At 36.3% G+C, this 57,671-nt stretch carries 48 protein-coding genes (1 of these 48 running past the window's edge); 32 read left to right on the top strand and 16 right to left on the bottom strand.

What is annotated here, in order from left to right; genetic code table 11:
* The 14 genes from BKM63_RS16610 to BKM63_RS16675 form a co-directional block, all read left to right on the top strand.
* Window positions 1–40 carry the 3' portion of a hybrid sensor histidine kinase/response regulator transcription factor gene (locus BKM63_RS16610; RefSeq protein WP_083572264.1) on the top strand. It extends 4,298 nt beyond the left edge of the window, so the window shows 40 of its 4,338 coding nt (coding positions 4,299–4,338); its start codon lies off the left edge, out of view; it ends in the stop codon at window positions 38–40.
* Window positions 41–450: 410 nt separating this feature from the next.
* A complete protein-coding gene (locus BKM63_RS16615; protein WP_071637702.1) occupies window positions 451–1,209 on the top strand; it encodes a hypothetical protein in 759 nt (252 codons plus the stop codon).
* Between the two features lie 172 nt (window positions 1,210–1,381).
* Window positions 1,382–4,603, top strand: a complete 3,222-nt coding sequence (locus BKM63_RS16620) for a SusC/RagA family TonB-linked outer membrane protein (protein ID WP_242661168.1) — start codon at window positions 1,382–1,384, stop codon at window positions 4,601–4,603.
* A 24-nt stretch (window positions 4,604–4,627) separates the two neighbouring features.
* A complete protein-coding gene (locus BKM63_RS16625; RefSeq protein ID WP_071637704.1) occupies window positions 4,628–6,517 on the top strand; it encodes a RagB/SusD family nutrient uptake outer membrane protein in 1,890 nt (629 codons plus the stop codon).
* Window positions 6,518–6,535: 18 nt separating this feature from the next.
* Entirely contained in the window at window positions 6,536–8,185 is a 1,650-nt protein-coding gene (locus BKM63_RS16630) for a DUF5123 domain-containing protein (protein ID WP_071637705.1), read from the top strand.
* 161 nt (window positions 8,186–8,346) lie between these two features.
* Window positions 8,347–9,990, top strand: a complete 1,644-nt coding sequence (locus BKM63_RS16635) for a glycoside hydrolase family 43 protein (RefSeq protein WP_071637706.1) — start codon at window positions 8,347–8,349, stop codon at window positions 9,988–9,990.
* A 6-nt stretch (window positions 9,991–9,996) separates the two neighbouring features.
* Entirely contained in the window at window positions 9,997–11,205 is a 1,209-nt protein-coding gene (locus BKM63_RS16640; protein WP_071637707.1) for a glycoside hydrolase family 88/105 protein, read from the top strand.
* A 21-nt stretch (window positions 11,206–11,226) separates the two neighbouring features.
* A complete protein-coding gene (locus BKM63_RS16645) occupies window positions 11,227–12,924 on the top strand; it encodes a glycoside hydrolase family 28 protein (protein ID WP_071637708.1) in 1,698 nt (565 codons plus the stop codon).
* A gap of 50 nt (window positions 12,925–12,974) precedes the next feature.
* The gene (locus BKM63_RS16650) at window positions 12,975–13,970 is read left to right on the top strand and encodes a pectinesterase family protein (RefSeq protein WP_083572266.1); all 996 of its coding nucleotides are present in this window, start codon (window positions 12,975–12,977) and stop codon (window positions 13,968–13,970) included.
* A 46-nt stretch (window positions 13,971–14,016) separates the two neighbouring features.
* Window positions 14,017–15,012 carry an alpha/beta hydrolase gene (locus BKM63_RS16655; RefSeq protein ID WP_242661169.1) on the top strand — a complete coding sequence of 332 codons (996 nt, stop codon included), beginning with the start codon at window positions 14,017–14,019 and terminating at the stop codon, window positions 15,010–15,012.
* A 1-nt stretch (window position 15,013) separates the two neighbouring features.
* On the top strand, window positions 15,014–15,811 hold the full coding sequence (locus tag BKM63_RS16660; protein ID WP_071637709.1) for a rhamnogalacturonan acetylesterase: 798 nt from the start codon (window positions 15,014–15,016) through the stop codon (window positions 15,809–15,811).
* 73 nt (window positions 15,812–15,884) lie between these two features.
* Window positions 15,885–23,156, top strand: a complete 7,272-nt coding sequence (locus BKM63_RS16665; protein WP_071637710.1) for a pectinesterase family protein — start codon at window positions 15,885–15,887, stop codon at window positions 23,154–23,156.
* A 25-nt stretch (window positions 23,157–23,181) separates the two neighbouring features.
* Window positions 23,182–23,826, top strand: coding sequence for a hypothetical protein (locus BKM63_RS16670; RefSeq protein ID WP_071637711.1), 645 nt, complete (start codon window positions 23,182–23,184; stop codon window positions 23,824–23,826).
* Window positions 23,827–24,383: 557 nt separating this feature from the next.
* Entirely contained in the window at window positions 24,384–25,445 is a 1,062-nt protein-coding gene (locus tag BKM63_RS16675) for a TlpA disulfide reductase family protein (protein ID WP_071637712.1), read from the top strand.
* Window positions 25,446–25,735: 290 nt separating this feature from the next.
* Here BKM63_RS16675 and BKM63_RS16680 read toward each other — a convergent pair whose 3' ends face one another.
* Complete coding sequence (locus tag BKM63_RS16680; RefSeq protein WP_071637713.1) at window positions 25,736–26,725, bottom strand: carboxymuconolactone decarboxylase family protein; 990 nt, start codon at window positions 26,723–26,725, stop codon at window positions 25,736–25,738.
* A 278-nt stretch (window positions 26,726–27,003) separates the two neighbouring features.
* On the opposite strand from BKM63_RS16680, the gene BKM63_RS16685 reads away from it, so the two are divergent.
* The 6 genes from BKM63_RS16685 to BKM63_RS16710 all read left to right on the top strand — a co-directional run bounded on the left by BKM63_RS16685 (window position 27,004) and on the right by BKM63_RS16710 (window position 32,804).
* Complete coding sequence (locus BKM63_RS16685) at window positions 27,004–27,900, top strand: helix-turn-helix domain-containing protein (protein ID WP_071637714.1); 897 nt, start codon at window positions 27,004–27,006, stop codon at window positions 27,898–27,900.
* 287 nt (window positions 27,901–28,187) lie between these two features.
* Window positions 28,188–29,726 (top strand): TlpA family protein disulfide reductase, encoded by a 1,539-nt coding sequence (locus BKM63_RS16690; protein WP_071637715.1) that lies wholly within the window; start codon window positions 28,188–28,190, stop codon window positions 29,724–29,726.
* A gap of 313 nt (window positions 29,727–30,039) precedes the next feature.
* Window positions 30,040–30,735 carry a type 1 glutamine amidotransferase domain-containing protein gene (locus tag BKM63_RS16695; protein ID WP_071637716.1) on the top strand — a complete coding sequence of 232 codons (696 nt, stop codon included), beginning with the start codon at window positions 30,040–30,042 and terminating at the stop codon, window positions 30,733–30,735.
* A gap of 1 nt (window position 30,736) precedes the next feature.
* On the top strand, window positions 30,737–31,660 hold the full coding sequence (locus tag BKM63_RS16700) for an NAD-dependent epimerase/dehydratase family protein (RefSeq protein WP_071637717.1): 924 nt from the start codon (window positions 30,737–30,739) through the stop codon (window positions 31,658–31,660).
* Window positions 31,661–31,662: 2 nt separating this feature from the next.
* The gene (locus tag BKM63_RS16705; protein ID WP_071637718.1) at window positions 31,663–32,574 is read left to right on the top strand and encodes a helix-turn-helix domain-containing protein; all 912 of its coding nucleotides are present in this window, start codon (window positions 31,663–31,665) and stop codon (window positions 32,572–32,574) included.
* A gap of 11 nt (window positions 32,575–32,585) precedes the next feature.
* The gene (locus BKM63_RS16710) at window positions 32,586–32,804 is read left to right on the top strand and encodes a hypothetical protein (protein WP_071637719.1); all 219 of its coding nucleotides are present in this window, start codon (window positions 32,586–32,588) and stop codon (window positions 32,802–32,804) included.
* A gap of 499 nt (window positions 32,805–33,303) precedes the next feature.
* Here the strand turns inward: BKM63_RS16710 and BKM63_RS16715 are convergent, their stop codons facing one another.
* Genes BKM63_RS16715 through BKM63_RS16730 form a run of 4 tightly spaced genes read right to left on the bottom strand, consistent with a single transcriptional unit; the run spans window position 33,304 to window position 36,105 of the window.
* Window positions 33,304–34,488 (bottom strand): DUF3570 domain-containing protein, encoded by a 1,185-nt coding sequence (locus BKM63_RS16715; protein ID WP_071637720.1) that lies wholly within the window; start codon window positions 34,486–34,488, stop codon window positions 33,304–33,306.
* An 18-nt stretch (window positions 34,489–34,506) separates the two neighbouring features.
* The gene (locus BKM63_RS16720; protein WP_071637721.1) at window positions 34,507–34,740 is read right to left on the bottom strand and encodes a DUF4266 domain-containing protein; all 234 of its coding nucleotides are present in this window, start codon (window positions 34,738–34,740) and stop codon (window positions 34,507–34,509) included.
* Window positions 34,737–35,630: an FAD:protein FMN transferase gene (locus tag BKM63_RS16725; protein ID WP_071637722.1), complete on the bottom strand. Its 894-nt coding sequence runs from the start codon at window positions 35,628–35,630 to the stop codon at window positions 34,737–34,739. The genes BKM63_RS16720 and BKM63_RS16725 overlap by 4 nt, the downstream gene beginning before the upstream one ends.
* A 40-nt stretch (window positions 35,631–35,670) precedes the next feature.
* Window positions 35,671–36,105 (bottom strand): thioredoxin family protein, encoded by a 435-nt coding sequence (locus tag BKM63_RS16730; protein WP_071637723.1) that lies wholly within the window; start codon window positions 36,103–36,105, stop codon window positions 35,671–35,673.
* A 350-nt stretch (window positions 36,106–36,455) separates the two neighbouring features.
* Here BKM63_RS16730 and BKM63_RS16735 point away from each other — a divergent pair, with 350 nt between their 5' ends.
* From BKM63_RS16735 to BKM63_RS16745, 3 genes are read left to right on the top strand one after another with little or no spacing between them, the layout of a single operon-like run.
* Window positions 36,456–37,115, top strand: a complete 660-nt coding sequence (locus BKM63_RS16735; RefSeq protein WP_071637724.1) for a BON domain-containing protein — start codon at window positions 36,456–36,458, stop codon at window positions 37,113–37,115.
* Window positions 37,116–37,139: 24 nt separating this feature from the next.
* Window positions 37,140–37,811 (top strand): BON domain-containing protein, encoded by a 672-nt coding sequence (locus BKM63_RS16740; RefSeq protein ID WP_071637725.1) that lies wholly within the window; start codon window positions 37,140–37,142, stop codon window positions 37,809–37,811.
* Between the two features lie 19 nt (window positions 37,812–37,830).
* Entirely contained in the window at window positions 37,831–38,541 is a 711-nt protein-coding gene (locus BKM63_RS16745; RefSeq protein WP_071637726.1) for a TIGR00730 family Rossman fold protein, read from the top strand.
* 59 nt (window positions 38,542–38,600) lie between these two features.
* Here BKM63_RS16745 and BKM63_RS16750 read toward each other — a convergent pair whose 3' ends face one another.
* Window positions 38,601–39,254 carry a hypothetical protein gene (locus BKM63_RS16750; RefSeq protein WP_071637727.1) on the bottom strand — a complete coding sequence of 218 codons (654 nt, stop codon included), beginning with the start codon at window positions 39,252–39,254 and terminating at the stop codon, window positions 38,601–38,603.
* Between the two features lie 155 nt (window positions 39,255–39,409).
* On the opposite strand from BKM63_RS16750, the gene BKM63_RS16755 reads away from it, so the two are divergent.
* Window positions 39,410–39,856 (top strand): hypothetical protein, encoded by a 447-nt coding sequence (locus tag BKM63_RS16755; protein ID WP_071637728.1) that lies wholly within the window; start codon window positions 39,410–39,412, stop codon window positions 39,854–39,856.
* Between the two features lie 62 nt (window positions 39,857–39,918).
* Here the strand turns inward: BKM63_RS16755 and BKM63_RS16760 are convergent, their stop codons facing one another.
* The 5 genes from BKM63_RS16760 to BKM63_RS16775 form a co-directional block, all read right to left on the bottom strand.
* Window positions 39,919–40,749, bottom strand: coding sequence for a universal stress protein (locus BKM63_RS16760; protein WP_071637729.1), 831 nt, complete (start codon window positions 40,747–40,749; stop codon window positions 39,919–39,921).
* 21 nt (window positions 40,750–40,770) lie between these two features.
* Window positions 40,771–41,247 carry a hypothetical protein gene (locus BKM63_RS16765; protein ID WP_071637730.1) on the bottom strand — a complete coding sequence of 159 codons (477 nt, stop codon included), beginning with the start codon at window positions 41,245–41,247 and terminating at the stop codon, window positions 40,771–40,773.
* A gap of 52 nt (window positions 41,248–41,299) precedes the next feature.
* Window positions 41,300–41,464, bottom strand: a complete 165-nt coding sequence (locus BKM63_RS23670) for a hypothetical protein (RefSeq protein WP_165608783.1) — start codon at window positions 41,462–41,464, stop codon at window positions 41,300–41,302.
* Between the two features lie 130 nt (window positions 41,465–41,594).
* The gene (locus tag BKM63_RS16770) at window positions 41,595–42,263 is read right to left on the bottom strand and encodes a BON domain-containing protein (protein ID WP_071638145.1); all 669 of its coding nucleotides are present in this window, start codon (window positions 42,261–42,263) and stop codon (window positions 41,595–41,597) included.
* A 40-nt stretch (window positions 42,264–42,303) separates the two neighbouring features.
* Window positions 42,304–42,834, bottom strand: a complete 531-nt coding sequence (locus tag BKM63_RS16775) for a hypothetical protein (RefSeq protein WP_071637731.1) — start codon at window positions 42,832–42,834, stop codon at window positions 42,304–42,306.
* 302 nt (window positions 42,835–43,136) lie between these two features.
* Between BKM63_RS16775 and BKM63_RS16780 the strand changes: the two genes are divergently transcribed.
* Window positions 43,137–43,574 carry an OsmC family protein gene (locus BKM63_RS16780; protein ID WP_071637732.1) on the top strand — a complete coding sequence of 146 codons (438 nt, stop codon included), beginning with the start codon at window positions 43,137–43,139 and terminating at the stop codon, window positions 43,572–43,574.
* A 78-nt stretch (window positions 43,575–43,652) separates the two neighbouring features.
* Entirely contained in the window at window positions 43,653–46,148 is a 2,496-nt protein-coding gene (locus BKM63_RS16785) for a cation-translocating P-type ATPase (protein WP_071637733.1), read from the top strand.
* A gap of 3 nt (window positions 46,149–46,151) precedes the next feature.
* On the opposite strand, the gene BKM63_RS16790 is transcribed toward BKM63_RS16785, so the two are convergent.
* From BKM63_RS16790 to ppsA, 5 genes are all read right to left on the bottom strand, one after another.
* Complete coding sequence (locus tag BKM63_RS16790; protein ID WP_071637734.1) at window positions 46,152–47,507, bottom strand: MBL fold metallo-hydrolase RNA specificity domain-containing protein; 1,356 nt, start codon at window positions 47,505–47,507, stop codon at window positions 46,152–46,154.
* A gap of 1 nt (window position 47,508) precedes the next feature.
* Window positions 47,509–48,339 (bottom strand): ATP cone domain-containing protein, encoded by an 831-nt coding sequence (locus tag BKM63_RS16795; protein ID WP_071637735.1) that lies wholly within the window; start codon window positions 48,337–48,339, stop codon window positions 47,509–47,511.
* Between the two features lie 123 nt (window positions 48,340–48,462).
* On the bottom strand, window positions 48,463–49,512 hold the full coding sequence (locus BKM63_RS16800) for a response regulator (RefSeq protein ID WP_071637736.1): 1,050 nt from the start codon (window positions 49,510–49,512) through the stop codon (window positions 48,463–48,465).
* Window positions 49,509–50,696 (bottom strand): PAS domain-containing sensor histidine kinase, encoded by a 1,188-nt coding sequence (locus tag BKM63_RS16805; RefSeq protein ID WP_071637737.1) that lies wholly within the window; start codon window positions 50,694–50,696, stop codon window positions 49,509–49,511. Before BKM63_RS16805 ends, BKM63_RS16800 begins: the two co-directional genes overlap by 4 nt.
* A 110-nt stretch (window positions 50,697–50,806) precedes the next feature.
* Window positions 50,807–53,215 carry a phosphoenolpyruvate synthase gene (gene ppsA / locus BKM63_RS16810; protein WP_071638146.1) on the bottom strand — a complete coding sequence of 803 codons (2,409 nt, stop codon included), beginning with the start codon at window positions 53,213–53,215 and terminating at the stop codon, window positions 50,807–50,809.
* Window positions 53,216–53,475: 260 nt separating this feature from the next.
* On the opposite strand from ppsA, the gene dinD reads away from it, so the two are divergent.
* From dinD to BKM63_RS24110, 6 genes are all read left to right on the top strand, one after another.
* Window positions 53,476–54,342 carry a DNA damage-inducible protein D gene (gene dinD / locus BKM63_RS16815; protein ID WP_071637738.1) on the top strand — a complete coding sequence of 289 codons (867 nt, stop codon included), beginning with the start codon at window positions 53,476–53,478 and terminating at the stop codon, window positions 54,340–54,342.
* A 40-nt stretch (window positions 54,343–54,382) separates the two neighbouring features.
* Window positions 54,383–54,805 carry an MgtC/SapB family protein gene (locus BKM63_RS16820; protein WP_071637739.1) on the top strand — a complete coding sequence of 141 codons (423 nt, stop codon included), beginning with the start codon at window positions 54,383–54,385 and terminating at the stop codon, window positions 54,803–54,805.
* Between the two features lie 86 nt (window positions 54,806–54,891).
* Window positions 54,892–55,329: a hypothetical protein gene (locus BKM63_RS16825; RefSeq protein ID WP_071637740.1), complete on the top strand. Its 438-nt coding sequence runs from the start codon at window positions 54,892–54,894 to the stop codon at window positions 55,327–55,329.
* Between the two features lie 93 nt (window positions 55,330–55,422).
* On the top strand, window positions 55,423–57,141 hold the full coding sequence (locus BKM63_RS16830) for an amidohydrolase (RefSeq protein WP_083572268.1): 1,719 nt from the start codon (window positions 55,423–55,425) through the stop codon (window positions 57,139–57,141).
* Window positions 57,142–57,213: 72 nt separating this feature from the next.
* On the top strand, window positions 57,214–57,441 hold the full coding sequence (locus BKM63_RS16835; RefSeq protein WP_071637741.1) for an IS6 family transposase: 228 nt from the start codon (window positions 57,214–57,216) through the stop codon (window positions 57,439–57,441).
* Window positions 57,417–57,491: a DDE-type integrase/transposase/recombinase gene (locus BKM63_RS24110; RefSeq protein WP_071638148.1), complete on the top strand. Its 75-nt coding sequence runs from the start codon at window positions 57,417–57,419 to the stop codon at window positions 57,489–57,491. Before BKM63_RS16835 ends, BKM63_RS24110 begins: the two co-directional genes overlap by 25 nt.
* Window positions 57,492–57,671 lie beyond the last annotated feature (180 nt).

Raw genomic sequence — 57,671 nt, forward strand, 5'->3', positions numbered from 1 at the left:
AGAATATCGCAGGCAGTTTCGTTATGCAGCATCGAAATAACATTAGCATTAAAAAATGAAGAACCTCATTACAAAACTGTAATGAGGTTTTTTTATGAAATAATAGCTGCAGAACGTTAAGGTCTTATTTTCTTCTGTTTATGATTTGTTCTTTTATTTAGGATAATTTTTTTGCATCATATAAAAAAATATAAGAATAATTGGTAAATAGTCAATTTTAAAGGGATAAATAGCGATTTAACCCTTTTCGAAAAGCAATATTTACCCCATTTTGAGGATAGCTATACATAGTTTTGCTTCATAATCTTAACTTAATTAACTAACTATCTAAAACCAAAATTATGAACCAAACCAAAAACCTTACTCAATTAACAATACCCATAGCGAAACTATTTTTTAGCCGCGGCAGATGCGAAAAGTTGAATTCTTCATTTTTAAAATAAATACGATATGAAGAAAATTATCAGCATACTCCTCGCATTGGGGGCGGTACTTTTTGTAGTGGCTTCCTGTTCTAATGATGATCTTAAATACGACAGTTACACCGTAAAATCATTAGATTATCAATTAAATGGCGCGCCTTGGAACCTGAACGTCGGAATCTCGACAAGACCTCTTTTTATCTATAAAGACGATGGAAATTACTTTGCAAACTATAGTTCGCTGTATCCTTTTTCTTTAGAGAGCGGCAAATACAAATTAGTAGCAAGTGATGTGCCGGAGCAGATGATTCCTATGCCAGTCAATTTAAACGAACTGATTGTTCCTCAGCCGGCATTGGCAAACCAGCATGTAAACTTATCAGATGCCGTGCCGTATGCATCTCCGTTTGAAGAACCGGTTACGCTGAATATTATCACGAGGACCGGAACGCTGCGTTTGAAGTCATCAGATATTACAGCAGACAAAAGTTATACAACCATTAAAACAACAGTTTCTGTAAAAAGAAGCGGTTACAAGGTTTCTGACGGAACGTATGTAAAGGAAGACATGTTTGTTACCAGAAGCAAAGCAACAGCAAACGGGGGAATTAATTATACAGATGATTTTGTTCTGTTTCAAACCGGTGAAGAGGCTAATAACGTTCGGGTTAAAATAGAATGTTTAGACCAGAATATGCAGGTTGTAAAAACTAAAGAATTAGAAGGAACTTTTCCAATAGAAGGCAGTAAAGTAACTGATGTCAGTTTCCTTTTAAACGAGCTTTAGTACCTCTTTTACAAAAAAAATACTCAGACAATTAACAAAATATCTTAGCAGTCATTTATGGATTTGTAACTCTTACAAATGAAGTAATCATGATGAATATCGTCATTGAAAACTTTTACAGTAAGTATTAAATCCAAAACCGTGGCTGGTTACATAAAAAAATATTCTAGTTATGATGATAAAAAAATACATCTGGAGCATTTTAGCTGTCTTGTTTTTGACCTATAGTGCCAATGCTCAGAAACGTGTAACTGTAACAGGTTCCGTTAGGGATAATATGGGGCTCATTCCCGGAGCGACAATTTTGGTTAAAAATGAAAACACAAATACCGTTACTGATTTTGATGGTAAATTCAGCATTCCGGTAACCGATCCCGAAACCGCCGTATTAATAGTTAAATTTATTGGTATGAATGATGAAACCGTAGCCTTAAAAGGACGAACATCCGGAGTTACGGTTCAAATGAAAGAATCTAACAGCGAGCTAAACGAAGTCGTGATTATTGGTTACGGTACGCAAAAACGTAAAAACTTAACCGGAGCAATTGCGAGTATAAAAGGAACAGAACTGGCAAAAGTACCAACTGCAAATGTGGCCGAAGCTTTAACAGGAAGGCTTCCGGGAGTTCAGGTTACTACTGTAGATGGTTCTCCGGGATCAGAAGTAAAAATTAGAATTCGTGGAGGAGGTTCTATTACCGAGGATAATTCTCCTTTGATTTTAGTTGATGGTTTTGAGGTCGCAAATCTAAATGATATCCCGCCGACAGATATCGAATCTGTAGAAGTTTTAAAAGACGCGGCTTCAACGGCTGTTTACGGTGCCAGAGGTGCTAACGGAGTAATTATTGTTACTACTAAAGTGCCAAAAGCAGGAAAAGTTTCAGTAAACATTCACAATTATACGCAGATTAAAACGCTTGCCAATCATTTAGATGTAATGGATCCGTATGAATATGTAATGCTGCAGTACGAAAATGCGCGTAAGAGCAGTTCTAATCCTACGGGATTTTATAATATGTACGGTAAAGCCAGCGAATTGTACATTTATAAAGCAAACAAAGGTACAGATTGGCAGGATGAAATTTTTGGAAGTAACCCAATTGCAAGATATACAGACATTAACGTAAATGGCGGAAGTGAAAAAACGAAATTCAAATTCACCTTTGTAAATCAGGATCAGCCGGGAGCATTGGTGGGAACAGGATTACGCCAGAATTATGTTTACTTAATCCTGAATTCTAAGTTAACAGATAATCTTACGTTTGAGTACCAAACCCGTTTAACCAATCGTACCATAGATGGTTCGGGTACAGATGGTGTAAGTCTGCTTAGAGCTTTGCGTGAAGCACCAACTGCAGGTCTTGAAGACTATATGACATTACCAGTTGATAACACGTACTTTGATCCGGAAGATTATGAAGTAAAACCGCGTTTTAATCCAATTGAAGAAGCAGAAAAAAATTACCGTAAACGCACTACAAGAATTTTTAATACAACCGGAGCCTTAACCTGGACAATTAAAAAAGGATTAACACTGCGTTCTTCTTTTGGTTATGAATATAAATATGATGAAGACGGTCGCTTTTATGGAACAGATACTCGTGTCGCCACAGATAATAATAATCTGCCGGTAGTATACTGGTCAATGACGCAGTCGCCTCGCTGGCAGTTGAATAACGTATTAAACTACGGATTCAAACTAAAAGAGCGTCACGATTTTCAGTTAATGATCGGGCAGGAAATAAAAGATCAGGAAAGTTCGGCTAAATTTTACCGCACCCGCTATTTTCCTGATGACATTTCGGGTTCAAAAGCTTTAGATAATCTGGCATTGGGAACCCCTTTTGATAACGGTTCACTGGCTGAATCTCCAAATAGAATAGCATCATTTTTTGGAAGAGCCAATTACGGTTATGATGATCGTTACCTGTTTACGTTTACCGTTCGTACAGACGGTTCTACAAAATTTGGTCCAGACAATAGATGGGGTGTTTTTCCTGCTGGTGCTTTTGCATGGAGGGTTTCTAATGAAAGTTTCTTAAAAGATAATGAAACGATTTCTAATCTAAAACTTCGTTTGAGTTATGGAGCTTCTGGTAATGACAGAATAAAAGCAGATTTATATGCAAAATATTACGGTGTTTCCAGAGATCGTTCTGTAGGATGGGGAGAAGAAAATCAGTATTACTATAATTTTTACAACAGCCAGTATCTTAATAATCCAAATGTAAAATGGGAAACAACTTATACGGCAAATGCCGGTATTGACTTTGGTTTCTTTAAAGAAAGATTAACCGGAACTCTTGATTTCTATTATAATAAAGTAAAAGATTTATTAGTGCCTTCTGATATTGCTTCGGTTTCCGGTTTTACAAAAATGATGACCAATGTTGGACAAACTTCTAACAAAGGTGTCGAATTGGCTCTTAACGGAAGTGTTATTAAGAAAAAAGACTTTCAGGTTGATTTGACTTTTAATATCGGTTACAACAAAAACAAAATTGACAAACTGTCCAGCGGCGAGCAGGAATGGATTTTGAGTTCTGGCTGGGCAGGAACACAATTATTAAATGATGATGATTACCGTGCTTATGTAGGCGGAACAAAAGGTTTGATTTATGGTTTTGTAAACGATGGGTTTTATACCATGGATGATTTTGAATCGTTTGATGCCGTGACCAGAACCTGGAAACTAAAAGAAGGCGTAGCCAACTCCAAAAATCTTTCAGGCGAACCAGTTCCCGGAAATGCTAAGTTCAAAAAGCTGACTCCTGTTGACCCTTCTGACCCAAACAGCTATGTAGTGGGTGATAAGGACAGAAAAGTTATTGGGGATACAAATCCTGATTTTTCTGGCGGATTTGGTGTAAATGCGGTTTATAAAAATTTTGATTTAACAGCCTTTTTCAACTTTATGTATGGTTTTGATGTGTACAATGCCAATAAGATCATGATGACTTCTTTCTACCAAAACAATCAAAACAATTTTGGTATGGAAGTAGGACTGGATAAACGCTGGAGAAATTATGATGATATGGGTAACGATCTTCGTTATTCGCCGGATATGCTGGCCAAACAAAACGAAAATGCCACTATGTGGAATCCGGTAAGTATTGGCCGTCCTATAGCAATGTCGTATGCGGTTGAAGATGGTTCTTTCTTAAGATTAAATACATTGAGTATTGGCTACACGATTCCAAAACAACAAAGTAAAGCAATAGGATTAAGCAGAGTAAGATTATACGCTACAGGAAGCAATTTATTTGTTTGGACAAACTATTCAGGATACGATCCGGATGTAAATCTGGAAACCGGACTTACACCTAATATTGATTACAATGCTTATCCAAGAACACGTAATTACGCTTTTGGTGTACAGCTTTCATTTTAATTAAACGAATTAAATCACATAGAGATGAATAAAAAGATATTATTTAGTTTTCTGCTAATTTTTGCGCTGTCTTTTACAGCCTGCGAAGAATATCTGGATGTACAGCCTGGATCAGGCTTTACCGAAGCAGAAGTTTTTAGAACAGAAAAAGACATACAATCTGCAGTGGCAGGAGTGTATACGCTTATGCTTGCCGAAGATGCCTATTCTAACAGAGTTGCTTTTGTTTTCAATATGAATACAGATGTAGAAATGTCTGGTGTTGCGACAAGTACGGTAAACGGAAACGGATCTGACATTGCCTGTTATGACCCTAAACCGTACTGGACAACCTTAAATTCTACCTGGAACGCCATGTACAAAATCATTAATGCGGCAAATGATGTAATCGAAGGAATTGAAGGCTCAGATTTATACAAAGCAGACAGCAAATCAGGCCCGTCTAATATAATGCAGATGTATGGAGAAGTGAAAACGCTTCGTGCGATGGTGTATTTAGATATAATTCGTATTTGGGGCGATGTGGTTTTTAGAACAAAATCTTCAACCGGAGATGAAAATTTTGCTGTAGGAGTAACCGATAGAAATAAAATTCTTGAATTTTTAATTGATGACTTAAAAACAGTTGAGCCTTTCATGAAAAATGCAAGCGAACTGGATTATGGAGTAGAACGCGCTTCAAGAAGTTTTAACCAAAGTTTGATTGGTTTACTGGCTTTAACACGCGGAGGCTGGACACTGCGTCCTGACGAAGGAAATCCGGCAAGCATCGGCCACATGGAAAGAGGCACAAATCATGAACAGTATTATGATATCGCTATTCAATACCTGGATAAAGTAATTCAGGGAAGGCAGCACGATTTAAAACTGAGTTTCAGCGAGTTTTGGGTAAAACAAAACAACTGGGAAAGTCCGGTAAATGACGATGTGATTTTTTCAATTCCAATGTTAAAGAACTCATCTGGAGAATATGGCTACTTTGTTGGAATTCCAATTCTTGAAGGAACGCATCCTTATGGAGGCGCATCCGGAACTTTAAGCTTATGCGGCGAATACCTTTATTCATTTGATAATAAAGATTTGCGACGAGATATTACATGTGCACCGCTTTCCTACGATCAAAACCTAAATCAGTTAATTCGTTTGGATTTAGCTCGTTTAGCAGTTGGAAAATGGTCAAAATTATCCATGAAAGATCCGTTAGGAAGCACCAGTGCCAAAGGAACCGGTGTAAATTATTCCTGGATGCGATTTGCAGATGTTTTATTAATGTATGCCGAAGCAGTAAACGAACGTTTTGGTCCGCGAGAAGATGCTCAGGAATGTTTAAGACGCGTGCGCCGAAGAGCTTTTGCGCAATCAGAATGGGCGGTTAAAGTAGATAACTATGTAATGTCGAAATCGTCGCCGGATGCCTTTTTTAAAGCCATTATGGACGAACGCAAATGGGAATTTGGAGGAGAAAGCAAACGTAAATTCGATTTGGCAAGATGGAACAAATTCAGCGAAGTAATCTACAATCAGTATTATAAATTACTCAACTGGGGCCGTGTTGCAAACGGTGCTTATGTACCGGGCATAGATCTGGTTCCGGGAAGCATTTACTATAAAAATATTCCGGATCCGGCTAATTCAGGCAGAACAATTCTAGACATAAAAGGTATCGACGAAATCCTTCAGGCGCGTCCGGCTGGTTATACAGAACTGCCTTTTGCCGTAAGCTGGTATGCATTAAACAATGAAACTTTAAGTTACGAACCAAGAAACGATATCAAATGGAGCTTTAGAGGATTTATAAACTACAATAATGCGTCGTCAGTATCTCCAACAGATCCATTGCGTTATTTATGTCCTTATCCGTCAAAAGTAATCACAGATCATCGAGGAGCCATTCAAAATCATTATGGTTTTTAATTTTAAATCAAGTACAGTATGAAAAATTTTAAAATACTAGTTTCTATTTTATCCTTTATAGGCTTAATTGTCTGTGGTGAAATGTTAATATCTTGTGAGTCAGACGAATTTAAATACAAAGCTGAGCAAGATTTATTTCAGCCCAAATTTGTGCTTCAGGCTCCATTGGTAAAAAGTAATTCTATTGCTGTTGTCTGGTACAAAGTAAACGATGCCGTTTCCTACACCGTAGAACTGCATTTAGACAACTATTACAAAAGTTTGTACAAAAGCTATACAACTACAGATACACAGCTTTTAATGGATGATATTCCGTATAAAACACAGTTCTACATAAGATTACGATCAAACAGCAGTTCAAGCGGACATAATTCACAATGGGCGTATACAAACGCTTTAACAGAAGACCGACCTGCATTTGACGCGATATTACAGCCTATAGAAAAAGTAAATATTACCGAAACAGATGTAACGGTAAGATGGACTGTTTCTTCAAAAAATCCGGTTGACAGTATTTCTATTGAACCGGCGCAGTCTGCCGAAATCGCAGCTATTGGCCGTAAATTAACTCCTGAAGAAATGAGTCAGGGAGAAGCCAAAGTCGAAGGATTAGAAAAAAATACTTTGTACAATGTCAATATTTTCGATAATAACAAACCAAGACGATATGACAAGCCGTACAATCAGGTTTCTTTCCGTTCTGCCGGGCCATCAGCAGCTACTATTATTGTAACCAAAGGAATGGATTTAGACGCCTTGCTGCGCAACAATAACGACGACCCAACCGTTCCCGAAGGAACAGAATATTTCCTGGAAGCAGGTTCATTATTTAAAATTACACCATTTACCATTTCGAAAGGATTTAAACTAACGGGAGGAACGCAGGGAGAACGCCCTCAAATTGAAATGAACGGAAACTGGAATATTTCCGAGGGATCGTACCTTTCTTCTCTGGCTTTCGAAAATATCCGATTCTACCAGACTATAGATGCCGGCTATTTCTTTAACAGCGGTACTGCATGGCGCATAGAAAAAATTACTTTCTATAACTGTGTTTTCAATTATTTCAAACGTGGTTTCTGGAGACATCAGGGTAACGGAAAATATAAAGAAATAGGAGAATTGGATATGAGCTACTGTACGTTTGATCAGGTAGGAGGACACACAGGCCCTTACGGAACATTTGCCTTTGGTTCTGCCGGAGCAGATAATGTAAAAAGAGCCGTTTTCTCGAATTGTACTTTTATGAGAGATTACTATCAAACCACAGATAAAAACAGAAACTTTAAAAACTTATTCGATTACGGCACATCGGCTTATCCTATTTATTTAGAGTATCAAAACATTACGATTTACGATTATGCTTACAACAGATCGCTTATAAATATCCCTGCCGCAGTAGGATCTACTTTAGTCTTTAAAAATGTATTGTTAGCATCTGCCACCGGAAAAGTGATTCAGGCAATAGCCGCAAATACGCCAACGACATACGGCAACAATTACACTACGACAGATTATCTGCTGGGAGCGGCAGGCATTCAGGGAGTTGAATTAGGCATCAGCGCACAAAATTTATTTGTTGATCCTGCAAACGGAAATTTGATGATTAAAAATTCAAATTCTCCAATTGTTACAAATAGAGTGGGAGACACCAGATGGCTTCCATAAGAATTGGTTAATTGTTTAAGTTCAGTACAGAAGTATCCTTGTGGTTGGGATACTTCAATGTACTGTTAGTAAATCCTCAAAATTAAAATGAACTAAACTTTAAAATACCACAGAATTAAAGCTGTGGTATTTTATATATGAATATTAAAATCAATTAAAAAATGAAATTCAAACAATTACTGCTTTCGCTAAGCTTGCTATGGTACTCCGGAGCAGAAGCCCAAGGCTGGAATGCTGATTTAGGAAACGGAAAATATAAGAACCCTATTTTACATGTAGATTATTCAGATCCTGATGTATGTGCAGGTAAAGATGGGTATTATATGACTGCTTCCAGTTTTAATAGTATTCCCGGGCTTCCTATTCTTCATTCTAAAGACCTGGTAAATTGGGAATTGGTTGGATATGCATTACAAAATCAATTTCCTGTAGAACATTACCGTACCGTTCGTCACGGCGATGGTGTCTGGGCGCCGTCTATTCGCTATCATAACGGGGAATATTTTATTTACTGGGGCGATCCTGATTTCGGAATTTATATGGTTAAAACCAAAGATCCTGCGGGAACTTGGGAAAATCCCGTATTGGTAAAAGAAGCCAAAGGAATTATAGATACCTGTCCATTTTGGGATGAAGACGGAAAAGCGTATTTGTCGTATGCCTTTGCAGGAAGCCGTGCCAATGTAAAAACGGTTCTCATGTTATCTGAACTTGCTTTAGATGGTACTAAACTAATAGGAAATCCTGCATTGGTTTTTGACGGACACAACGGTCACACAACCGTTGAAGGCTCTAAAATGTACAAACGCGACGGTTTTTACTGGATTATGGCTCCAGCCGGAGGTGTAAAACCGGGATGGCAGTTAGCTATGCGTTCTAAAAATGTCTGGGGACCTTATGAATCTAAAGTGGTGCTTCATCAGGGAAATACCGTAATGAACGGCCCTCATCAGGGCGGTTACATCGAAACGCCTAATGGCGACGGATGGTTCATACATTTTCAGGACCGCTGGGCATACGGACGTGTGGTGAACCTGCAGCCAGTTACGTGGAAAGACAACTGGCCAATTATGGGCGTAGATCCTGATAAAGACGGAATTGGAGAACCTGTACTGGAATGGACAAAACCAAACGTAGGAAAAACGTATCCTGCAACTCCTTTGATTTCTTCGGATGAGTTTAACACGCACCAATTCGGGCTGCAATGGCAGTGGCAGGCCAATCAGGATCCGGGTAAACACTGGGGCTGGTCATCGGCAAATTTGGGTTTTATGCGTTTAAACTGCGTTCCGCGCGATGAAAATTCGAAAAGCATGTGGATGATGCCCAACCTATTACTGCAAAAATTTCCAGGTGCCAATTTTACAGCAACTGCAAAACTTACGTTCGAAAAAAATCCTGATGCCGGAGTCAGCAACTCAGGTTTGATTGTATTTGGCGAAGACTATGCCTATATCGCAATTGAACAGGATAAAACCGGAAACCTGATTTTGGTACAGCGATTAATGAAAAATGCCCGAACATCTAAAGAAGGCGAAAAAGAAATTGCATCAGTCTCAATTAGTAAAAAAGAAGTACAGCTTCGCGCCAAAGTAGAAATGATCCAGAACAAAGAACCATTTGATGCGCGGATAACTTTTTACTACAGCATTGACGGAAAAACGTTTAAAAAATTAGGTGATTCATTCAAGCCGGTTGCGGGACGATGGGTTGGGGCTAAAATTGGTCTTTTTGCTTCGGGAACTAAAGCTGTAAATGACAGCAGTTACGCCGATTATGATTGGTTTAGGGTAGAAGAAAATTAAGAAGTTATGACTCATAAAATAACATATTGCGCACTTGTTTTATTGGCTTGTTTTGTTTCGTTTGGACAATCCAAATTAGATCGAACACCAATGGAATGGGCAGAAAAAATGGCCGATTCGGATCAAAAACGGGTTCCGAATCCGGTGTTTCTGGATGGAGTAAAATTCCCAAAATGGAATTATACCAACGGTTTAGTAACGCTGGCCAATCAAAAATTATACGATTATAACAAAGAACAAAAATATTACGATTACGGACTTTCATACGCAGAACAGCTTATTGATAAAGAAGGAAAAATTGGCGGCGGTTATGAACTCGAAAAGTACAGTCTCGATCTAGTCAATTCAGGTAAAATTCTTTTTGAGATTTACAGAAAAACGGGCGATATGAGATATAAAACTGCCATAGACATGCTGCACAAACAATTAGAAACACACCCCAGAAATTCTGACGGCGGTTATTGGCACAAAAAAAGTTATCCGTGGCAGATGTGGCTCGATGGCATTTATATGGCTGATCCTTTTTCTGCCCAATACGGATTTGTTTTTAATGATTCAAAAGCAATTGACGATGCCATTTTGCAGGCAGAACTTATTCAAAAACACACTTACGACCCTAAAACCGGCCTTAATTTTCATGGTTATGATGAAAAACGAGCGCAATTCTGGGCCAATAAAAATACCGGAACTTCTGCGCATGTATGGGGGCGTGCGCAGGGCTGGTACTGCATGGCATTGGTAGATATCCTGGACTATGTTCCCGAAAATCATCCCAAAAGAAAAGATTTAATAAAGATGCTGCAAAAGGTTTATCAGGCCGTTCTAAAAGCACAGGATTCTAAAACAGGAGTATGGCAGCAGGTAATGGATCAGCCGGATCGAAAAGGCAATTATTTAGAATCTACCTGTTCCACCATGTTTGTGTATTCGTTTGCCAAAGCCTATAGCAAAGGTTACGTCGATAAAAAGTTTCTTAAATCGGCAGAAATTGGTTTTAAAGGAATTCAAAAACAATTCATAAAAGAAAATCCCGATGGAACCATTTCGATAACCAAATGCTGCGCCGTGGCCGGATTAGGAGGGAAAAATCCTCAGGATCGCGACGGTTCATTTGAATACTATATTTCAGAACCCATTAGAGAAGATGATGCAAAAGCCGTTGGTCCTTTTATTATGGCAGGAATCGAACTGCAGCTGGTTTTAGACAAAAAATAACGTATCAAATTACAATTGATTATGATAAAAATTAAAACAACCATTCTTATTGCAGCAACTGTATTTACGGCAATTTCCTGCAGTAACAATAAAGGAATTACGGCTAAAAACGGATCTTCACAAAAAAGAAATGTTTCCCAAATGGAACTTCCGTTTAAAATGCCCGAAATACAAATTCCGAAGTTCAAAACAGATACATTGAACATTGTTGATTTTGGAGCAGTTCCAAATACCGAAGAACTTTGCACAACAGCCATAAATACGGCTATCAGCAAATGTTCTGAGTCGGGCGGCGGCGTTGTCGTTATTCCTCAGGGTTTGTGGACAACAGGCCCTATAAAAATGAAAAGCAATGTTAATCTTCATACCCAAAACGGCGCTTACATTTCGTTTACGGCCGATTTAAAACAATACCAGCTCATAGAATCTTATTTTGAAGGAAATAAAGTAATTCGCTGCGAATCTCCTATTATGGGCGTTGATCTGGTAAATATTGCCATTACAGGTCAGGGAATTTTTGACGGAAACGGCTCAAACTGGAGACCCGTTAAAATTGGAAAAATGACGGCTAATCAATGGAGCGAACTGGTTAATTCCGGGGGTGTTTTGTCTAAAGACCGTAAAATCTGGTATCCGTCGCAAGGTGCTTACACAGGTAATGAAGAACGCGAAAAGCTGCCTAAAACACCCACTACTGCAAATATGGAACCTTATAAACAGGCGCTTCGTCCGGTAATGGTGAGTTTTGTTAATTGCAAAAAACTGCTTTTAGACGGCGTTACTTTTCAAAATTCTCCGGCGTGGAACGTCAATCCGTTAATGTGCGAACATCTTACCCTGCGCAACTTAACCATTCGCAATCCGTGGTATTCTCAAAACGGCGACGGTCTGGACCTGGAATCCTGCCGAATCGGACAGGTAACCAACTGTCGTTTTGATGTAGGAGACGATGCAATTTGTATCAAATCCGGAAAAGACAAAGAAGGCAGAGACCGCGGCAAACCAACCGAATTGTTTGTCATTACAGACTGCGTGGTCTATCATGCGCATGGCGGTTTTGTTATTGGCAGCGAAATGTCTGGCGGCGTACGCGATATATTCGTTAAAAACCTCACATTTAACGGTACAGACTGTGGTCTTAGGTTTAAATCGGTTCGGGGCAGAGGCGGTGTAGTTGAGAATATTTGGATGGAAGACATTCGCATGAACAATATCCCGACAGATGCTATCAATTTCAACCTGTATTATTTTGGAAAATCACTTTCTGAAGATAAACTGACAGGCGAGGTAACCGTTGTAAAAGAAACTGTTTCTGAGTCCACTCCGGTATTCAAAAATATGTACTTCAAAAATATTTACGTAAACGGGGCTGCACAAGCCTTAAAAATTATGGGAATTCCCGAAATGCCGGTTGAAAACATTCAATTTCAAAATATGATTATCCGCTCAGATGTGGGAATCCAGATGAACTACGCCAGCAAAATCGATTTTAAAAACCTTGATTTAAGACTAGACAAACCCGGAATTGCAGTTAGTTTTTCGAACAGTCAAAATGTAACTATTGAGAAAGTTACAGCTGTTGGCGAAAACCAGATGTTTTGGGTAGGAGGCGCCTCAACAAAAGATATTTCATTGAAAACCAATGGTAAAAAAATGACTTTTGATAAAGACATTAAGGTTTTAGAATCCATTAAAGATGAGGTTAAATTAATCGAATAACAATTATTAAAAGTTTCAGGTTTCATGTTTCAAGTTATAAAATTAAAAGTATGATTTTCAATTTTTTAATAGCGTCTGTTTTTTGTATAAACTGCTCTATTGGGTCTGTTTCAAAAGAAATTCAGGATAAAAATTCTGTCAAAAATGATTATGATATTGTGGTAGATGCAAACGGTACAGGCAATTACACCACAGTTCAGGCCGCGCTAAATTCAGTTGCCTTGTCCAAAACAACCGAAACTAAAATTTTCATTAAAAACGGTATTTACAAAGAAAAACTGGAAGTAGTTTTAAATCAAAACAATGTGACGTTAATAGGAGAAAGCAAAGAAAAAGTACTGCTTACGTACGATGATTATGCGTCAAAATCAAATGGGGCAGGCGGTACGATAGGAACTTCGGGATCTGCCAGTTTTATTATTACCGGAAATGATTTTAAAGCTCGAAATATTACTTTCGAAAATTCATCTGGCCCGGTTGGTCAGGCGGTAGCAGTAAGGATTGACGGTGATAAAGTTGTTTTTGAGAATTGCAGTTTCTTAGGTTTTCAGGATACGCTTTATCCGAGAGACGACACCAGCAGGCAATACTATAAAAATTGTTATATCGAAGGAACAACCGATTTTATTTTTGGAGGATCAACAGTTGTTTTTGATCAATGTGAAATATTTGCGAAGAAAGGCGGCTCGTACATAACCGCAGCCAATACGCCTCAGTCTAATGCGTATGGATTTGTTTTTCTAAACTGCAAATTGACCACAAATTCCGGTGACAGCAGTTATTATTTAGGAAGACCGTGGCGCAATTATGCCCGAACTGTTTTTTTAAAATGCGAAATGGGACCGCACATAAAACCCGCAGGATGGCACAATTGGGGCAAACCCGAAGCCGAAAGCACCACTTTTTATGCCGAATATTTATCTACAGGAATCGGTGGCAATACGAGCGCGCGCGTAAAGTGGTCGCATCAATTATCATCGGAACAATTTAAAAAAGACTACGCAGTTAAGACCGTTTTGAGAGGTTGGAAACCGGTTTTAAAATGATCTGTTTTTAAATCATATAAATCATAATAAGTTAAAGATAAGCACAATGAAATTTCAAAACAAAAATCTTAGCGCAGCAATTATGGGGATTTGTATGATTTTCTTTCAAAACATAAATGCCCAGTATTTAAAAGGCATTACAAATGTCAGGGACACTTCGTTTACCAATGCGAGTGCTTTTAGGAAAACGCTCAAATATTTTCCTAATTGTGCTTTAGTTCCCAAAATGCATTTCGAAAATGTAATTCAGAAACCAAACGTAACCTATTGCAGTTATGGAAAACGAAAAATGAAACTTGACGTTTTTTACGATCAGAATTCCAAAAAGAAACAAACAGCGATTATCATTATTCATGGCGGCGGCTGGCGTTCCGGCAGTAAAGAACAGCATCATCAAATGGCGCAAAAACTGGCAAGTCTGGGATACGTGTGTTTTACGCCAGAATACCGTCTTTCAACCGAAGCACTTTTTCCCGCTGCGATTTATGATCTCAAAGCATGCATTCGCTGGGTAAGAGAAAATGCAGCCAAATACAATATCAATCCGGATCAGCTGACCGCTCTCGGATTTTCGGCAGGAGGAGAATTAGCAGCTTTTATGGGCACGACAGCAAATATGCCGCTTTTTGAAGGCGTTGTTACCCATTCAAATTCAAAATCTCAGGTCAATGCCGTAATTGATATCGACGGGACGCTCTCATTTGTGCATCCCGAAAGCAGTGAAGGCAACGACAGCAAAAATATTTCGGCAGGAACCTATTGGTTTGGATATTCAAAAAATGAAAATCCTAAACTTTGGGAAACCGCTTCTCCTCTCAGCTATGTGAATGCCTCAACGCCGCCCACATTATTCATCAATAGCTCAATTGCCAGAATGCATGCCGGACGCGACGATTACCGAAAGATTTTAACTGAAAACGGAATCTATTCTGAAGTTCATGAGTTCGAAAATTCACCTCATACTTTTTGCCTTTTTAATCCGTGGTTTGAGCCCACAATTCAATACATAGACAATTTCTTAACTAAAATATACCGTAAATAATATGAAAACAAAATTTGTAATTCCACTGCTTAGTATAACTCTGGCTGTTTTGATTATGGCTTTTACCAGATCAAAATCGGTAACCACTATTTATTTAATTGGCGATTCGACCGTAGCTGATTATGCCAATAATTATGAAGAAGGAAAAGATTATATGAAAACCAGATATCCCGTTACGGGCTGGGGACAAGTGTTTCAGCAGTTTTTAGTTAAAGACAGCCTGAAAAAAATCAATAAAATAATTAAAACAGACAGCGCCTTTGTCGATGACAGAGCAAGGGGAGGCCGAAGCACCAGAACTTTTTTTCAGGAAGGCAGATGGCGCTCTGTATACGAAAATCTTAAAAAAGGAGATTTGGTCTTCATGCAGTTTGGTCATAACGATGCCGCCGAAGACAAACCGGAACGTTACGTAAATCTGGAAGGATACAAAGAGTTTTTAAGGCTTTTTATTGAACAGACAAGAGCAAAAGGAGCCAAGCCGATTCTCTTAACTCCAGTTGCCAGAAACTTTCCGTGGAAAGACGATAAACTGCAGAATATTCACGGTTTGTACCCGGATGCTGTAAAAGAAATTGCCAAAGAAATGAATGTAATGCTGATTGATTTAAACCAGAAATCAATTGACTTTTTTACGAAAAAAGGAAAGCCTTATGTTTCTGAAAACTACTTCATGAATTTAGGTCCGGGTATATATGAAGCCTATCCGAATGGTCAAAAAGACAATACGCATTTTCAAACCAAAGGTGCTGTAGAAGTTGCAAGGCTTGTTTTTGAAGGAATGAAAGAATTAAATTAAAATTTTGATACGCAGCAAAAGGGTTTGATAAGAAAAACCCTTTTGAACTTTACTAACTAAAACCAAAAACCAAATGAAAAAACAATTTATTCACCTTTTCCTCATACTGTTTACAGTAATGGGGTTCTCTCAGACAATTGAGAGAATTGAAGCAGAAACTTTTAATCAGGCTTCCGGAGCGAGGGCAGAAACAAATGCCGCGCTGTCCGGAACCGGAAATGTCGGTTACATTAAAAACGGAACCTGGATTAAATTTAATGCTGTCAATTTTACCGAATTTGTAACCCGTTTTGATATTGCTGCGGCAGGTGCAGCAGGAGGTACTATCGAATTCAGGTTAGGAACTTCAACGGGAACTTTAATAGGAACAGCCGTTGTATCTGGAAGTACGGGATTTAGCAATTACAAGACTTTTTCTGCGGCCGTTACGCCCACAATAGGCACATACGATTTGTACCTCGTTTTTACAGGATTAGGAACAGGTTATTTGTTTAACGTAGATTATTTTGAAAAAATAACCGAAAATCCCAATGCTGTTACTTATAACCTGACGGCAAATGTAAATCCGTCCTCATCAGGAACGGTTACGCTTAATCCCGCGGGAAATAAATTTGCTCAGGGAACCGAAATAAAATTAACCGCCAATAAAAATTTCGGATACAATTTTAAACAATGGACGGATGATAAAGGAGCTGTGGTTTCAACAGTAAATCCGCTTACTTATACTGTTACTTCAGATGCCGTTCTTACAGCAGAATTTGAATCTGTGCCTGTTTATACGCTTAATGTTACTGCCAACGGAGCATTTGGTTTAGGCGATTATACGATTGCTCCAGCCGGAAAAGACGGCGCATTTTCTGTTTATGAAAGCGGAACAAATGTTACCATAACAGCAGTTGAAAATGATATTATCAAATTCAGTAATTGGTCTGATGGTTCGACAGCTTTAAGTACCTCTGTAATAATGAATCAAAACCAAAATATTACAGGAACTTATGCCAATCAGAATTTTATTGCCGGATGGACATTTAAAAACGATCAGTATGCAAATCCAAGGGTGGCAGAACTGTATTCTAAAATAGAAAACAAACCGCAGTTATTTGCTTACAATGCAGCCGACAATGTTCTTGCTCCAAACATAAGACTTCAAAACAGAGCGGGAAAAAACGGTGTTTGTGTATGGAATACAGATAGAGGTAATTTTTATTATTTTATGACAACGCTTTCGACAGTGGGTTATAAAAATATCAATGTTGCTTCAGGTTTGCTGGGGTATTATTATGGCTGCGATCAATGGACATTTCAATATTCGCTAGACGGTGTAAATTTTGTAAATGTTTCTGATCTAACGACAATTAATACAAATACGATTACCTCTATTGGCGGCATTCTTCCGGCAGAGGCCGAAGGAAAAGAAAAAATATATTTGAGATGGTTTCCTAATACCAACGGACCAAAACACGGAGCTGCTGCCGATGTAACGGCTACAATTTTATCAAATGTAATGATTAAGGCCGATGAAGTTTTGGTTGCAGATACCAATGCGCCTGTTTTGGAATCTTCTTTTCCGGCTGCAGCGGCGAACTCTGTTGGGGCAAACGGCAATATCATTCTCAATTACAATGAGCAAGTTCACTTTGGTACCGGACAAGCGGTTCTTAACGGTAAAAATTTAAGCGTAGAGTTTATCAACAAAACCGTTAAGTTTAGTTATTTCGGATTAGAATATAACAAACAATATACTTTTACGCTTCCAGCGGGATTTGTAAAAGATCTTTCAGGAAATAATGGCGAAGCAATTAGTTTGTCGTTTAAAACAATGAAAAAACCCATTCCGGTTAAGCGCAAATTTGATTTAATTGTAGATGCAGATGCCACTGCAGATCAGCTTGCTACAGGAAAATATGTAAAAACCATAGCCGAAGCATTTGCCGCCGCGCCTAACAATGCCGCATCGAGATTTTTGGTTTTAATTACCAACGGAACGTATAATTTAGGCGGAGACGGTACAAATCCGCAGGATATTGTTTTAAAACTTCCATCAGGAAAAAACAATGTTTCGCTGATTGCACAATCAAAAGACAAAGTGATTTTGCAGGGAAATCCCGGTCAGGGCATTAAAAACGCGGTTCTGTCAATTGAAGCCAATGATTTGTATGTGGAAAACGTCACCATCGAACACAAAGACGGAATCGTAAATTCTGGCCAAAAACCAGCACTAAATCCTGCCGGAGACCGAAATGTTTATAACGGTATTAGATTAAGAAGCAAGCAGGACACGCAGGTTACAGGAGGAAACAGAAGTTTTTATTATAAATCTACAATAGAAGGTGATGTCGATTTTATCTGCGGAGGCGGCACACATTGGTTTGAAGAATGTAAATTAGTTTCTGTTGCGCCGGGCTATATTGTGGCGCCAAATCACGATGCAGCGACAAAATACGGTTATATTTTCAACAATAATACCATTACGGCAACTACGAGTTATTATTTAGGGCGTCCGTGGCAAAATTCACCGCGAGCCGTTTATCTGAATACCAAAATGATAAATGAGCCCAATACACTCGGCTGGGCAAATATGGGGACTTATCCGGCTCTTTTTGCAGAATACAACAGTGTAAACGGAAACGGAATTGCCGTAAATACCGATAACAGAACCAATACCTTTACCGTAAACGGCATTTCGCAAACAGGAAATTACAATCCTGTACTAACAAAAGCACAGGCTGACGAATTCACTATAGAAAATGTGCTGAGCGGTACAGACAAATGGGATCCGCGCAGAGTGGTAGAACAAGTCTCAAAACCTTCTAATCTTATAGCCGAAGCCAATACTTTAAAATGGGATCAAAACCCGTATGCCATTTGTTATGTTATTAGTAAAGACGGTAAAATCACAGCCATTACTACCGATGCTGTTTTTGAAGATAAGGCAGCTCTGGCGGGAACTTACACTTACAGCGTACAAGCGGCAAACGAATACGGCGGTTTAAGTGACATAAGCAGTATTACTATGACCGTAAACGGAGGAACAGTAAAATCTGCTGTAGCGTATTTCAATTCGATTGACGGTAAAGTTTTATCAGGTTTAAGTCCGATTGAATATACAGAAGGAACAGCATTGACACTTCCGTTGCCGACTTTGCAGGGTTATACATTTTTTGGATGGTCGGCTTCAGCTTCCGTTCCAAATTCAATTAAAGAAATTTCTGCCGATGCCAAAGGAAATCAAACATTATATGCATTTTGGGGAGCGGCTGGAAACAATAAACCAGACGAAACAACACCGCCGTCTAACTTTGATTATGAGTTTACGGCAGCGGTAAATAAAAGCTGGGACAATTCGGCAAACTTTAATCCGGCAGAAATGCCTGCTGCAGGAAAAACAGTTTCGTGCAAGAAAGAAATAGAAACAACTGCGACAGTTTTTCCAGCCGATATTACTTTTGCAGAGGCAGGAGTGCTTCGTTTAAGAGGAGCACATAAAGCCACAGGAAACCTGATTTTTAAAGAAGGAACCCGTGTGTACTACAATACAGGCGGCGCAGGGATGACTTTAGAAGCCCCAATTATCATTTCAGGAAATGTAAAATTCGAAATGATCTCCGGAATTGCCAATCAAACCACGATGACTTTGAACGGCCCCGTTTCTGGAAACGGAACTGTACTGGCAATGAATACCGGACAAGGAACAAATGCCAATACGGGAATTTTGCTTTTAAAAGGAGACAACAGTGAATTCATAGGAACTTGGGATCTAACGCAAAAAAGCACAAAATTCCCAGCTTTAAATTATCCAACGGTAATTGAAGGAGCTGCCGCCAATGCTTTTGGTTCAGGAACAATAAAAATTGGACAAGATAACTATGTAATATTCAGTCATGAGCGCGCTGCAGGTTCTAGTTTAAATTTAAGTATTACAGAGAACGGAAAAGCGTCCTTAAATACGGTTTTAAACGTACAGAAACTGACCATAAACGGTGTAGATTTTAAAGAAGGTAGTTATGATAAAAGTACTAATCCGGAATTTTTTCTAGGAGAAGGAAAAATCGAAGTTAAAAAAGAAGCTTCAGGCGGAGGTAATGAAAATGTACCTGCATTTCCGGGAGCCGAAGGTTATGGTAAATACGTAACAGGAGGCCGCGGCGGAAAAGTTATTTACGTAACAAATTTAGAAGATTCAGGAAAAGGTTCGCTTCGTGATGCGATAAATCAGTCCGGTCCCAGAATTGTGGTTTTTAAAGTATCCGGAAATATTAAATTAAAAAGCGAATTGAATATTACAGATAATATCACCATTGCAGGGCAAACCGCTCCGGGCGGTGGTATTACCCTGAGAGATTACAATGTTAAAGTAAGGGGAAATAATGTTATCCTTCGTTATTTGCGTTTTAGAATGGGCGATACCCATGATGTAGAAAATGATGCCTTAGGCGGACGTTTTCAAAAGAATATCATAGTAGATCACTGTTCAATGAGCTGGTCTACAGATGAATGTGTTTCTTTTTATCAAAACGAAAACTTCACACTTCAATGGTGTATTATTTCAGAAAGCCTTAGAAATTCGGTTCATGCAAAAGGAGGACACGGCTATGGTGGAGTATGGGGAGGTAAAAATGCCTCTTTTCATCACAATTTATTAGCGCATCATGACAGCCGTAACCCGAGATTAGGCGAATATGCCAATGATATTTTTGCCAAAACCGATTTGGTTGATATTCGCAACAACGTAATCTACAATTGGGGCGGCAACAGCTGTTATGGCGGCGATGCGATGAATGTGAATATAGTAAATAATTACTGGAAACCAGGACCCGGAACTTCTAATTCTACTAAAGAACGTATTTTATCTACAGGCAGAAGTCTGGATGCAACCTCTCCGTTATACGGAATTTGGGGAAAATATTATGTAGACGGGAATTATGTAGTTGGATCGCCAAGAACCACTCAGGACAATTGGACGTATGGCGTTTACAGTCAGTTTCACAGCAGCCAGCTTCCGGTGAGTGATGCAGATAAAGAAGAAGTTAAAATTGAAGCCCCGCATCCTTTTGGAGAAATTACAACACACAGTGCGACAAAAGCTTACGAACTTGTTTTAGAAAATGCAGGTGCTAATTTATTTAGAGATGCAGTAGATAAACGAGCGGTAGACGATACGCGTTCTGGTACAGCCAGTGTTATGAACGGCGGTAACGGAAGTACAAACGGTTATATCGATACGCCTTCGGCTGCGGGCGGATGGCCTGAACTTCCGGCGGGAGAAGCACCGCAAGATACAGACGGAGACGGTATGCCTGATAAATGGGAAACAGAGAAAGGATTAAATCCTACTAATGCTGCCGATGGTAATTTAAAAACCGTTGACGGCGTTTATACGAACATTGAAGTTTACATTAACAGCATCGTAAACCATCTTACAGCAAGTCAAAACGGAAGTTTAGAGGTGTATGTGAATCCGCAGAACTTTGTTGAAAAATACAATGCGGCCGAAGATGGAAGCAAGTTTATCATGGCAGGCGGCACTTATACTGCAACTGCTGCGCTTGCGGTTAAAAATCATAAATACACTTTTGTTCCGGATGAAGGCGCAAAACCAGTTTTTGCTGCATCCTTTTTCTCAGACAAGCCAGAGATTTTTTCAGGAAGTTTAAGTTTTTCAGGTGTTGATTTTGATTTGACAAATGGCAGTCCAAATGTGATGCAGTTGCAAAAAGGAGCTGGTTTATCAGGTTTAGAGATTAAAAATGCTTTTGTAAAAGGAGTCAAACAAAGTTTATTGGTAACAGAAGGAAATAGTGAACACGCTGTTTCAAAAATTGTTTTGGACAATTGTATTATCGACGGAAGTGCAGCCGAAGGCTCAAGCTTTATACAGCCTGATTCTCGTATTGTCAATTCGGTTTCGATTAAAAACTCGACTATTTTCAATTACAAAAAAGGAAATAATTTTTTAATTCTTCAGAAAAAAGATGCCGTAAAGGAGGCGGTTAGTATTACGATTGAAAACAATACCATTCATAATACCGCTTTAAACGCTTTTGTATTGGTCGACAATCAGTACAGCAGTGCTTCGACTTATACATTCAGAAACACCATTATGCAGGATGAACGCGAAAATGCCAAGCCTATTTATGTGTTTAATGCTAATCATGCTAGCGGAGCGGGAACAGTCGTTTTAGACAATAATCTTTTTCTTGGTGTTTCTTCTCAACTGGTAAAAGGTGCAGTTTCTGTTACCGAAACCAATGTGAAAACGCTTGCAGGTTTGGGAATGACGGCACTTTCGTACCCAAATGCAGCTTTAGGAAATTTCAGTTTCTCTAAAAATTCACCTTTGGCGAAAGCCTCATCAACAGGAGGAGCTTTAGGAGATCCAAGATGGTTAAAAGCAGATGCCAGATTTTCTCAAATTAATTACCTGAATTCTATTGACGGAAAAGCCATTACACTTTCTCCGGCAGAATATATGGAAGGCGTTTTGACAAATTTACCACTGCCAAAATTAGAAGGATATACCTTTTTTGGATGGTCGGCTTCTGCCACAATTCCGGGTTTGCTTAAAAGTATTCCGGAAACGGCCACAGGAAATCAGGTTTTTTATGCTTTTTGGGGAGAAGGCGGGAACAATAAACCCGATGTTGCGGTAAAATCGGCAATCGCTTATCTTAATTCGATTGATGGAAAAGCTTTGACAGGTTTAACGCCTGCAGAATATTCAGAAGGAACAGCACTGACTTTGCCCATTCCGGTTTTACAAGGTTATACTTTTTTTGGATGGTCGGCTTCTGCCACGACTCCAAATTCAATTAAAGAAATTGCAGTCAGCGCAACAGGAAACCAGACTTTTTATGCTTTTTGGGGAGCAGGCGGCAATAACAAAGCCGATGAAGTTGTACCGCCGTCTTTTTTCAAAATTTCGTATTTGAATCTTCCGGCAGGAACCGTAAATCCCAATAAAACCAGTATGCAGACCGGAACTGCTTATACATTAGAAGAAGCTTCGTGCATAGGTTACCGATTTTTAGGATGGTACACGGATAGTTCGTATGCAAAGGAAATAATTGGTTTTGATAACAAACAAACGGCAGATTTTACGCTGTACGGAAGATGGAAAAAGTTAGGAGAGTTTTATGCATTTCCTACTATTGCAGCCGGAAAAGTGACTTTAAAGACTTCTGTTTTTAATGACAAGGTTATGATATTTGGCATCAACGGCATCGCGGTAAAAAATCTCGATATCAGTGGTTTTGAAACAGAAATTCCTATTGCTGATTTGGCAGCCGGAAGTTATTTTATAAAAAGCCTTAAAACCGGAGAAGTTACCAGAATTATAGTGAAATAGTATTAAAAATAAAATCATAATCAATATGAATCATAATATCAAATTAGTACTGCTGCTTTTCATCACATTATTTGCATCTTGTTCTGATGAAGACAACGCAAATGCTTCAGGAAATAATCAGGGATTTTTAAAAATAGGTAGTCAAAGTGTAGAGTTATCACAGGGATATCTCGAAAATTACGGCACACGCGGCAACGCCTACAATATCGATTTTTCATTACGTTCTAAATCGATATCTGGAGAAGAAGACGGCGCGGTGGTTTATTTCGAATTGTTTTCCTCACTTCAAAATAATTTAGCCAAAGGCGATTATAGTTTTGGAGGATATTCAGAAGCTGCAGCCTATACTTTTACCAAATGGGCACAGTCGTTAGTCGGTAAAAATATCAATACAGAAAAAGGAGGTATGTCAGTTACAAACGGTATCAGTATCAGGCCTTCGGGTGGTACTTTTAAAGTAATAGAAAACGGACCGGCGTATAAAGTTAGTTTTACCGGAAAAGGAACTGCCAGTTATTATAAAGACGGCGTGCTTACCTCAACCAAGAACGATGTTAGTTTTGTAATGCAGTACGAGGGAAATGTAAAACGATCTGAAGGTAAAAACTTCACATCAAAAAAAATAAACTCAAATGAGCGGTTAGAGAAAGATCATGCTGTTATTTGGTAATGTTCCGGAGCAGGTGTTTTTTTATAAAATAACACCATAATGAACTGAAAAAGAATATACATTATTAATTATTATTGAGTATAAAAAGAGACGACTGGCTGGTCGTCTCTTCTTATTTTGTACATGTAAAAAAACATAAAATGTCTTTGTAGGTTGTGTTCTTTCTCAAAGATTAAAATCCAACAGTGTAAATAGCTCAACAAAATTGTAGAATAGAACCATCATTTTATAAAGTGGAGGATTTTAAATTACTTAAATTTTTATATTTGATTCTGACATAGGAGACAGAATTTATTAGTTTAGCTTATTTAGTAATTAAGCAGTGTGATTTTTTGGGTATACTATAGTACATGTTTAGTGGTAAAATAATATATGTAACCTTGCAAAACCACATCGCAAGATTTTTTTTTGCATTGCCTTTTTACAGCAAACACTCATAAGTTTTGAGTGAAAAATGATAATTCAAAGTTTTGTTTAAAATATTGTTGAATAGGAAACAGATTTTAAAAAAATTATGTTTGTAATCGGTTTTTAAGAAAACTAATAATGAATAACCTATGAAAAAGCAAACCTATATTATTATCCTATTTTTTTTTATTCATTTAATTCAGGCACAAAAGAACAGTCCGGATTATTTTACATTAAAGGGCGTTTTAAAAAATAATTACAAAGGGTATTTATACGTTTCATATGCTGATAAAAAAGATAGTTGTTTGCTGGAAAATAATAAATTTTCTTTCAAAGGGCATATATCAGGTAACATGACAAATTTATTTTTCTGGTTGAAAGGAAAAACTTGTGTAATGAAAAAAGAATTTTTTATCGAAAATAAAAACATTAAAATCAACTTAGCTTTCTATGATGAAATCCAAGACAAGGATACGACAGTTTTTTTTCATGCAACTTCAATTGTGGGTACAAAAACAGCTCTGATACAGGACGATTACGAAAAATTTGCTGCTAATAATTTATATGCTAAAGACCGGTATCAAAATTTATACAGAAAGCTAAACACAATGGCAGTTAAAAACCCAAAAAATTATTATGTGGGTAATTTAATAGAGGAAATGTGTTGGGATAGCACCTTGGATAAAAATCAATTAAAAAAAATATATAGCAAATTAGATAAAAAAAATCAACGAAAAGACAATATTTATATTATAGAAAAAAAACTGTATCCTAAAAACGACATAAATGTAAACGATATGGTTTATGATTTTGAATTGCCGGATGAAAACAATACTGTATTTAAAACAGCATCTTTAAAAGGGAAATGGTATCTTATAGATTTTTGGGCAACCTATTGCAGTGTCTGTATCGCTGCATTTCCTAAATTAGAAAAGATTCATGATTTATATAAAGACAGGAATTTTGAAATTTTAGCAGTTTCTGTTGATAAAGATTTGCAACAATGGCAAAATTTTCTAAAAACACATGATCTAAAATGGAAAAATTTGATTGAAAAAAGAGGTATTGACAATAGCGAAGCTGTAAAAAAATACATTTCTTTTACCCCTTCAAATTTTTTAATTAACCCCGAAGGTAAAATAGTTGCAAACAATATTAGTCCCGAAGATTTAGAAAAATTCCTCAAAAAAAATTTAAAATTCGAACCATAAATTATTAGGTCGTAATGGCTTGAAAATCTAATTATTTTTGTATCAAAAAAGAGACAACTATATAGTAATTATCTATTTAAATGACCTTGAAAGGTCAAATTTCAAAATTTTTTATTGATGATTTGAAGAGGTTGGCTTACTATACGCAGTGTCTGGCTTTCATTGGCTTTAGTACTTTGGTTTGGATGTCCTGTTGAGGATTGATGCGAAATGTATTTAGTTTTATATCTGATTTTGTCACAAAATGCAATGTGATAATTTTTACTTTATTTACTCAAAGTAAAAAGAAATTACTTTCCGATCTTTTCAAAAATAAGCTGCATCATATCAGGATCTAAAGCAGTCATGTCTACTAATTTTAATGATTTTACCATTTTTAAAGTTGTTGTTTTATAATACTGAAAATGGGGTGTTTCCAAATGAGATTTATAGGCCTTTTGATTGGCGTATATTTCAACTATCCTGATCTGCAAAGGATTTTCCTTTTGAAACATAGGATAAATGGCAATCACTCCTGCTTCCAGTTTTACTGATTCTGAAGATTCTTTATCCAATATAGTTTTGTATTCGTCTAAGTACTCAGGGATAATTTCGATTTCAGAAATTCTTACCATCATATCACGTTCGATAATTGGCACAACAGGCTGTCCAATAGCATTTCTTAAAACATTGGCTTGTGTTTTTCCTGCTGTTTTTTCAATAATAGTTGTAAGTTCCAAAAGCTGTGTATCTGTAATCCCTGTATTTTTCCCCATAAACAAATGCGCTTGAAGCTGTGGTTCAACTCCGGGCATTGCGGCTAATGCTGAGATCGTTACAAACTCTCGCTGGCGAAAATTCAACACGTCACGATTGAAGATATCTGCAAACAAATGTTCTTTTAAAAAAGTATCTATTACAGGAGCAAAAGCAGCGGCACCTGTTTTCGGGCCAGTTTCTTCTTTATTCGTTAATTTTTGAAGATTCTCTTTTCCTGATTTGTATTTGTCAGTCGGGAGTGTTTCAGAAGCATCTTTTCCTACAGCATCTTTTATGCCCTGAGATTTTCTTTCTTCAAGAACAGCCATTAGCGTGTTGATAGCATTTAAACTTCGGGGAAATCCGCAATACGCATAAAGTTGTACCAAAGCTTCTTTTATTTCATTTATGGTGAGGCCGGCATCTAGACCATTATTTAGGGCAGGTTTCAATTGCTCTAAATTTCCTGTAGCTGTTAGTGCTGCAATAGCAGCCATGCTTTGCTGATTTGTATTTAAGGTTTGATTGTTTTGTGAAGTCATTGTATTAAAAATTAAGCAGAAAGTAAATATATGTGGAGAGAGTCGAAATTTCTTTTTTGTCATAACTATGTGGATTTATAAATTAAAAGGTTGAGAACATTACTAAGGTTAATGAAAGAATTATTAGTAATTCTCTACTTTTAGCTATTACAAATTTCGGAACTGTAATGGAGTTGATTTTATACAAACTACAGATGTATTTACCATTTTTACTGATTTTGAATTAGAATCGTGAGTTACATAACTCCGTTTGTTAAATTTGTATAAAACGTGTGGTTATGGAACGAATTGATAGAATTAAAACAGTTAAGCAATACAATGATTCAGTAGGAGCGGAGACTTTGCATCCTCTGGTTAGCGTTGTCAATTTTGATGAAATACCAACTTACCAGTATTTTAAAAGGTATATGGGAGTTTATGCTGTTTTTTTGAAGTATATAAAATGTGGCGATATGCGCTATGGATGCCAATCTTATGATTATGAAGATGGCACACTAGTTTTTATTTCACCGGGTCAGATTTATGGAATTGATAACAGAAATGAGATTATAAAGCCTTGGGGCAAAGCACTGGTTTTTCATCCTGATCTGCTTGCCGGAACAAGTCTTGCTAAACAAATCAAGGACTATTCTTTTTTTTCTTATGAAGTAAATGAAGCATTGCACTTATCTAAAAAAGAAAGAAAAACAATCAACGATTGTTTTGAAAAAATTCTAAACGAAATCGATCTAAATATTGACAAGCATAGTAAAACACTTATTGTTTCTAATATTGAGCTTTTATTAAATTACTGCATGCGATATTATGACAGGCAGTTTATCACCAGAACGCATGTGAATAAAGATATTCTGATTCGTTTTGAAAATCTGCTCAAGGATTATTTTACTTCTGGTAAATCTAAGACTTTAGGACTTCCTTCAGTAACTTATTGTGCTGAGCAGCTATTTCTATCGGCTAATTATTTTGGAGACCTTATAAAAAAAGAAACCGGAAGTACAGCTTTAGATTACATTCAGTCAAAATTAATCGAAGAGGCAAAAGCAATATTATTTGATCACGAAAAATCTGTAAGTGATATTGCTTACGAATTGGGTTTTAAATATCAGCAGCATTTTACAAGATTATTTAAACAAAAGACAGGACTCACTCCATTACAGTATCGTATAAATGGATAATTAAAAAAGAAATACATTTAAAATAATTTAACCGTTGGGAAAATATAAATTTTCCGACGGTTTTTTTTTAATACTAGAATTAAGGAGACGCTATTTGAGGAATATGTCTCGCAGGGATCAAATGATAAAAAAGTTAATTTATTTTTAGTTAAATGAAGTATCAGTCTACGCTATAAATAAAAATTTTACTACAACTAGGGGATATATCAATTTTCATACACTTATATTTTAACGTGAAAAATAAAATCCAGGCCAATTCTGAATAAAAACTAAACATTTTAATAATTATGAAACATTACAAAACCCAGATTTCTTTATTTTCAGGGCTCTTTTATGTTGTGCTTTTTTCTTTTACACTTTCTTTTTCAGCTTTTGCGCAGAAAGCAACCATTAAAGGGATATTTGAAAAAGTTCCAGATGGAGCTTATCTATCTTTCCCGAACAAATATTTCGATAGCAAAGACGATGATTCGGACTTTCTAATCCCGATAGATTCAAAAGGAAATTTTGATTTTACGATTTACATTTCTCATCCTCAGATAGCTTCTTTTGTCTATTACGTTAAAAATAATGCGGTTTTTGTGTCATGCGACCTATTCGTCTCACCTGGAGATGATCTTCGCATTACAATCGATTCATCACTGAAAGCGGAAAATGTCAAAGTTACGGGATTAAATGTGGAGAATAACCAGCTGTTGAATTCCATTTCACACTTTGACGACGAAAAATTTATAGGGGATACGATTCCTGATCGGGTTTATAAAGAAATCCAAGGCATAGCCTTACATAATAAAAATGTACTGGATAAATATATCAAAGCGCACCATCCATCTAAGGAATTTACAAAAACATGGCAGATCAATCTGGAATATTTGGCGCCTGAGGTCTTCTACGCCTTTGAGCAAAACAACAAATTTAGAAATCAAAAGGCTTATGCACGCAATTTGAATAAATGGAAACAATGCAGGGAGGAGTTGTTTTCGAAAATTAAAATAAACAATGACGATGCGATGAATGCGCCCTATTATCGCCGTTTTGTTTATGACATCTTGGGACGCAAGAAAGAAGAACTATGGCAGGAAGCTTCTGGTGCCAATCAAGAAGCTTTTTATAAGGAATGGTACAATGCTTCGGTTGAAGAGGTAGGCAAGCTTTTTATTGCTGATAATACTAATATTCTGACAGAGAAAATCATTCAAAAATACTATACAGGAAAATCAGCCGAATATGCTTATGCAGTTTTTTTTAAACAATCACTTGATGATGAAAACAATAAAAATCTGCCGCAGATCTTCGAAAATTTCAAGAGCTGGTTTCCTAATAGTGACTATATAGAGCAATTTGAGCCTATGATCAGTAAAATCATTGAAAGCAATAAGAAAACATTGAATGATAAGATGTTTTTTGTAGACAATGAGAATAAGTTCAAGAGCTTTGACGAAGTCATCCATCAGTTTAAAGGAAAAACGGTTTTGATTGATATGTGGGGAACATGGTGCGCACCTTGCAGAAAAGAAATCAACGAGCACAGCAAGGCGCTGCATGATTATTTCAGAGATAAGGGCGTTGAGTTCTTATATGTTGCCAATCACGACAGTCATAATTCTGAAAACTGGAAAAAACTCATCGCTTATGAAAGTTTAGAAGGATTCCATATTCTTGCCAGTGAGGCGCTGACAAAAGATATTATGGCTAAGACCAAAGGGCAGGGATTTCCAACGTATATTGTTTTAAGCAAGGATGGCAGCTATGAACTCTCGAAAGCAGGATATCCCATGAAAAGGGAAGTGCTGATCAAGCAGCTGGAAGTTGCAATTGCCAAGTAAAATTTGCTACTAAAATCCTTCAGAATTTTATGTAAGAGATATACGTAATCTAATAATGATAATTGACGTTTGGGCCTTTATAAATTTCTTGATATTGAAATGCAATTTAGATCAGCAAGGGGTGTATTCACTATTCTACATCTTTTTTGGATTTTTGGGTATCCTGTTGAGGATCATTTAATATTGCTTTAAATTAAAAAAAAGCTCTTTATTTAAAATAGAATAACTTTAGAGATATGGTTACAATTTTCCGTAGTTTAGATACTACTATCAGATAAACTAAATCGAAATTTGCAATATTAAAATAAACATTATGATTTTAAATATTTTAATTGTTGTGACTAATATTGGTACGTACGCAAAAAGCGATGTTAAAACAGGTTTATGGTTAAGTGAACTTACCCATATGTATGATATGGCTCTAAAAGAAGGGTATAAAGTAACGATTGCCAGTCCAAATGGTGGCGATGTACCTATCGATCCTGAAAGTTTAAAATTTTTTATGCTTGATAAAATTTCAAAGAAATATTGGAGCAAATCTTCTTTTCGTGAATTATTAAAAAATAGTAAAAGTCTGGATGACGTTTCTAATGAAAAGTTTGATTTGATTTATTTGGCTGGTGGACATGGAACGATGTTTGATTTTATAGATAATAAAACATTACAAAATAGTATTGCTAATCAGTATGAAAGCGGAAAAATGATTGCAGGCATCTGTCACGGAGTTGGCGGATTGTTAAATGTGAAATTATCGAATGGCGAATATTTGATAAAAAATAAGACGATTACCGGTTTCAATTGGTTTGAAGAAAGTCTTGCCAGCAGAAAAAAAGTTGTGCCTTTTAATTTAGAGGCTGCCTTAAAGCAAAGAGGATCGGCTTATAAAAAGGCTTTTATTCCCATGACTTCTTATGTGGTTACAGATGGAAATTTAATTACGGGGCAGAATCCATTCAGTTCAAAAAAAATGGCAGAAGTGGTAATGAAACAATTAAAAAAAATGAAGTAATATGCAGACAATATTAGGAGCAAACGGACAGATTGGTGAGGAACTGGCAAGAGAATTAAAAAGAAATTTTACTTCGAATATAAGACTTGTAAGCCGAAAAGCACAAAAAATAAATGATACTGATACTGTTTTTTCGGCAGATTTAACCAATAAAGAAAAAGCAATAGAAGCCGTGAAAGGAAGTGAAATCGCATATTTTACTTTAGGACTTCCGATGGATACTGACTTATGGGAAAAACAATTTGTACTGATCTTAGGAAATGTTATTGAAGCTTGTAAAATCAATAAAACGAAACTGGTATTTTTTGATAATACCTATATGTATCCCCAAGATGGTAGAGTGCTTACTGAAGAAACTGCCTTTGAACCTGTGGGAAGAAAAGGAAAAATCAGGAAAGAAATGGCCGAAATGGTTCTAAGTGAAATAAAATCAGGTCAGTTAGAAGCGGTAATTTGTCGTGCACCTGAATTTTATGGACCCGCCAAAACGCAGAGTATTACTAATACTTTGATTTTTAATGCAATTAAGGAAAATAAAAAACTAAAAGTACCTTTGAGCGACACTAAAAAGCGAAGTCTGATTTGGACGCCAGATGCAAGTCGTGCCACGGCATTAATAGGGAATACGCCGGATGCCTTTGGACAAACATGGCATTTGCCTGTTGATGAAAGCCATCTTAATTATAAAGAATTCATAGTATTAGCTTCTAAAATTTATGGAAGGGAATTAAAATATAAAGTTATTCCAAAGTTTGTATTTGCAATCGGAGCGCTTTTCAATAAAAGATTAAAAGAACTGCAAGAACTGCTTCCAAGATACGAACACGCCAATATTTTTGATGATTCAAAATTTAGAAAGCGCTTTCCAGATTTCACTGTAACAAGCTATAAAGAGGGAATAAAACAGATTAAGAACGAACTGTAATAATGAGCACCCCTGTAAAAATACCATCCATTAATGCGCTCCATCAATTTTTAGGATTAAAGAAGCCTTTAAATCCGCTAGTTAGCTTATTTGGTTTTGATGATGTAAAATTGGAATCTGAGACCATTTTAAGCGCTTTTACTTCTGACTTTTATATTATTGCCTTGAAGAAAGATTGTGCAGGAGGGAAGTTCAAGTATGGTCAGCAGTATTACGATTTTGATGAGGGAATCATGTATTTTACCGCTCCGAATCAGGTATTACAATTTGAAGATATTCTGCTAAATGGTGTAAAAGGATTTGTGTTGGCCGTACATCCTGATTTTTTATACCATTATCCTTTGGCTGTAAAAATCAAAGAATACGGATATTTCTCTTATACTGTCAACGAAGCACTAAATCTTTCTGAAAAAGAAGAAGGAGCTATCATACAGATAATAGAAAATATCGGTAAAGAAATCCACAATAACATGGATGCTTTTACCCAGGATTTATTGATAAGCAATATTGAATTGCTTTTGAAATACTGCGACCGTTATTACAGCCGTCAATTTTTGACCAGGAAGAAAGCAAATTATGATCTGCTTATTAAATTGGAAGCCCTGTTAGATGATTCATTCAAAAATGATAATTTAACAGCAAATGGAATTCCGACAGTTGCGAATATAGCTAAAGAGTTTCATTTAAGTCCTAATTATCTCTCTGATATGTTACGTATACAGACCGGGCAGACAACTCAACAGCATATCCAAAATAGAATAATAGAAAAAGCAAAAGAACTTTTATCTACGACTTCACTGTCCGTATCTGAGATTGCTTACCGATTGGGTTTTGAATATCCGCAATCGTTTCATCGTTTATTTAAAAACCAAGTGACCGTTTCTCCATTAGAATTTAGGCAATCTTTTAATTAAAAAATTTAAGAATGACGCCCAGTGAAGAATTGCTTGATTCAAATAAGATGCAATTATTTTGTGATGCCATTCCTAATTTTACAAATTATTCTGAAAAAGAAAAAGAGATTATAATATCGAAAATAAGAGAGTATTGCTCTCAAACCCTTGTAATACCCGAAACATTTACGCTCAATCAATTGCAGGGTACTCAGTCATTTATTATTTTCGATGAAACTATAATATGTTAGCGTCATATTTCGGCCACAAAATGACGATATTTTAAAAACTAAATTAGAAGAACTTCTGCACTAAGATTTTGTTATTAAGATAAATACAAAACGCTATATCCTTGACGGGACTTCGAACCATCGTTCAGCTCCGATTAAATCTCAGATAAAGCCACTTTAAGACTGTTTATTCTGAACAGACTAAGGATTTCTCGTGAAAAAATCGAACCACAAAATATTAGGTTGCAAAGGCCTGAAAAACCTACAAATTTGTGTATAAAAAAAGAGACAACTATATTATAGTTGTCTCCTTAAGTGATTGAAAGGTCAAATTTCAAAATTTTTTATCGATGATTTGAAGAGGTTGGCTTACTATAGGCAGTGTCTGGCTTTCATTGGCTTTAGTACTTTGGTTTGGATGCCCTGTTGGGGAAAGATTTGATTAGCTAAAATTATAAACCACCATCGTCAAATAACTTTGGTGGTTTTTTAATGAATGTAATTTTGAATTAAGTTTTAACTATTTGTATTTGATGTTAATGCTGATAATATCCGAAGTCATATTTGTAGTTCTGGTATAATGACCATAACGTATCTCCAAAGTATTCCAGTGTTTAAGACCAAAGATTCCGTTTAGAGGTGTAAATTTTATTCCCATTCCAAAGAAACTGCTGTCAAACTTCGATAAATCATAATTGCTGGTATAGTATTCATCAGCTGCAGTATGTTCTCCGTATGGTTTAAAATACTTCGTTCCTGTCTGGGTATAAAATCTGTAAAACGGACTCAGTGAAAACGCCTGGGTTAATTTCACAGGAATTTCAAGATCGGCAGTATGCGCTTTTAAGCTCCAGTCATCAGTGTAATATCTGTAATAAGCACGAATAATTATATTGTCTGCTAAGAAATAACTGGCTCTGATTCCCAGTGGAATTTTTAATCTGGTATTCGGCATTTTTTCCTGATGCACCGAACCATCTGCGAAATAAACCCTGTGAAAAGGAAGGCTTAAATATCCGTTTTGGCTGATTACATCGCCTACAAGTATTACCTGAAGGTTTTTGTTTACTACCTGAGAATAGCTTAAGGTTCCTGCAAAAGTATTACGGTTGGCGCTGCCATAGCCTTCCTGGCCTGGAGGACGGAGTTCGACTGGTTCAATTAATTTTAACTGATCTATAAAGGTTTGAAACTTAGCTGTAAACTCTCCGTTTCTGTCTTTTGATTTTTGTGAGAAGCTGATGTTTCCTCCGAAAGACTGATAATCAAACTCGGTTGATGATGAAACTCCGATCCCCAATGTTCTTCCTTTTTCTTCATTCTCTCTCCAATAAGTTAAAGACGGATAGAAGCGGTTGTCTGAAGAAGATGCAGATGAATTGGCACTCAAATCAATCATATCTGATGATGCTGAAGTATAATGATCAATACCAGCTTCAATATCAAAAGTATGCTTAATTCCTGTTTCTCCGTATTTTACTAATTTAACATCAATGGTATTGGCAATATCAGTAAGATGTTCAGAACCAATGCCGCCAGTAACGGCAGAATTATTTCCGTCTTGTTTATAATAACTCGAAACCAGATTTACTTCTTCCAATTTTAATTTTTTGCTTTTGTAACTGGTTGAATCAGTAGGAACATTTTGCGCTCTTACCTGAAATAATGCCAATAAAGCAAACCCTGTTATGAATATCCTTTTCATTTTTTTATCGTATGAAAATTAGTTACACCCGCAGCCGCCGCCGCTTTTTCCTGAATTAGCTCCGGAAGCTCCTTCGCGGTAGGATTGAAAACTGAGTTCTGTTTTTTCGATTTTCCTGTTGGAAAGCACCATTTCAGAATCGTTGATTTTTCCCTTCTGGTATTCTTTTACTGATGTGCAGGAGGTGAGCAGAATGCCTGTAAAAGCAATGCTGCCGCATAATACGAGCGCTTTTTGTTTTGGCTTTTTCATTTCAGGTTGATGTTTTTTGAAGTGTAAATTTTGTTGTTATCGTCTATTATTATGCAATATAGATCAGGTATCTGATCTATTAAAAACAAGCCTGCCTTAATTCCCATAACCGCTATAGGAGTTGCCATTGCATCTGCAAATTCTGCGTTTGAGGCAATAATGGTCACACTTTTTATTCCGGTTATTGGCAGTCCTGTTTTTGGGTCAATGGTATGCGAATATTTTTTGCCATTAATGGTTACGAACTTTTCATAGTTGCCAGAGGTTGCTACCGCTTTATTGGATATTTCCATATATGAAAAAGCACCATTTGGAGCGTCAGGATTTGCGACACCAATGGTCCATTTTTTTCCATCAGGCTGCAGTCCCCATGCAGATAGATCCCCACTCGCATTTATAATGCCGCTTTGAACATTGTTTCTGATTAGGACTTGTTTTGCCATTTCAGCCGCATAACCTTTTCCGATTCCTCCAAAACCAATCCGCATTCCTTTTTCTTTTAGAAATACAGTTGTGTTTTCTTTGTCCAGAATGATATTTCTGTAATCAATAAGGTGCACCATTTTTAAGGCCGTTTCGGCGTCTGGCAGCTTGGTCATTGTTTTGTCAAAATTCCAAAGACTTTTGTCTATACTTCCATAAGAAATATCAAATGCACCTTGTGTAATTTTTGAAATTCCAATAGACCGTTCGATAAGATTAAAAACTTCCAAATCTACTTCTACGGGTTTAACTCCTGCATTTTCATTAATTAGGTTCGTCTGACTATCTGCCTTATAAGTAGTCAAAAGTTTTTCGATCCGCCTGATTTCTTCAATAGCGAGATTAATATTCTCATTTGCTTTTTTCTCATTTTCAGCTACAACTGTAATGGTAAAGTTGTTTCCCATGAGTTTTAGAGACTGCGAATATTTTTGCTTTTTTGATATGTTATTTTCGGCTTTCACAGATCGCTTTTATTTCGGCAGTCCATTCTTCAGGTGAGGTTTCAGGTTTTCCATGCCAGGTTTGGATTACTTTGCCATCAGCATCCAGAAGAAGCGTTAAAGGAAAACTACCTTCTTTATTATATATTTCGGCTAAATCTTCGTTTCGTTTTATCTGTTCAGGAGTTCCAATATTTTTCTTTTTTCTTGGAAAATCAGCATTCACCAAAACTAAATTTTCATTTGCCATCTCTGTGAACACCTGACTTTCAAAATATTCTTTTCGTGTTAGAATACAGGGGCCGCACCAGTCTGAACCAGAGAAATTCAATAGGATTAATTCATGCTTTTCCTTTGCAATTTTTTTTGCATTATTAAAGTCAGGTTCCCAATTTATAGGAAGCACGGTTAATAATAGAAACAATGTAATGAGTTTCATTTTACTGGTTGTTTTTAGGTATATACGAAATAACGAATTGTTACATGTCTTATTTTTTTTTATCGCTTAAGATTTGATTAATATTTTGAAGTTATATTGTTCTTTTTTTTGGATTAAATTACTTGAAATTCAAAAATATGCTATTGTTTCTTGTATTGACAATAGTCAAATTGATTCTTCAAGTTAAATTTAAAAGTACGTACTGGTATTTAATTTCAAAATGTTTTTAATCACTTTTCAAATTGATCAGCATCATTTTTAATTCTGCTTTATTATTTCAAATTTGCTTAAAGATCCGGGTCTTAAAGTGACTTGGAATTTAGTTTCAGTAAAATTTAAAAATTTTTGCCATGAAAAAAAATAATGATGTTTTACGTAAAGAAGTAGTAGAGGCCATCAAATGGGAGCCCCTGCTGCGCTCAAATGAAATTGATGTTACTGTTCAAGATGGTATTGTTACTCTTGGTGGAACAGTAGATAACTACACTCAAAAAAAAGAGGCGGAGCAGGCAGTTAAAAGTATTGCAGGTGTGACGGGAGTTGTAGACGATATTAAAGTTGATTTATTTTTTTCAGCTATTAAAAGCGATACCGAAATTACTGCCGCTGTTAGTAAGGCACTGCATGAAAACTGGGCCGTTCCTGATCATCGAATACAAGTTACCGTCGAGAATGGATGGGTAACACTAGAGGGAATTTTACATTGGAATTTTCAAAGAAAAGCAGCTGATAATGCTATTCGATATCTGGCAGGAGTAAGAGGAGTGATTGACAATATAAAAATAGAAGCTGAAATAAAAGACGACCTGACAAAAGAGATAGTAGAGAAAGCTCTCCGCCTCAGCTGGATTCTTGATTTTGATAACATTAAAGTGAGGGTCGAAGGCAAAACAATATACCTCAGCGGTATTGTTGATTCTCTTTTTCAAAAGGATGAAGCAGAAAGAATTGCATGGAATACGCCTGGTGTATGGTATGTAGATAATGAGATTGTGGTAGAGTTTAATTAATATGCAGAAACTAATACATCAGATATGAAAAGTAATGAAGTTTTACAAAGGGAGGTGCAGGAAGCAATTAAATCAGAACCGTTGCTGCATCCAGCAGAAATTGGCGTGATAGTAAAAGAAGCAATAGTAACTCTTACAGGAGATGTTGATTCACTTGTGAAGAAAAAAGAGGCCCTGCATGCTGCCAAGAAAATTAAAGGCATCGCTGCAATTGTAGATGAAATCAAGGTTTTTATTGAAAAGTCTGCTGTGATTTCAGATCAAAAGATTGCTGAACAGGTTGTTAGTACTTTTAATGAAAATCATATTATACCCAAAAAAGCTGTCTGCATTACGGTAGAAAGCGGCTGGGTTACTCTTGATGGAATTTTACCTTGGAATTTTCAAAGAGATATTGCTGCGGAACTTGTCGAAAATCAAAAAGGAATAGCAGGAGTAACGAATAATATTAAACTTAGGCGAGAAACATTTCATCCTGTAGAAAAAGAGCTGCTTGAGAAAGCACTTCAAAGACATTGGGCTCTAGATCTGGATGAAATAAATATTGAGGTTGCAGGAGCGACGGTTCAATTATCTGGAATTGTGGGCTCTATTTTTCAAAAAGAAGAAGCTGAAAAAATTGCGTACAAAACCCCGGGAGTAATCAAAGTGATAAATCATTTAAAAGTGAATCTGGAACAGCCGTATCTATGTTAAGAAATTTAAAATCTAAGCCATGAAAAATGTAAAACCTAGCAGCTATTCATCAGAAATTCAGTTTTTAGAAGGCCCGCAGTCTAGGTTGACCGAACTGAGGTTTATATTAGTTATTTTGTGGGAACTGATAAGATGCTTCAGAAAATTGTACACTATTGGTCCTTGTATTACTTTTTTTGGATCTGCTCGTTTTAAAGAAGATCATCCTTATTATGAATTTACAAGAAAAGCTGCGGGTGAGTTTGCTAAACTTGGTTTTACTATAATGACAGGAGGCGGGCCGGGTCTTATGGAAGCTGCAAACCTGGGAGCAAAACAGGTTGGAGGAAAATCAGTGGGCTGCAATATAAAACTTCCTATTGATCAGATGCCAAATTCCTACCTCGACAAGTGGGTTGTGGCAAAACATTTTTTCATTCGTAAGATACTTTTAGTAAAATATTCCTTTGCCTTTGTAGTGATGCCAGGTGGTTTTGGAACGCTCGATGAATATTTTGAAGCGCTTACGCTGATACAGACCGGAAAGATTAAAAACTTTCCTATTATTATATTCAATGCAGCATATCATAAAAATCTAATTGAACATATTAACCTTATGAAACAGCAGGGAACTATAAACGAACTAGATTCAAAATTATTCTTAGTAACGGACGATATTGAAGAAGCTAGGCTTTATATCATGGAGCATAGTATTAAACATTACGGCCTGAAACCAAAATTTCAAATTTAAATTTTATATCTTTTAAACAGTTTAAATCAAATTCTATACTGCTAGCAGATTTGTAACGACTACATTTTTTTGTTCTTTTGCTTATAAACATCGATAATTACATTATGTTCCAGCATATCATTTATTATTAATCTGCCATATTCATGTGCAAGAGCAGGAGCACTAAAAGGATTAAAAGACTGGGTCTTGGCTGAATATACTAATTCTTGATTTGGCATTACAAACAGACTGCTTTCCCAAAAATAATAAGTGTTATTTACATAATATCCGTGTTCATTTATTTTGCTATATATGGCATTATAATAAACATCAAAATTATTAGTATCGGTTTCTGCAGCGTCAAACATGCTTTTAGGGGCATGATAGGTTTCTTTTTGTTTGTCAAGCAGTACAATGGTTAAAACAGCAATAATTCCATTTTGCTTTAACTCTTTTATTATCTCTTTTTGATCCTGGCCCTCATATGTTTCAAAATTATAAATATCGGTGGAGGCAGCAGCATCGTAGCCAAGATTACACAATTCGTCAGCCAGATGATTCTCCATTTTCTGCTGCAATCTTTTATCAGATTCTGGTATTAAGCCAACTACTATAATGCGGCCATGCTGCAGACTAGATGCTTGTGTGGAGTGCCAACTGCTGGTAATATTTGAACTGGAACATTGAACAAAAAAGACCGAGAATATTAAAAGACTGTATACAAGTGGTTTCATATCGTTTTTTAGAATTAGAATTAGTTTTCAATAAGCTAAAATTACGATTTACAGCTCGATCAAAATATGACCACAATCACCATTTGAGAATATAAATTTTAAACGGTAGGATACTGCTTCAATGAATATTATATAATTTTTAAACAGCAAAAAGAATGAATGCAAAATTTAACATCTTGGGTGCTATAACTTTACTGTTATATTCCTGCCAGAATAAAAACTCGCTAAGTGAGGAAGTGCTTAATACAGATTCATTAATGAAAACAAAAAACATAGAGCAGCAGACTCTCAAAAAATGGTTTTCATTTAATAGAGAATCAGATAGTATAATTACATCAGCTGAATTGATTATCATCCATCAAGAGAAAGGTATGGAGATACAAGGAAAGAATAAGAGCAGAGAAAAGAGGCTGCATGAAGCGAAATACCACCTTGAAGAATTAAAAAGAAGGGTTAATTATATTAAGGAGTATGAAATTAGCACTGACAGTTTTAATTCCTCAGTTGTACATACGTTAGATTCACTGCAATTAGATTATCTCCAGGAAAAACTTAAACTTGAAGCTTCTTTATGTGAATTTCAAGAGTTTACTATGCCGTGAATCGGTTATCTGGTTAAACAGCTGCAAGAAGATCAGATATCAAATTGTTTTTGATCTTCCTTTTATTTTCTAAACACCAGCATAGGGGTTTTGGTGTCAAAGCCCTTTTCAGAAGTTTTAATAGATTGAAAAAGCTGTTCAAACCAGCTTCGGTCTTCTTTGGCAAACATGGTTATCATAGACGGTTTGGTTTTCATGATGTCAATTTGAAGGTGACGCAGTAAAGAAATTTCGGGCTTTAATTTTTTAAAGTAGAAAGAGACTTTCTCTGATTTGAATTTATGAGTAATTAGTTTAAACTTTTTATTGATCTCATCCTGGTTGGTAAAATAGTCATAATGATAAATCGCAATTGATGCATTAAATGATGCTGCGAATTTTTTAATCAAAGGCAGTTCTGTATTGATGTTTTCAATATCAGATGGATAAAGGACAGAAGTTAAAGATTTCATTCTGTAATATTTAGGGACAACCAAAACCGGAACAGGCGAAACATGCAATATTTCGTTAGTATGACTGCCTAATAATTTATGCACCAAACCGCCCCCTCGTGTACTCATGCAGATATAATCAGCCTTAATCTTCACAGCACAATCAATAATAGCCTCATTAACATTCAGCTTACTCTCTGCTGTGTAACTTACTTTACCGGGCTGTTTACCAGTTTGTCTGTAAAGGGTGTGTATAAATTTAATCAGACCTGTTTCCAGTATTTTAGTATCCGTTTCGGGAAGATCTGCAAAGGTAACGGCTGAAAAAGGATCCAGAATAAACGATGTATTTACATAAAGAAATGCAAGTTCGTATCCTGTTTGGGAAGCCAGCTGTATGGCAAAGCGCACCGCAGGTTTGGAATTATAGGATAAGTCGGTTGTAACAAGTATTTTTTTCATTTGTTATAAGTATTTATGCTGTTAGTTGGAATCAAAATTCATTTCATTTATATATAAATTTACTTTCTTCCATTGTCTGCTGTTAATTTTAGCTGTATCAATGTCAGTAGTCCAGTCTAATCCGGGAAATAATTTTAAGCGGTTTATGACTCGTTTTTTGTATCCAAAAGAAAAACGATCGCCCCGCATTTGAAATTCTATAGTTTTGTGATAGTTGTCCTTATTTTGGTAAAGAACGGTCTGCGTTTTCCAGTCGCCTGCCCAAGTTAAAAAAGATTGTATGTAACACAGACATCCAACAAGTAAGATTGTCAATACTCTTGACTTTATAGTTTTTAATTTTCCAAAAAGCTGACCTGCTATAAAAATAAATGAAATTGCGGCGGTTAATAATATTACAAAATGTATAATAGAATTATTAATATATAAATCTGTATAGCGATTCATAAGCAGTAAAACCGATGTAAATAGAAATACGGTATAAAGCAAAGTTTTCATTGTCTGTTATAGTAAAAGAAATAAAGTAAAAACACAAAACTGTCTTTAAAAATTAATGAACATTATTTACATCAGACTGCTCCTCTAAAAGATCAGAAGAGCTGTTTAGATCTTTCTCAAAAGCTTTTTTGTCTTTGCTGTTTAGTCTGAAAACATAAATCATCATAATGAGTACAACAGCCCCGCTGACCGTTAGTATAATCCAGCTTGGTTCCATGATATTGATTTTTTAAGTTAATTTTCGCTTGTAGTACGATTATCGAAATAATGTAGTCTGTTCGGGAGAACCTGTATCTTCTCAATCTATAAAAAAGTAAGATATAGATAGCAGAGATTCTTTCAATTTTTTACAGTACTGGAGTATATTTATGTTCTACAGCCAGCTGATTATCCACAGCCCATATGCCGGGCGTTTTCCAAACTATTTTTTCCGCCAGATCTTTTTGATAAATGGAAGATACTGAACCCGTCAAGATGACTTTTGTGCCCTCTACCTTAATGAGAATGTTTTCAGAATGTAAGGTCCAGTTACTAGACAAGGCTCTTTTTATATTGTGTTTCTCAATTTCGTTTTTTATTTCGGCTTTTATCTTGATATGATTTGTCAAACCTCTAACCCCTGAAAGATGGCCAATAGATTTTTCGGCGGCTTCTTTTTGATAGTTCCAGGTAACATGTCCCTCAAGAGTAACCCATCCTTTTTCCACTTTAACCTGAATTTTTTCCTGAGGAACATTCCAGTTGTCCATTAAAGCTTTTAAGACATCAACGGCAATATCCTCATCTGTTCTTGTACTGTTGGAGTATTTTATTTCAATTTCCTCTACAACAGCTTTTACGCCATCGACATTTTTGGCGGCGTTTTCAGCTTCAATTTTTTTATAGTACGCATCGACTGTTCCCATAAGAGTCACAATCCCGTCCCTGGCAGTTACGCCAATTGCGGCTGCCTGCAGCTGAGGCTCCCATTTGATAGCGTTTTGCACGTCTCTTTGTAGTTCTTCATTTGTTTTCATGGTATTGTTAATTAGAACGTTAGATAATATAATTTTCAATTTAATAAAACTCCAGTGTTTCATTTTCTAAAAGAATTTGATTTTCTTTCTCACCAGGAGAGTTTTCTTTTGGAATATGAATTTGAAGTAATACGCGCATTTTGTCTATCTCTGCGGCAGTTTCATTTGCACAAAGCATAAATTTTCTGGCTTTGATCTGAGTATGATATTTTATTGACGTATTTTTTGAAATCGCTAATGTCATCAGCGGTATTATTGAGAGGATAAGTATAATAACACAGGCCGCTATAATTGGGATCCTAAGATAAGGCAGTCTAACAATGAGATTAAAAAATAATAGAGTGCCAAATATTAATCCCGACAGACAGATGGCAAATAATCCTGTAACACTCCATTTTTCCATTCGGTCATAAATATTATGATAACCTAAAGCATTTTGTTCCGTGTAACAATCCATTCCTATAATAGAAAGTTTAGTAATGTCATAACCATTTTTTTTGAGTGTTTTTATGGCGTCTTCCGCATGATGCTGTGTTTGATAATGCGCAATAAAAAGTTTTTGATTTTTCATTGTTCTTTTTTTTTAGTTAGTAATGGCAACTAGTATTGTAAAAACTGTTTTGCAATTTCGAAACTGTTAAAAATACTTTTTTGAATAGTTTAATTTTGTTTGGTAAAAGTGCATAAAAACATTAAAAATTAAAATGATCTTAATCATTCACAAACCCATTTATCGTTTAAATTATTTAATGTCTGGCATTGGAGAATGTGATCAAAATCATTTTTTATATTGTGCTGATAGATTAATTTAGTTATCGGCGGTAATAGAACACATTTCCCGAAAAACTTTATATAACAGCAAAAAAAAGTTAAATGGAGACTTTGCAGGAATTTCAGGTAGATTTGAATTGGCAGGAAAATCAAAAAGCAATAGTAAGTGCTGTTATTTTTAATGATACTATAGAAGTGTCTTCCTCTTCTTGTTTTAAAAAATCAGATGGAGCTGCGTGGTCGGCAGAGCATTTATTTATTGCTTCTGTAGCAAGTTCGTATATGACAGGATTTTTTAGAGCAGCAAAAAACAAAGGTCTTACATTTAAAAACTATACAAGTACAGCCCGGGCTTCTATACTTATATCTGATGAATTTTCAGAGATAACAGATATTGTAATTAAACCAGTAGTAGTGATCACAGAAAAGAATAAGATTAATAGAGTTTTGAAAATATTGACTATCTGCAGGGATCATAGTTTAGTTTTAAAGGCTCTAAAAGTAAGACTTCATGTATTTCCTTCAGTTATAATATCCTAATATATTTTTACTGATAATTTATTCGGATCTTTAATATATATAATACTGAATTCCAGCCTAATTTTATCTCACGATAGTATGAATACAAATGAAAAGGAATTAAAAGGACTAAGTTTTAATGAAGTAATAGATTTTAGAGAAAAATTTGGAACCAATACTTATAATTACAAAAAAGATAACAGGTTCCTGGCTTTTTTTAAAAGTATATTTGGAGAACCAATGGTTCTTTTATTACTAGTTGCTTCAGGAATTTATTTCATAAATAAACAATACAGTGATGCTGTATTTCTTTCAGCTTCAATTTTATTAATTGTTGCCATTTCATTGTATCAGGAAAAAAGAAGCCGGAATGCTCTGGCAAAGCTTCAGGAATTTACAGAGCCTTTATGTAAAGTGATTAGAGAAGGGCAGCAGCAAAATATCAAAACACAGGATATTGTGGTGGGAGATTTTGTAATTGTCGAAGAAGGCGGTTTGGTGCCGGCTGACGGAATTATTGTGCGTTCTAATGATTTTTCTGTAAATGAGTCGATACTGACAGGTGAATCTATGGCTGTTTTTAAGGATAAGCAAAAGGAAGATAATAAGGTTTTTTCAGGAACCAATGTGGCTGGTGGCCTTGCAATAGTAAAAATAACAGAAATAGGAAACCAGACAAGACTGGGTAAAATAGGAAGTAGTCTGGAAGCTATTGCTGAAGAAAAAACACCATTAGAGCTTCAGATTGGAAATTTTGTAAAAAAAATGGTTTTTGCCGGGGCAGTAGTTTTTATTTTGGTATGGAGTATTAATTATTCCAGAATAGGCAGTGTTTTAGAAAGTCTTTTGATGGCACTAACTCTGGCTATGAGTATCTTGCCAGAAGAAATTCCGGTTGCTTTTACAACATTCATGGCATTAGGAGCCCGCAGACTTATGAAAATGGGTATTGTTGTCAAACAAATGAAAACAGTCGAAACCTTAGGCAGTGCAACAGTGATATGTACGGATAAGACCGGTACCATTACGCAGAATAAAATGGAACTTGCAAAGCTGTATCTGCCATCAGGTTCAGAAGTTAACGCTGATACTTTTACGCAATTAGAGGAAACAGAAGAACTGGTTACCACTGCCATGTGGGCAAGCGAACCCATTGCTTTTGATCCTATGGAAACAGCGCTTCACAACAGTTATAAAAAATTTACCGACAAGGATAGGAGAGCCAGTTTTAAAATGATTCATGAATATCCTTTATCAGGTAAACCGCCTATGATGACCCATATTTTTGATGATGAATCTGGCAATCGAATTATTGCGACAAAAGGAGCGCCAGAAGCCATATTAGAAGTGTGCCATCTTACAGCTGAAGAAAAAGAAAGGATAACGGCTGCGATGAATCAACTAACCGAGAAAGGTTATAGAGTGCTTGGCGTTGCAGTAGGAAATTGGCAGGGGAATAATTATCCGGAAACACAGCAGGAAATTCCATTTAATTTTAAAGGTTTAATTGCTTTTTATGATCCTCCAAAAGAGAATATTAATGAGGTCTTACAATCATTTTATACAGCTGGCATAGCAGTAAAAATTATTACAGGAGACAATGCAAAAACCACTAATGCAATTGCACAGCAAATCGGTTTTAGAGGAGGGGATAAGACTATTACTGGGGATGAGCTTATGAAATTAAGTGATGGTGAACTTCAAAGTAAGGTAATGCATATTAACATCTTTAGCAGAATGTTTCCAGATGCCAAACTGCGAATCGTAAACGCTCTGAAAGCAAACGGACAGATTGTTGCCATGACAGGAGACGGCGTAAATGACGGACCTTCGCTCAAGGCGTCACATATAGGTATTGCAATGGGGAAAAAGGGAACTTCAATAGCAAAAGATGCCGCTTCGCTAATTCTTGCAGAAGATGACCTTTCTAAAATGGTTGATGCTGTTTCTATGGGAAGAAAAATATATACGAATCTAAAAAAGGCGATTCAGTATATTATTTCCATACATATTCCTATAATCCTGATTGTATTTCTGCCGCTTGCGCTGGGATGGATTTATCCCAATATATTCAGTCCGCTTCATGTAATTCTGCTGGAACTTATCATGGGGCCAACCTGCTCTATAATTTATGAAAATGAACCTGCAGAAGCAGATACCATGCAGAGAGGGCCAAGGTCTTTAACAGCAACATTTTTTAATGCAAAAGAACTTGTTGTAAGCATTTTTCAAGGTATAGCTATAACTTTAGGTCTGCTGTTTATCTATCAATGGTCCATTCATAATCAGGGAGATGAACAAACAACCCGAAGCATGGTTTTTCTCACGTTAATTACCGCTAACATCGTTCTCACTTTGGTCAATCGATCTTTTTATTATTCAATCTGGGTTACCCTGCTGTATAAAAACAAACTGGTTGCTGTGATAATAAGTATTACAGTGTTTTTAGCGATCGTATTATTTGCCGTGCCTTTTCTGCGTTCTTTATTTAGTTTTGAATTGATTACTTTTTATCAGCTGCTGTTATGCATTTTAGTGGGTTCAGTATCTGTTTTATGGTTTGAGGGAATAAAATATCTTAGGAGAAATAAATGATTTCTAAATTTCTATTTCACTTCCCATAAACGGAACAGTGCATTTAAATCCATATTTATCCTTGATTTTAATTCTTAGTTCTTCTGCGGGAAGGTTTTCTCCGTGAACTAAATAAATACATTTTGGATTGTTTTTAAGAGCAGAAAGCCAGTTTACTAAATCTTCTTGATCGCCATGCGCAGACAGTCCTTCAATTTGTGTAATTTTAGCTTTTACAGGATAATATTTTCCATAAATTTTAATTTCATCAGCTCCATCAAGAAGTTTTCTTCCGCGAGTGCCTTCTGCCTGATAACCCACAATTATAACAGTAGTTTTTTTAATACCTATATATTTTTCAAAATAAGACAGCACGCGGCCACCGGTAACCATACCGCTTGCGGCAATAATTACTTTTGGCTGAGGATCTTCAATAATGCGCATGGTTTGATCGAATTCAGAAACGATTCTGAACATTTTGAACATTTCATGGCAATCATTGGCAGAGAGTTTATGCCACTGCATATTTTCCAGAAAAACATCAAGTACGCTGGCACCCATAGGAGTGTCAAGGATGTAAGGGATGTTAGGTATTCTTCCTTCTGTTTTAAGTTTCCATAAAAGATACATTATGGATTGTGCTCTCTCGACAGCAAAACCTGGAATAATTACGGTTCCGTTTTGTTCGATAGTACTATTGATATAGCTTTCCAGCTCTTTTTTTACGTCTAGATCTGGATGCAGGCGATTGCCGTAAGTACTTTCTAAAAAAATGTAATCTGCGATTAAAGGTTTTGTTGGCGGAAACATTAATACGTCATCATCCCGTCCAATATCGCCCGAAAAAATTAAGGTTTTCCCCTCCAGAGACAGTGTAATACTGCAGGCACCAATAATATGTCCGGCAATTGAAAAAACGGCAGTAATATCATTCGCTACAACAATTGATAGATTGGGCTGTATTACTTTAAAAAAGGGAAGAACATTTTCTGCCTGAACTACTGTGTAAAGAGGTTCTGCTTTTTCATATTTAGAATATTGTTCTTTGTTGGCTTTATCAGCTTCTTCTTCCTGAATCTTTGCACTGTCTAAAAGAACGAGCTGTGCTACTGCTTTAGTTGGGCTGGTGCAGTAAATTTTCCCGGCAAATCCCTGAGCGACCAGTCTCGGAAGCCAGCCGCAATGATCCAGATGACCATGTGTTAGCAGCACATAATCTATTGTAGAGGGTAAAATTGGCAATGGTTCCCAATTAATTTCCCTTAGAGCTTTAAGCCCCTGAAAGAGCCCGCAGTCAACCAATATTCTAACTCCCTTGCTTTCTATGAGTGTTTTGGAACCTGTTACAGTTCCAGAGCCTCCTATAAATTTAATTTTCATCTTATATAAGTTTACAAATTTGTGAAGCTTCTTTCAATACATTTCGAATCCGGTTTTCGCTAAGCCCAATTTTATGAAGACTATGAGAATCGTTAATAAGATCTTTTACAAGCAGCTGATCCAGAATTAGCAATTTTTCCTTTTCTACCATTGATAAGGTTGTGAGGCAGGTAATAGGGTAGAGCGCCGCTTTATCAATTTTATTTTTGATGTTGTCATCTTTTGGATAGTCCCAACTTAAAAGGTTTATTCCGCTGCAGTTTGCAAAACTTTCAGCATCTTTAGTAAAGCGGTTATTGGTCACTATAATACAGGAATTAATAGTTTCGCTGTTAGAAAAAATAGTATGCGTTTTCACTTTAAGGTCATTAAAACGAGAAAGAATGTACATCGGAACTTTTACATCAGAAGAACCTTCTCTGCTGCTGTGAAATTTACATTCAATCATCGAAATTAGATTCTCTTTTTTTATCATTACATCTACTTCATGCGAGACACATTTTCCCTGCAGTGCTAAGTTGGTCCTGGTTTTAAAACCTTCGGCAGCATATAATCGTGCAATAAATTTTTCAAAGAAAAAACCAGCCGGACCTAGCATTTGTAAGGCAGAACGAAGGTTATACCGCGCAGCATGGCCATTCGAAGCTTTTTTTAAAATAGCAAAAGCCATTTTGTATATCTGTTTGGTCGTTATTCCCTCGTACATTTGGCTCTGTATTTGAGCCAGCGATTCTTTAATGAGTTCAGGGGCAGCACCCGATTTTTGAAGAGAAAGCTTTAATTTTTCTATGTCGAAAGGAACAACATGCCCTGAGTGCTTAATTACTTTCATGATTTTTTAGTTGATCCCGATTACTTAAAAAGTATACGATTGTTCAACCAAAATTATATCAGATTATCTAGATAAAGGCTGATCAAAATCACTTGAAAAAATGATTTTGATCATAATGAAAGATTAGTTTTTTATTTTGCTGAGTTTATCTAAGTTAAGTACGTGAATGGTACTGGCTGTTTTCTCAATCAGTCCTTCTTCTCTAAAGTCGCTTAAAGTACGACTTACCGTTTCTGGAGAAGTTCCTGAAAATGCCGCAAGATCATCCCTGCTGAACTTGATACTGGAGTCATCCATCCCGTGCTGTACTACTAAATGAACAATACCCTGGGCAATTCTTTTTCGCACTGACATATAAGCAATCTGCAAGAGGCGAACCTCTTTCTCTCTCATATCATTGGCTAGAATTTTAATGAATTTTGCCCCTACATCCGGATAAATAAAAAGTAGTTTATCGAGCTGTTCGGTTGGAAGAAAGCTCAAAACGGTTTCCTCTAAAGCTATTGTGGTATCATTATAAGTGTCATTAGAAAATAAAATACTGATGTCCAGGTAATCATTTTCTTTATATACCCCTGTTATGAGTTCACGCCCTTCTTCGGTTAATTTTACAGTCTTTACTTTACCGCTTATAATGTAATAAATGCCTGTTACATGATCTCCCTCATAATGAATATACTGGTTTTTTTTATAATGCCTTGTACTTCGTTCCAGCATTATTTCCTTGAGTTTTACCAGTCCATCTTCTTTAGAAATAAGAGTGTTGAGGTTTTCAGCCGTTTGTCCGTAAAACAGCTGTTGCAGTTCTTGTTTTTTCAACCTCGCTTCTATAGCCCGTAAAAGTTCCAAATCGTCAAAAGGTTTAGTGAGGTAATCGTCTACTCCGAGTTCCATACCTTTACGAATATCGGCTCTTTCTGCTTTTGCGGTTAAAAATATTACAGGTGTGGTCTGTGTTTCGGGATTTTTTTGGAGAATATGTAATACTCCGTAACCATCCAGTTCTGGCATCATGATGTCACATAGTACAATATCAGGTTTTACTTTTAAGGCTGTTTCTACTCCAGCTTTTCCATTGTCGGATGCAAAAACCTCATATCCGGATAGTTCCAGTATTTCAACAACATTTTCTCTAATATTGTCATTGTCTTCGATAATAAGTATTTTAGTCATAAACGCGGCAGTTCAATAGTAAATAAAGTTCCTTTGTTAATTGCACTTTCAAAAGAAATGGTGCCATTCATCAGAGATACATATCGTGAAACAATGTGCAGTCCAAGACCAGTTCCGGGTATATTTCCTGTATTATGAGCCCTAAAAAAAGCTTCAAATAGGTGTTCATGATCTCCTTCGGGTATGCCAATACCGTTATCCTTTACATTTATAATGATCTTACTGGAAGTCATTGCTGTCGAAAGTTCAATTTCAGTTTCTTCACCAGAATATTTAATCGCATTAGAAACCAGATTGATAATACAGTTTTTGAGCAGGTTTTTATCTAATTTTACTAAAGTGACTTCTGTGTTGGGAATACTTATGATTTTTTGCTTTTTTTTGGTAAGAAGCTTTAATTCACCTATGATTTCCTTTATAAAATCCTGAAGATCAAAACAAGATATCTGGAGTGTAATTTTATTAGATTCCGCTTTTTCAAGAAGCAGAAAATCATCCAGAATAGTCGTTAGGTTTGAAACAGCACTTTTAATTTTTCTTATGTGCGTTTCAATTTTGGGATTGTTTAAATCTTCTGAATAGCGCTGAATCAAAGAAGTAGAAAGATGAATGGTGCTGAGTGGTGTCCTGAATTCATGGGAAGCCATTGATAATAAGCGGCTTTTAATTTTACCGAGTTCTTTTTCTTTTTCCAGTGTACTGCTGACCTCTTCCTTAGTCTGGGTTAATGCGGCAATTGTTTCATTTAGCGAATGGGTACGGTCTTTTACCAATTCCTCCAGGTGCTGTGTATACTGCATGAGTCTGTTTTCGGCTTCTTTTTGGTGGCTCATGTCATGAATGAAACCTGCAAAAATTCTTTCTCCTTCAAATTTGACTTCGCTCACCCCAAGTCGGAATGGGAAAATATTGCCGTCTTTTTTTCGTCCAAGGACATCTCTGTCATGGCCAATAATATGAGGAATTCCGGAAGATTTATAACTTTCTATATAGGAATCATGTTTTTCCCGGTCGGGAGAAGGCATCAAAAGTGAAATGTTTTTACCGATTACTTCTTCTGGATCATATAAAAAAAGCCGGCAGGCAGAAGGATTTATAGATTCTACAATTCCTTTTTCGTTAATTGTAATGATACCGTCGATTGCATTATCAATAATTGCCTTTAAAAGTGCTTGATTTTTCATGTTGCAATCGGTTTTTGGTCTAACAAATGTCGCAAAATGTTTTTGATAACCAATCTATTAGATACTTAATTTTTGCTAAAGAAATATTGAGTTGTTTTTAAGATCATGTTTTAAGAGGTATATGTATTTTTCTGTTCCGTAATATCATTTTTTAAAATGGAGTTTATATTTATAATGCCATTTACCAATGCATCAGCATTAAAGGAAATACTGTTAATTCCCGACATGACCAAAAACTTTGCAAATTCTGCTGAGTCGCTTGGTGCCTGCCCGCAGAGTCCAATTTTTCTATTCATTTTTTTAGCGATTTGAATCATTTGAAGAATAAGTTTTTTAGAAGCTTTATTTTCTTCGTTAAAAAGACCAGCGATTAACTCCGAGTCTCGATCAATACCTAATGTAAGCTGTGTAAGGTCGTTTGAGCCTATGGAAAAACCATCAAAAATTTCCGAAAATTCTTCGGCAAGTAATACATTTGAGGGTATTTCTGCCATGACATATATTTCAAGTCCGTTTTCGTACTGTTTTAAACCATATTCTTCCATAATAGCAATGACTTTTTTCCCTTCTTCAGGAGTACGGCAAAACGGGATCATGAGTTTTACATTGGTAAGACCCATATCATCTCGAACTGCTTTCATAGCCTGACATTCAAGCTTAAATCCTTCACGATATTTTTCATGATAATAGCGTGAAGCGCCTCGAAAACCAAGCATTGGATTTTCTTCCTGAGGTTCAAAAAATGAACCTCCTAGAAGTCCTGAATATTCATTGCTCTTAAAATCGCTCATTCTAACAATAACTTCTTTAGGATAAAAAGCCGCTGCTATTGTTGCCACACCCTGCGATAGTTTTTCGATGAGATAATCAGCTTTGGTGTCATAATTTTCCGTGAGTTTGTTAATTGCTGTGCTTTGAGCTGAATCAGTTACTTTTTCGGGATGAATCAGCGCCATTGGATGTATCTCTACATAATGTGTTATAATAAATTCAATACGAAGTAACCCCACACCATCATTAGGATAAAAAGAAAGTTTAAAAGCTTTCTCGGGATCAGAAACTATAAGCTGGACTTTTGGTTTTCCGGGCAGTTTAATTTCATCCAGTTTTGTGGTTGTTTGTAAGTATTTCAATTTATCTTTGTATACATATCCTGTTTTTCCTTCAGCGCAGTTAATGGTAATAAAATCACCATCTTTAATTAGCTCGGTGGCATTTTCTGTTCCTACTATTGCTGGAGTCCCCAGTTCACGGGCCACTATAGAAGCATGACTTGTTCTTCCTCCTTTATTGGTAACAATTCCGGCTACCTTTTTTAGGATAGGATCCCAGTCTGGGCTAGTAAAATTAGTAATGAGAATATCTCCTTCTTGTAATGCTGAAGTATCTTTCGGTGAATGCAATATTCTCGCAATGCCGCTGGCAATAGCATTTCCTATAGCTTCACCGGTTATGATTGCTTCTCCTTTTTTTTCTAATTTATAAGAAGTTATAGACAAAGGATTGATCAGGGAATGTACAGTTTCGGGTCTGGCCTGAATGATATAAAGCTCGCCATTCATTCCGTCTTTTGCCCACTCAAAGTCCATTGGTTTATTATAATGATTTTCTATAATAAGCGCCCATCTGGCCAATTTTTCAATTTCTGAATCCTGAAGGACAAATTTACTGCACCATTTTCTGGGAGTTACTTTTATAACAGTTGAATCGGTACCAGCTGAACTTTCACTATAAATAAGCATTTTAGTTTTTGTGCCAAGATTTTTTTGCAGAATGGCTTTTTTATTGTTTTTAAGAGAAGTTTTAAATACAAGAAATTCATCTGGAGTTACAGTTCCCTGAACAATGGTTTCGCCCAAACCCCACGTACCTGCAATATGAATCAAATCACGAAATCCTGATTCGGGTTCAAGCGTAAATCCTATTCCGGAACAGGCCAGATCTGAACGAACCATTTGCTGGATCCCTACAGAAAGAAATACTTTATCATGATCAAAACCTTTATCTAGTCTGTATTTAATTGCCCTGTCTGTATAGAGGGAGGCAAAACAGCATTTAACGGCATATATAAGCGGCATAGTTCCTTTTATATTTAAAAATGAATCATGTTGTCCGGCAAAACTAGCATTGGCCAAATCTTCTGCTGTGGCACTGCTTCTTACGGCAACAGTCATTTCATTATCTTGTGATAAGTCTGTATAAGCAGAAGAAATTGCAGTTTGAAGATCCAGAGGGAATTTTGCATCCAGCAATAATTTTCGGGCTTTTGAACCGATTTCATTTAAGTTCATAAAATCTTTCTTATCCAGAAGTTTCATCAGCTCATCTAATCGGGCATTTAGATTATTATGCTTTATAAAATCTTTATAAGCAGTTGTGGTGATTGCAAAACCATTTGGGATTCTAATTCCCTGCGGAATAAGATTATTATACATTTCGCCCAAAGAAGCATTTTTGCCGCCTACTTTACTACTATCAGTAATCCGGATCTGATTAAATTTTAAAATATATTTTTCCATTTTCATTGCTTTTAATCTCGTATTTATGGCTTTAATTCTCTAATAAAGATAAGCTGATGCATAATTATTAGAAATGATGGCAGTCATTTAATACTTTTTTTTAAGAGTTTAAAGACTTCTAATATGTGATGCAGATCATTTTACAGCACTAAATAATAAATGACATTTGTGTAAAGGATTAGATACGACAAAGATTTTGGATGAATATGATATTCTAAAAAAATGAGGTTTTAGAACTTTTATAATTGAAAAAATGCAACATGAAAACAACAAAATCACAGGAGAATAATATATCTGTTTTTGAAAAACTTAGAAAAACAGATAAAAGCGGTCATGAATTTTGGAGCGCTAAAGAACTTGCTAAACTGCTGGATTACCCTAAGTACAGTTTATTTTTGAAGGCAATAGATAAGGCAAAAGCAGTTTGTATTAATACCGGCCAGGAATCAGACATACATTTTAAAGATTTCGGTCCGATAAAATCAGTAGGTGGTGATTTACAAAGAAATAATGGCGATATAAAACTATCGCGTTATGGCTGCTATCTCGCAATTCAAAATGGAGATCCAAATTTGAAACCCGTTGCTTTGGGACAAGCCTATTTTGCAACACAGACTCGTTTACGCGAACTGAGCCAGCAGAAGCATAAAAATTTAAAAATAGTAAAAGAGAGAAGGCTTTTTCTTCGAGAAGAACTGACTAAAAGAAACCTTCAGCTTGCGGGAGCGGCCCAAAAAGCAGGCATAACGAAACCTGCAGATTATGCCATTTTTCAGAATCATGGCTATAGAGGCCTTTACGGAGGATTAGATGTAAAAGCGATTCGTGGGATGAGAAACCTAGACGCAAATGAAAATATTCTGGATTATATGGATAGTGATGAATTAGCAGTCAATTTATTTCGTGTTACACAAACCGCAGAGAAGCTCAAAAATGATAATGTTCATGATATTGTTGATGCCAATAGTGTTCACTTTACCGTGGGATTAAAAGTTCGTAAGGCACTAGAAGATACCGGAAATACTCTGCCGGAGCATATGCCGGTAGTTGAGGATATTTCTTTGGCAGAGAAAAAAGATAAAGAATTGAAATCCAGAAAAAACAGCAAAAGAAGAACTGTTCACTAGATGAAAAAAGTAAAATTTTAATCATTTAAAAATTATAGTTTTGAGTACAACAGAATTTTTATTTCGATTAATTGCGGCCTTAATTGCCGGATTAATTATTGGTTTTGAAAGGCAATGGCATCATAAAGAAACAGGGCTTACCACAAATATGCTTGTAGCAACCGGAGCTGCCGCTTTTGTATTATTGTCCATAAAGGTTTCAGCCGTAAATTCAAATATTGATGTTACGCGAATTACTGCCCAGGTTGTTATGGGAGTTGGCTTTCTGGGAGCCGGAGTTATTTTTAGAGAAGGACCAAATGTACATGGTTTAAACTCGGCTGCTACGCTATGGTGCAGTGCTGCAATTGGCTGTATTGCAGCTTCGGGATATTTTATTGAAGCATTAGTGTGTACACTTTTAGTTGCGATAGTGAATACCGTTCTTGAACCAGTAGATCAATGGCTGCGAAATAGAAAATAATTGTAGAGACAAATTTCTATTTTAGACTAATGAGAATAGTTACTCAGTTTTTAATAATAATCGAAGGGAATTAATTAAGCAATTACATGAAAACAAAATTCTACATAATAACTTTCATTGGTCTACTATTTTATTGCTGTCAGCAAAAGGACTCGATTGATTCAAACGAAAATATTGATTTAGATTCAGTTGAAATCTCTGGCATCGATAATGAAATGCTTAGAGAATGGTTTTCCTTAAACAGACATTCAGATAGTATTGTGGCTTCTGCACGGCTTATTATAAAAGAGCGAAGAGGCGAGGTGGAATTTCATCCACAGGATGAGCGCGAATACATCACTACCTGTATTAATGAAGCTCAGCAGCATCTTGACGAATTGAAAAGAAAGGTGAAATACATTAGAGAATTTGCTGTTCAAATTAAAAAATATGATCCCGAGGTACAGCACAAGATTGATTCGCTTAAAGAAGATTACATTCAGGAGGAACTAAAGCTTAATGAGTCACTAAGCCACTTGTATTAGTTTAAAATTAAATATGCTGTCGATTAAATGATTTAAAAACAGTTTGTTATTTCTATATTTATAAGATGTTAAACGACTAAAAATAATTTTGAAATGAAAAATATACTATTGACATTCATGTTATTAATTGCATTAGCAAGTTGTAAAAAAGAGACTAAAGATTCTGCAGATGCCATTTTTTATGGCGGAGATATCATAACTATGGAAGGCAGCCAGCCACAGTATGTAGAAGCGGTTGGGGTAAAAAACGGGAAAATTATTTTTGCGGGCTCAATAGCTGAAGCTAAAAATTTTCAAGGGAGTAAAACGGAAATGAAAGATCTAAAAGGCAAGACAATGCTTCCGGGATTCATAGATGCACATGGCCATGTTTGGAATGCCGGATTTCAGGCAGTAGCAGCTAATCTGCTTCCGGCTCCTGATGGCACGGGTAATGATATTGCAAGTATTATTTCATTACTTAATAAATGGAAAGCGTCTAACAAGAATGCTATCGGAAAATACGGCTGGATAGTGGGTTTTGGATATGATGATGCACAATTGAAAGAAAAGCTTCCTCCAACGGCAGATGATCTAGATAAGGTATCTTCAACAATCCCTGTTATTATTATACACCAGTCCGGGCATTTAGCCGTAATGAATCATAAAGCTTTGGAAATGTCGGGTTACAATGCCACATCAAAAAATCCTGCAGGCGGCGTGATTAGAAGAAAAAACGGATCTAACGAACCAAATGGAGTAGTGGAAGAGATGGCTATGTTTGCACCGCTTTTTAAAATGATGGGAACACTCGACGAGGAGGCTAATGAAAAAATTGCAGAAGCAGGTCTAAAATCTTATGTAAGATTTGGCTTTACAACCGCACAGGAAGGAAGAGCAACAAGTGATGTCTGCAATACATGGCTAAAACTTGCTGCTAAAAACAAACTCACTATTGATGTTGCCGCTTATCCTGATATACAAAGCCAAATGGCTTATATGAAAAAAAATGGTATTCAAAAAGAATATAAGAATCATTTTAGGATTGCGGGGGTAAAACTCTCACTTGATGGTTCTCCGCAGGGTAAAACAGCATGGCTGACAAAACCCTACATTATTCCGCCTCCAGGCCAGCCGAAAACTTATGCCGGCTATCCTGCATTTCCAAAAGTGAGTGATGCTGTCACGCTTGTAGATTCTGCATATGCAAATAACTGGCAGATTTTAGCCCACTGTAATGGAGATGCGGCTATTGACGAGTATATAACAGCCGTAAAGCATGCTACCCATCTATATGGGAAAAAAGACAGGCGTACCGTTGCAATACATGCACAAACAGCCCGCTTAGACCAGTTAGATGCAATGAAATCCTTAGGAATTATGCCTTCTTTTTTTGGAATGCATACCTATTATTGGGGAGACTGGCATAGAGATGAAACATTAGGGAAAGAAAGAGCTGATCGCATTTCGCCTGCTGAAACAGCTCTTAAAAAGGGAATGATTTTTACCCAGCATCATGATGCGCCTGTCGCGCTTCCTAATAGCATCATGATTTTGTATTCTGTGGTGAACAGAATCAGCAGAAGCGGAGATGTAATTGGGCCTGAAGAAAGAATCAGCGCTTATGACGCTTTAAGGTCCATAACGATTTGGGCAGCCTATCAATATTTTGAAGAAAATAATAAAGGATCCCTAAAGAAAGGAAAATTGGCTGACTTGGTAATCCTCGATAAAAATCCAATAAAGATAAATCCTTTAAAAATTAAAGACATTCAAGTAGTTGAAACAATTAAGGAAGGAAAAACTGTATTTAGTAATGCTGCTTTTAGGTAATACAGCAGGGAATTGGATGTTCTGTCGCATTTGGGAATAACTTTATCTTTATAATTTTAAACCCATCAAAATATGAATGCTGAAGTTCAATGTTATCCAAAATATATCATTCTTCAGGCAGTTTATTTTAAATTAAGATTTACACTTAGTTACCGGGATGTTGAGGAAATAATGAAAATTACGGGAGTCACTGTGAATCATGCCACGATCCAACTCTGGGTTTATCAGTTTGCACCTTTGCTTGAGGCAGAGATGAAGAAGCGAAAAGTTGAAGATTGGATGAGACCTATATCAAAGTAAACGGTATCTGGTTTTATTTATATCGAGCGGTACATAAATTTGGCAATTAATTTGGAGCGGTTATCATCTTCAATTATATATAATATTATTTTTTAGGAGCTTTTACCGCTATCCGTTCCAATCTTTTGCGCCTCCCGAAGCCTCGGGACCGGTACAAAAGGATTTCCACTGCTATCGGGGATAGGGCTGCTCAGGAACCCTGTTCTTTAGACTAATAAAAATAAGAAGGT

Origin of the sequence: Flavobacterium johnsoniae, from assembly GCF_001879205.1 — a bacterium.
GTDB classification, from domain to species: Bacteria; Bacteroidota; Bacteroidia; order Flavobacteriales; family Flavobacteriaceae; genus Flavobacterium; species Flavobacterium johnsoniae_A.

What these genes read in the sequence shown, in the direction of transcription:
- BKM63_RS16685 (WP_071637714.1), top strand. Translation starts at nt 27,004, where the DNA reads ATGGAACGAATTGATAGAATTAAAACAGTTAAGCAATACAATGATTCA.
- BKM63_RS16805 (WP_071637737.1), bottom strand. Translation starts at nt 50,696, where the DNA reads ATGAAAAATCAAGCACTTTTAAAGGCAATTATTGATAATGCAATCGAC.
- BKM63_RS16750 (WP_071637727.1), bottom strand. Translation starts at nt 39,254, where the DNA reads ATGAAACCACTTGTATACAGTCTTTTAATATTCTCGGTCTTTTTTGTT.
- BKM63_RS16730 (WP_071637723.1), bottom strand. Translation starts at nt 36,105, where the DNA reads ATGAAACTCATTACATTGTTTCTATTATTAACCGTGCTTCCTATAAAT.
- BKM63_RS16645 (WP_071637708.1), top strand. Translation starts at nt 11,227, where the DNA reads ATGATAAAAATTAAAACAACCATTCTTATTGCAGCAACTGTATTTACG.
- BKM63_RS16745 (WP_071637726.1), top strand. Translation starts at nt 37,831, where the DNA reads ATGAAAAATGTAAAACCTAGCAGCTATTCATCAGAAATTCAGTTTTTA.
- BKM63_RS16755 (WP_071637728.1), top strand. Translation starts at nt 39,410, where the DNA reads ATGAATGCAAAATTTAACATCTTGGGTGCTATAACTTTACTGTTATAT.
- BKM63_RS16835 (WP_071637741.1), top strand. Translation starts at nt 57,214, where the DNA reads ATGAATGCTGAAGTTCAATGTTATCCAAAATATATCATTCTTCAGGCA.
- BKM63_RS16710 (WP_071637719.1), top strand. Translation starts at nt 32,586, where the DNA reads ATGACGCCCAGTGAAGAATTGCTTGATTCAAATAAGATGCAATTATTT.
- BKM63_RS16795 (WP_071637735.1), bottom strand. Translation starts at nt 48,339, where the DNA reads ATGAAAGTAATTAAGCACTCAGGGCATGTTGTTCCTTTCGACATAGAA.
- BKM63_RS16670 (WP_071637711.1), top strand. Translation starts at nt 23,182, where the DNA reads ATGAATCATAATATCAAATTAGTACTGCTGCTTTTCATCACATTATTT.
- BKM63_RS16720 (WP_071637721.1), bottom strand. Translation starts at nt 34,740, where the DNA reads ATGAAAAAGCCAAAACAAAAAGCGCTCGTATTATGCGGCAGCATTGCT.
- BKM63_RS16615 (WP_071637702.1), top strand. Translation starts at nt 451, where the DNA reads ATGAAGAAAATTATCAGCATACTCCTCGCATTGGGGGCGGTACTTTTT.
- dinD (WP_071637738.1), top strand. Translation starts at nt 53,476, where the DNA reads ATGAAAACAACAAAATCACAGGAGAATAATATATCTGTTTTTGAAAAA.
- BKM63_RS16760 (WP_071637729.1), bottom strand. Translation starts at nt 40,749, where the DNA reads ATGAAAAAAATACTTGTTACAACCGACTTATCCTATAATTCCAAACCT.
- BKM63_RS16775 (WP_071637731.1), bottom strand. Translation starts at nt 42,834, where the DNA reads ATGAAAAATCAAAAACTTTTTATTGCGCATTATCAAACACAGCATCAT.
- BKM63_RS23670 (WP_165608783.1), bottom strand. Translation starts at nt 41,464, where the DNA reads ATGGAACCAAGCTGGATTATACTAACGGTCAGCGGGGCTGTTGTACTC.
- BKM63_RS16665 (WP_071637710.1), top strand. Translation starts at nt 15,885, where the DNA reads ATGAAAAAACAATTTATTCACCTTTTCCTCATACTGTTTACAGTAATG.
- BKM63_RS16735 (WP_071637724.1), top strand. Translation starts at nt 36,456, where the DNA reads ATGAAAAAAAATAATGATGTTTTACGTAAAGAAGTAGTAGAGGCCATC.
- BKM63_RS16725 (WP_071637722.1), bottom strand. Translation starts at nt 35,630, where the DNA reads ATGGGAAACAACTTTACCATTACAGTTGTAGCTGAAAATGAGAAAAAA.
- BKM63_RS16635 (WP_071637706.1), top strand. Translation starts at nt 8,347, where the DNA reads ATGAAATTCAAACAATTACTGCTTTCGCTAAGCTTGCTATGGTACTCC.
- BKM63_RS16650 (WP_083572266.1), top strand. Translation starts at nt 12,975, where the DNA reads ATGATTTTCAATTTTTTAATAGCGTCTGTTTTTTGTATAAACTGCTCT.
- BKM63_RS16630 (WP_071637705.1), top strand. Translation starts at nt 6,536, where the DNA reads ATGAAAAATTTTAAAATACTAGTTTCTATTTTATCCTTTATAGGCTTA.
- BKM63_RS16625 (WP_071637704.1), top strand. Translation starts at nt 4,628, where the DNA reads ATGAATAAAAAGATATTATTTAGTTTTCTGCTAATTTTTGCGCTGTCT.
- BKM63_RS16830 (WP_083572268.1), top strand. Translation starts at nt 55,423, where the DNA reads ATGAAAAATATACTATTGACATTCATGTTATTAATTGCATTAGCAAGT.
- BKM63_RS16740 (WP_071637725.1), top strand. Translation starts at nt 37,140, where the DNA reads ATGAAAAGTAATGAAGTTTTACAAAGGGAGGTGCAGGAAGCAATTAAA.
- BKM63_RS16690 (WP_071637715.1), top strand. Translation starts at nt 28,188, where the DNA reads ATGAAACATTACAAAACCCAGATTTCTTTATTTTCAGGGCTCTTTTAT.
- BKM63_RS16705 (WP_071637718.1), top strand. Translation starts at nt 31,663, where the DNA reads ATGAGCACCCCTGTAAAAATACCATCCATTAATGCGCTCCATCAATTT.
- BKM63_RS16780 (WP_071637732.1), top strand. Translation starts at nt 43,137, where the DNA reads ATGGAGACTTTGCAGGAATTTCAGGTAGATTTGAATTGGCAGGAAAAT.
- BKM63_RS16790 (WP_071637734.1), bottom strand. Translation starts at nt 47,507, where the DNA reads ATGAAAATTAAATTTATAGGAGGCTCTGGAACTGTAACAGGTTCCAAA.
- BKM63_RS16655 (WP_242661169.1), top strand. Translation starts at nt 14,017, where the DNA reads ATGAAATTTCAAAACAAAAATCTTAGCGCAGCAATTATGGGGATTTGT.
- BKM63_RS16660 (WP_071637709.1), top strand. Translation starts at nt 15,014, where the DNA reads ATGAAAACAAAATTTGTAATTCCACTGCTTAGTATAACTCTGGCTGTT.
- BKM63_RS16695 (WP_071637716.1), top strand. Translation starts at nt 30,040, where the DNA reads ATGATTTTAAATATTTTAATTGTTGTGACTAATATTGGTACGTACGCA.
- BKM63_RS16825 (WP_071637740.1), top strand. Translation starts at nt 54,892, where the DNA reads ATGAAAACAAAATTCTACATAATAACTTTCATTGGTCTACTATTTTAT.
- BKM63_RS16640 (WP_071637707.1), top strand. Translation starts at nt 9,997, where the DNA reads ATGACTCATAAAATAACATATTGCGCACTTGTTTTATTGGCTTGTTTT.
- BKM63_RS16620 (WP_242661168.1), top strand. Translation starts at nt 1,382, where the DNA reads ATGATGATAAAAAAATACATCTGGAGCATTTTAGCTGTCTTGTTTTTG.
- BKM63_RS16680 (WP_071637713.1), bottom strand. Translation starts at nt 26,725, where the DNA reads ATGACTTCACAAAACAATCAAACCTTAAATACAAATCAGCAAAGCATG.
- BKM63_RS16700 (WP_071637717.1), top strand. Translation starts at nt 30,737, where the DNA reads ATGCAGACAATATTAGGAGCAAACGGACAGATTGGTGAGGAACTGGCA.
- BKM63_RS16675 (WP_071637712.1), top strand. Translation starts at nt 24,384, where the DNA reads ATGAAAAAGCAAACCTATATTATTATCCTATTTTTTTTTATTCATTTA.
- BKM63_RS16800 (WP_071637736.1), bottom strand. Translation starts at nt 49,512, where the DNA reads ATGACTAAAATACTTATTATCGAAGACAATGACAATATTAGAGAAAAT.
- BKM63_RS16785 (WP_071637733.1), top strand. Translation starts at nt 43,653, where the DNA reads ATGAATACAAATGAAAAGGAATTAAAAGGACTAAGTTTTAATGAAGTA.
- BKM63_RS16715 (WP_071637720.1), bottom strand. Translation starts at nt 34,488, where the DNA reads ATGAAAAGGATATTCATAACAGGGTTTGCTTTATTGGCATTATTTCAG.
- BKM63_RS16770 (WP_071638145.1), bottom strand. Translation starts at nt 42,263, where the DNA reads ATGAAAACAAATGAAGAACTACAAAGAGACGTGCAAAACGCTATCAAA.
- ppsA (WP_071638146.1), bottom strand. Translation starts at nt 53,215, where the DNA reads ATGGAAAAATATATTTTAAAATTTAATCAGATCCGGATTACTGATAGT.
- BKM63_RS16765 (WP_071637730.1), bottom strand. Translation starts at nt 41,247, where the DNA reads ATGAAAACTTTGCTTTATACCGTATTTCTATTTACATCGGTTTTACTG.